The 45,308-nt window shown below is 63.3% G+C and carries 39 protein-coding genes and 1 pseudogene (1 of these 40 cut by a window edge); 5 read left to right on the top strand and 35 right to left on the bottom strand.

Annotated elements, in window-relative coordinates:
• The 7 genes from KK488_RS20360 to KK488_RS20330 all read right to left on the bottom strand — a co-directional run.
• A partial coding sequence (locus KK488_RS20360) for a conjugal transfer protein TraG (RefSeq protein WP_214625555.1) occupies positions 1–1,649 on the bottom strand: 1,649 nt, incomplete at its 3' end.
• Between the two features lie 96 nt (positions 1,650–1,745).
• Entirely contained in the window at positions 1,746–3,482 is a 1,737-nt protein-coding gene (locus tag KK488_RS20355) for a hypothetical protein (protein WP_214625554.1), read from the bottom strand.
• 39 nt (positions 3,483–3,521) lie between these two features.
• Positions 3,522–5,564 carry an AIPR family protein gene (locus tag KK488_RS20350; RefSeq protein ID WP_214625553.1) on the bottom strand — a complete coding sequence of 681 codons (2,043 nt, stop codon included), beginning with the start codon at positions 5,562–5,564 and terminating at the stop codon, positions 3,522–3,524.
• On the bottom strand, positions 5,561–6,577 hold the full coding sequence (locus KK488_RS20345) for a PD-(D/E)XK motif protein (RefSeq protein WP_214625552.1): 1,017 nt from the start codon (positions 6,575–6,577) through the stop codon (positions 5,561–5,563). Before KK488_RS20345 ends, KK488_RS20350 begins: the two co-directional genes overlap by 4 nt.
• A complete protein-coding gene (locus KK488_RS20340; RefSeq protein WP_214625551.1) occupies positions 6,574–9,306 on the bottom strand; it encodes a Z1 domain-containing protein in 2,733 nt (910 codons plus the stop codon). Before KK488_RS20340 ends, KK488_RS20345 begins: the two co-directional genes overlap by 4 nt.
• Before the next feature lie 14 nt (positions 9,307–9,320).
• Positions 9,321–10,817, bottom strand: a complete 1,497-nt coding sequence (locus KK488_RS20335; RefSeq protein WP_214625550.1) for an ATP-binding protein — start codon at positions 10,815–10,817, stop codon at positions 9,321–9,323.
• Complete coding sequence (locus tag KK488_RS20330; RefSeq protein ID WP_250890829.1) at positions 10,807–12,405, bottom strand: DNA cytosine methyltransferase; 1,599 nt, start codon at positions 12,403–12,405, stop codon at positions 10,807–10,809. The genes KK488_RS20335 and KK488_RS20330 overlap by 11 nt, the downstream gene beginning before the upstream one ends.
• A gap of 77 nt (positions 12,406–12,482) precedes the next feature.
• Between KK488_RS20330 and KK488_RS20325 the strand changes: the two genes are divergently transcribed.
• On the top strand, positions 12,483–12,962 hold the full coding sequence (locus KK488_RS20325) for a very short patch repair endonuclease (protein WP_214625548.1): 480 nt from the start codon (positions 12,483–12,485) through the stop codon (positions 12,960–12,962).
• Here the strand turns inward: KK488_RS20325 and rlxS are convergent, their stop codons facing one another.
• From rlxS to KK488_RS20290, 7 genes are all read right to left on the bottom strand, one after another.
• On the bottom strand, positions 12,963–14,927 hold the full coding sequence (rlxS, locus tag KK488_RS20320; RefSeq protein ID WP_214625547.1) for a relaxase/mobilization nuclease RlxS: 1,965 nt from the start codon (positions 14,925–14,927) through the stop codon (positions 12,963–12,965). It abuts the gene before it with no gap.
• 242 nt (positions 14,928–15,169) lie between these two features.
• Complete coding sequence (locus KK488_RS20315) at positions 15,170–15,529, bottom strand: hypothetical protein (protein ID WP_250890826.1); 360 nt, start codon at positions 15,527–15,529, stop codon at positions 15,170–15,172.
• Between the two features lie 235 nt (positions 15,530–15,764).
• Positions 15,765–16,373, bottom strand: coding sequence for a lytic transglycosylase domain-containing protein (locus KK488_RS20310; protein WP_214625545.1), 609 nt, complete (start codon positions 16,371–16,373; stop codon positions 15,765–15,767).
• Positions 16,361–16,942: a S26 family signal peptidase gene (locus KK488_RS20305; protein WP_214625544.1), complete on the bottom strand. Its 582-nt coding sequence runs from the start codon at positions 16,940–16,942 to the stop codon at positions 16,361–16,363. Before KK488_RS20305 ends, KK488_RS20310 begins: the two co-directional genes overlap by 13 nt.
• Complete coding sequence (locus KK488_RS20300) at positions 16,939–17,169, bottom strand: helix-turn-helix domain-containing protein (protein ID WP_214625543.1); 231 nt, start codon at positions 17,167–17,169, stop codon at positions 16,939–16,941. Before KK488_RS20300 ends, KK488_RS20305 begins: the two co-directional genes overlap by 4 nt.
• A 276-nt stretch (positions 17,170–17,445) precedes the next feature.
• Positions 17,446–17,745, bottom strand: a complete 300-nt coding sequence (locus KK488_RS20295) for a DUF736 domain-containing protein (protein ID WP_214625542.1) — start codon at positions 17,743–17,745, stop codon at positions 17,446–17,448.
• Between the two features lie 53 nt (positions 17,746–17,798).
• Positions 17,799–17,966, bottom strand: coding sequence for a hypothetical protein (locus tag KK488_RS20290; RefSeq protein WP_214625541.1), 168 nt, complete (start codon positions 17,964–17,966; stop codon positions 17,799–17,801).
• Positions 17,967–18,128: 162 nt separating this feature from the next.
• On the opposite strand from KK488_RS20290, the gene KK488_RS20285 reads away from it, so the two are divergent.
• Positions 18,129–18,347, top strand: coding sequence for a hypothetical protein (locus KK488_RS20285; protein WP_214625540.1), 219 nt, complete (start codon positions 18,129–18,131; stop codon positions 18,345–18,347).
• Positions 18,348–18,363: 16 nt separating this feature from the next.
• Here the strand turns inward: KK488_RS20285 and KK488_RS20280 are convergent, their stop codons facing one another.
• The 5 genes from KK488_RS20280 to KK488_RS20260 form a co-directional block, all read right to left on the bottom strand.
• A complete protein-coding gene (locus KK488_RS20280) occupies positions 18,364–19,131 on the bottom strand; it encodes an HNH endonuclease (RefSeq protein WP_214625539.1) in 768 nt (255 codons plus the stop codon).
• A 221-nt stretch (positions 19,132–19,352) separates the two neighbouring features.
• Positions 19,353–21,125, bottom strand: a complete 1,773-nt coding sequence (locus KK488_RS20275) for a ParB/RepB/Spo0J family partition protein (protein ID WP_214625538.1) — start codon at positions 21,123–21,125, stop codon at positions 19,353–19,355.
• An 84-nt stretch (positions 21,126–21,209) separates the two neighbouring features.
• Positions 21,210–21,632 (bottom strand): DUF2958 domain-containing protein, encoded by a 423-nt coding sequence (locus tag KK488_RS20270; protein ID WP_214625537.1) that lies wholly within the window; start codon positions 21,630–21,632, stop codon positions 21,210–21,212.
• On the bottom strand, positions 21,629–22,612 hold the full coding sequence (locus tag KK488_RS20265; RefSeq protein ID WP_214625536.1) for an ArdC family protein: 984 nt from the start codon (positions 22,610–22,612) through the stop codon (positions 21,629–21,631). The genes KK488_RS20270 and KK488_RS20265 overlap by 4 nt, the downstream gene beginning before the upstream one ends.
• Before the next feature lie 363 nt (positions 22,613–22,975).
• Entirely contained in the window at positions 22,976–23,215 is a 240-nt protein-coding gene (locus KK488_RS20260) for a hypothetical protein (RefSeq protein ID WP_349356944.1), read from the bottom strand.
• A gap of 94 nt (positions 23,216–23,309) precedes the next feature.
• Here KK488_RS20260 and KK488_RS20255 point away from each other — a divergent pair, with 94 nt between their 5' ends.
• On the top strand, positions 23,310–23,552 hold the full coding sequence (locus KK488_RS20255) for a helix-turn-helix domain-containing protein (RefSeq protein ID WP_349356943.1): 243 nt from the start codon (positions 23,310–23,312) through the stop codon (positions 23,550–23,552).
• Between the two features lie 3 nt (positions 23,553–23,555).
• Here the strand turns inward: KK488_RS20255 and KK488_RS21845 are convergent, their stop codons facing one another.
• Positions 23,556–23,804 (bottom strand): DNA -binding domain-containing protein, encoded by a 249-nt coding sequence (locus KK488_RS21845; protein WP_432653879.1) that lies wholly within the window; start codon positions 23,802–23,804, stop codon positions 23,556–23,558.
• On the opposite strand from KK488_RS21845, the gene KK488_RS20245 reads away from it, so the two are divergent.
• Positions 23,763–24,053, top strand: a complete 291-nt coding sequence (locus tag KK488_RS20245) for a hypothetical protein (protein ID WP_214625561.1) — start codon at positions 23,763–23,765, stop codon at positions 24,051–24,053. The two genes, KK488_RS21845 and KK488_RS20245, sit on opposite strands and share 42 nt — an antisense overlap.
• Positions 24,054–24,093: 40 nt before the next feature.
• On the opposite strand, the gene KK488_RS20240 is transcribed toward KK488_RS20245, so the two are convergent.
• The 4 genes from KK488_RS20240 to KK488_RS20225 form a co-directional block, all read right to left on the bottom strand.
• Positions 24,094–24,279: a transcriptional regulator domain-containing protein gene (locus KK488_RS20240; RefSeq protein ID WP_214625533.1), complete on the bottom strand. Its 186-nt coding sequence runs from the start codon at positions 24,277–24,279 to the stop codon at positions 24,094–24,096.
• 10 nt (positions 24,280–24,289) lie between these two features.
• The gene (locus tag KK488_RS20235) at positions 24,290–25,156 is read right to left on the bottom strand and encodes a phytanoyl-CoA dioxygenase family protein (RefSeq protein WP_214625532.1); all 867 of its coding nucleotides are present in this window, start codon (positions 25,154–25,156) and stop codon (positions 24,290–24,292) included.
• Entirely contained in the window at positions 25,153–25,758 is a 606-nt protein-coding gene (locus KK488_RS20230) for an acyl-homoserine-lactone synthase (RefSeq protein ID WP_214625531.1), read from the bottom strand. Before KK488_RS20230 ends, KK488_RS20235 begins: the two co-directional genes overlap by 4 nt.
• 71 nt (positions 25,759–25,829) lie before the next feature.
• Positions 25,830–26,615, bottom strand: coding sequence for a helix-turn-helix transcriptional regulator (locus KK488_RS20225; RefSeq protein ID WP_214625530.1), 786 nt, complete (start codon positions 26,613–26,615; stop codon positions 25,830–25,832).
• A 910-nt stretch (positions 26,616–27,525) separates the two neighbouring features.
• Here KK488_RS20225 and KK488_RS20220 point away from each other — a divergent pair.
• Positions 27,526–29,220, top strand: coding sequence for an amidohydrolase (locus KK488_RS20220; protein WP_250890824.1), 1,695 nt, complete (start codon positions 27,526–27,528; stop codon positions 29,218–29,220).
• 35 nt (positions 29,221–29,255) lie between these two features.
• Here KK488_RS20220 and KK488_RS20215 read toward each other — a convergent pair whose 3' ends face one another.
• The 11 genes and pseudogenes from KK488_RS20215 to ald form a co-directional block, all read right to left on the bottom strand.
• Positions 29,256–30,797, bottom strand: coding sequence for an alpha/beta hydrolase domain-containing protein (locus KK488_RS20215; RefSeq protein ID WP_250890822.1), 1,542 nt, complete (start codon positions 30,795–30,797; stop codon positions 29,256–29,258).
• Positions 30,798–30,837: 40 nt separating this feature from the next.
• Positions 30,838–32,553, bottom strand: a complete 1,716-nt coding sequence (locus KK488_RS20210; RefSeq protein WP_214625527.1) for an amidohydrolase — start codon at positions 32,551–32,553, stop codon at positions 30,838–30,840.
• 167 nt (positions 32,554–32,720) lie between these two features.
• Positions 32,721–32,858, bottom strand: a complete 138-nt coding sequence (locus KK488_RS20205) for a hypothetical protein (protein WP_214625526.1) — start codon at positions 32,856–32,858, stop codon at positions 32,721–32,723.
• Positions 32,859–32,954: 96 nt separating this feature from the next.
• Positions 32,955–33,893, bottom strand: a pseudogene (tyrS, locus tag KK488_RS20200) (tyrosine--tRNA ligase); the annotation flags it as partial.
• A 44-nt stretch (positions 33,894–33,937) separates the two neighbouring features.
• Positions 33,938–34,972, bottom strand: coding sequence for an AraC-like transcriptional regulator QhpR (gene qhpR, locus KK488_RS20195; RefSeq protein ID WP_214625524.1), 1,035 nt, complete (start codon positions 34,970–34,972; stop codon positions 33,938–33,940).
• A 27-nt stretch (positions 34,973–34,999) separates the two neighbouring features.
• Positions 35,000–36,487 (bottom strand): aldehyde dehydrogenase family protein, encoded by a 1,488-nt coding sequence (locus KK488_RS20190; protein WP_214625523.1) that lies wholly within the window; start codon positions 36,485–36,487, stop codon positions 35,000–35,002.
• Between the two features lie 120 nt (positions 36,488–36,607).
• Entirely contained in the window at positions 36,608–38,296 is a 1,689-nt protein-coding gene (locus tag KK488_RS20185; RefSeq protein ID WP_214625522.1) for an amidohydrolase, read from the bottom strand.
• A gap of 291 nt (positions 38,297–38,587) precedes the next feature.
• Complete coding sequence (locus KK488_RS20180; protein WP_214625521.1) at positions 38,588–40,300, bottom strand: amidohydrolase; 1,713 nt, start codon at positions 40,298–40,300, stop codon at positions 38,588–38,590.
• Between the two features lie 81 nt (positions 40,301–40,381).
• Positions 40,382–42,925 (bottom strand): TonB-dependent receptor, encoded by a 2,544-nt coding sequence (locus tag KK488_RS20175; protein WP_214625520.1) that lies wholly within the window; start codon positions 42,923–42,925, stop codon positions 40,382–40,384.
• Positions 42,926–43,061: 136 nt separating this feature from the next.
• A complete protein-coding gene (locus KK488_RS20170; protein WP_214625519.1) occupies positions 43,062–44,453 on the bottom strand; it encodes an aminotransferase class III-fold pyridoxal phosphate-dependent enzyme in 1,392 nt (463 codons plus the stop codon).
• Positions 44,454–44,599: 146 nt separating this feature from the next.
• A protein-coding gene (gene ald / locus KK488_RS20165; protein ID WP_214625518.1) for an alanine dehydrogenase crosses the window boundary here: on the bottom strand, positions 44,600–45,308 show its 3' portion. It continues 398 nt past the right edge of the window; only the last 709 of its 1,107 coding nucleotides appear in the window; its start codon lies off the right edge, out of view — the gene reads right to left on this strand; its stop codon occupies positions 44,600–44,602.

Below are 45,308 nucleotides of genomic sequence, written 5' to 3'. Positions count from 1 at the left end.
TCGTAGTAGCGGAGCTTCTTCGCGCGCACGGGGGCGTGCCCGGCGACGAGGACAAGCTCGTCCACGGGCGGAAGCTGCATGACTTCGCCGGGTGTCAGCAGTGCGCGAGCTGTTTCCTGCCGGCTGACCATGACGTGTGCGAGCCAGGGGGCGAGCCGGTGGCCGGCATAGTTGCGCATCGCACGCTGCTCGGTCGCGGTGCCGAGCGCATCGGAGATGCGCTTGGCGGTGCGTTCGTCATTGGTCGCGAAGGCGACGCGGACATGGCAGTTGTCGAGGATCGCGTTGTGCTCGCCATAGGCCTTCTCGATCTGATTGAGGCTCTGGGCGATGAGGAAGGCGCGCACGCCGTAGCCGGCGAGGAATGCCAGGCTCGTCTCGAAGAAGTCGAGGCGGCCAAGTGCCGGAAACTCGTCCAGCATCATCAGCAGGCGATGGCGGCCCGGCTTGTTATCTGCGTGAAGATGTTCGGTGAGGCGGCGCCCAATCTGATTGAGCACCAGCCGGATCAGCGGCTTGGTGCGGCTGATGTCGGACGGCGGCACGACGAGGTAGAGCGACACCGGATGATCACCCTCGACCAGGTCGGCGATGCGCCAGTCGGATGCGGCGGTGACGGCGGCCACCGTGGGATCGCGATAAAGTCCGAGGAACGACATCGCCGTGGACAGCACGCCGGAACGCTCGTTCTCGCTCTTGTTGAGCAGTTCGCGCGCAGCCGAGGCCACGACGGGATGGACGACCGGGGCGTCGGGTGCCCCGAGATGATTGGTCGTCATCATGACGCGCAGGGTCGCGACGAACGGTCGCTGCGGATCGGACAGGAAGGTCGCTACGCGCGAAAGCGTCTTGTCGGCGTCGGCATAGAGGATGTGGAGGATCGCGCCGACAAGCAGCGAGTGGCTCGTCTTTTCCCAGTGATTGCGCCGGTCCAGCGCGCCTTCGGGATCGACGAGGATGTCAGCGATGTTCTGGACGTCGCGCACTTCGTCCGCGCCGCGACGAACTTCGAGCAGCGGATTGTAGCGCGCGGAACGGGCATCGGTCGGGTTGAACAGCAGGCAGTGCGAGAATCGCGCGCGCCAGCCCGCCGTCAGCTGCCAGTTCTCTCCCTTGATGTCATGGATGACGGTCGAGCCGGACCAGCCGAGAAGGGTCGGCACGACAAGACCGACTCCCTTGCCCGACCGCGTCGGCGCAAACGCCATGACATGCTCCGGACCGTCGTGGCGGAGATAACGCTCACGAACGCGACCGAGGAAGATGCCACGGTCGCTGAAGAGCCCTGCGGCTGCCGTCTCGCGGTCGGAGGCCCAGTGTGCCGAGCCGTAGGTCGTGACATTGCGCCGCTGACGCGCGCGCCAAAGCGACCCCGCCACTGCCGCCCCGCAGCCGATGAAGCCGCTCGCGCCGGCGATCCCACCGGCCCGATCGAAGACGTGCGGGGCGTAGGCATCGAAGTGATACCACCAAAGGAAGATCGCCCAGGGTCGATAGATCGGGACGCCGCCGATCATTGCCCATGGCGATCCGAGCTCGGGTTGATAGGCAAGCGCCGCGGCTGCCCACTGCGTCGCAGCCCAGATTCCCGCGAGCACGATCGCGAACACGACGGCTATCTGGCCGATCAGGAGTTTGGTGGGTGTCATGCGGGCCTCCGCCCGCGCCGGAATCGGCGGACAGGCTGTGACCGCAAATGTCGCCTGTTAGGGCGCCGGGATTCAGAGCCTCTCCGGGGCCGTCACCTACCTGTCTGGTGACTCCGGTGCTCCCGCCTCCTGTCTCGTCGTGAATCTCAGCTCGTCGATGATCCACTCGCTGCGAGGCTCGGGGTGATGTTCCATCGCACCGCCTGGCCGTTCGCCTTCTCGCAGCAACGTCACGAGGTCGGCCAGAGTCGGCCGTTCGTGCCTGTCGCGCGCCTGCAATGTCGCATTGTAGAACTGGTTCCAGTTTGCGAACGCGACGTCGGGCGCCTGGGTGACGCCGCCAAGCGGGTGCCCGAAATGCCGTGTGACGATGACCCGGAACGCCTCGACTTCGGGGAAATCGGACCCGACACGCAGAGTCGCTCGAACTTCGCTGCGATCGGTGGATGACGTCCAGTCGGCGACCGCGTCAAGCCAGCGTTCCGACTGCTCCCTGAGCCGCTTGCCCCGCAGATGCCCCGAATGGAGATCCATGCCGTAGATGTCCTGGTGCTTGAGCTGGATGAGGACCGCGCTCCCGGTGGCCGGCTCCAGGACGACCAAGTCGATGTCCGTCAGAGTCCTTCCGCCCTTCCGGAGATGGACATTGTCGCGATATTCGAGCCCGTGAAAGACGTCGTCCAGTACGCGCCGGACGGCGCGCTGCATCGACTGCTCGCGCGTTCTCTGGTTCTTGTCGTACTCGCCGGGAAAGCGTTGTCGAAGCGAATCCAGAAGATACTGCATCGGATTGGCGAGGACCGCGGACTGACATCGGATGAAGTCATTGTCCGAGCATCTGATCAGAAGCGGCAGCGGACTGCCGGGCCGGTCCAGAACCTTGGTGTTGTCGCGACCGACCGACAGCACCTCGAACACTGTCCGCACCTGTTCCGCCGTGGCCTCCTCGTAGCCGTCGAAGACACCGCCGAAGAAGTTGATCGCCGCGAGCATGTCCTCGAGGAAAGGCGTCGTCTCCGCCGATACGGTGAGCACGTCCTCGAGGCGAATGCGCGTATCCTTCCTGACCAGCGCCTCGGCAAATCGCTCGTGCCTGACTGCGAGGGACATCAGGAAGGTCAGCCCCAGCATGTATTTCTGAAAGGGCACACCTCCGAAAGTCACGGCGTAATGGAAGGAATCATATCCTTCCTTCATCTTCAGCAGGTGCGACGCGACGCCGAAGAAATATGCGTCCAGTGTCGGGTCGGCGTCATAGCCGATGAAGTGATCCATGAAGGGGTAGACAAGCTCGGTCAGCAGCCGTTCGACATCGGCCGCCATGTCCCTGCCGATCTCCGAATGGAGGAGCTCTTCGAAACTTTCGCGGGCGATCGCGTCGAAATGCTCGGCAACGGCGCGCTCGTAATATCCGTCGTCCGGCAGGACCGGTGGCAGTGTCACGAGAAATTCGTGAGGACCCGTGCGCTCGACCGTCCCCAGCCCCGACATCGCGGTCTGTGCCACGCGCCGCCCGTGCTCGATCATCCCGAGGCCTGCTGCAATCTCCAGGACCGGGATGGTGATGCTGCGATCCCTGCGGAACAGCACCGTCGGGACATCGAAAGATGGGCGGCCCTCCAGCGCCAGCTTGATCAGGCGGGTGACCCCGAGGTGCAGAAGATGGAACTGCTCCTGCTGATCGAAGGTCGGCTCCTCGGCTCGCGCGAGATTGTAGGAATACCAGTCCAGTTCGTTGATCGCCGCGCGAAGCAAGAGACCGAGATTGTCAGTCGCGATGCTGGCTGCGAACTTCCGCTCCTTCTCGGTGAGCGCGTCGAAGAACTCGCGCACGGCGCCGGGGACGGAATCGCGGGCTGGCATCGGGCGACCTCAGCCCTTGAAACCCAGCGACCGAGCCTCCGTCAGGATCTTCTCGCCGTGCACCGCCTGCTTGCGGGTCGGCGGCTTGCCGTTGCCTGCCGCCCTGCCGAGACTGAACGACAGCGATCGCTGCCACGGCAGGAGGCTCTGCGTATCCTTCGCCCAGGCAGCAAGATCGAACCAGGTCTGGGACGGTACGGCCGAGACCCGTGCGAGCTGCTCGCCTTCCGCGGCGCTGACCTGCTCCTCGAAGACATGCGCGCCGTCCGCCGTCCGCGCACCGTCGCGCGTCACCAGCTCCGCCTTCAGGACCGCCGGAATCTCGATGGCAAGATCCCGGAATCCCTCCCAGCAGGCGAGTTTCTTTGCCCATTCCGTGACGTTCTGACCCCCGGGCGGGCTGGTGATGTGGTCGTGAGCATGATGACTGAGGGTCTCGACAAATCCGGTGAGCGCCGGAGTCAGCTCCTGGGTCGCCCAGATTCCGCCGAGGTTGATCCGGCGTTCGGTGTGATGGGACAGCCAGGCAATGCTGTAGGTGACGATGTTCGCGCGGTAGCCGCCGAACTTCTGACGGGAGACGATCTTTTCCGACTGTCGGAATAGGATCGCTCGCGCCACCGCCCGCTCGAACCAGCGCTCGTCAGGCTCGAAGTTTCCGCGCTGCTCCAGCACGTCCATGAAATCGAGATAGCATTTCTGGCCGCCGCGGCTGACGATGTGCGGCAGCTGTGACCAGCTGTGCTCGTACTTTGCCAGATCTGTCTTGGTGACAAGCTGATTGCGCGGATGGATCAGCTCCCATTTCCGGCGTTCCGCATCGGTCCGATTCTGCGCCAGCGCGTCATGATACTGGCCGCGGGCCCGCTCGTAGAACCAGCGCGTCTGCCGCTGGAGCCCGCCCGCCGGTGGCGCCCAGATAGAGCGCGACAGCTCCTCCATCCGACGGTGAAAGGCGTGATTGGACGAGAAGTCCGCCATGTTCACCTTGTTCTGGTTGTTGGCGGACTGGGAGATGCGCGGCGCGATGTCGTCGATGTCACCATCCGACAGGATTTCGGTGATCTTCACCGGCACCTGCAGCCTTGCCGGATCGGCGCTGTCCTTGCGCCATGCCCGGAAGATCGACCCGGTGGTCTGGCCCCCGTTCACGATCTGGAAGTCGCTCGCCGAGAGGAGATCCGCCGTGCCGTCACCATGATCCATCAGCTTCACGCCGGAGGCGGTGACCGACAGTCCGTTGTTGAAGGCGAGGAACATCTCCGGTTCCTCCATGATGGTCTTGCGGATCCCCTGATTCACCTTGCCCTTGAGCTGAAGGAAGCTGCGCACGTTGCGCTCCAGCAGTCGAGGCCCGTGCTGACGGTACATCTCGACGAGAATGTCGCCGGGGAGCATCGTCATCAGGCAGCGATAGCCGGCGTCGGGCGGGGTCGCGACGATGCAACGAACCGGCTTGCCCAGCCGGCCGAAATCGACTTCGATCGGCTCGCGATCGACGCCCGAGGAGCGTGCGCGCATCAGTCGGCGGAGATCCCAGAGATGGCTGGACACCTCGATCCGCCCGATCATCTCGTTCTCGATGCGATCGATCGTGGCAACGCCGTCGGTGAGCACGAAGAGACGAACGTGACTCAGGTCGTTTCGCGCGTCGTGGATCGAGCGGCACATGTCGTAGCGATCGAGTGCCGCCTCCATCGAACGATGCTGTCCCTCGAGCGAGCGCGAGAGGAAGGTGGACAGGCGTCGAAAGGCGGCGTCGACATCGGCCTTGGGAACCGTTCCAGCCTCGCCGTCGAGCCGGGGCAGCGACAGGAAGAGATCGAGCCGGTCGCCGTCCTCGGACAGATACCAGCCGCTGCAGCGCATGCCGCGCCCCTCGAAGTCGCACGCCGTGCCGTCATCAATTTCGGAGGCATCGACCAGGTACTCGATCATGAGTTCCGTGAAGGCGCTGGCCCGCAGTGCACCGTCCTCGGCGGCGTCTGCCCTGGCAAAGACATCCTGCTGCAGGTCCCGCGCAAACTGGGCCAGTTCCTCGCTTTCGGTCATGCTCCGCCCCCAGTCATGTCACGCACGGACTCTTCATCCATCTCCCATGCGCCGAGATCGTCGGCGATGATCGAATAGTGGATGTCGCCGACACCGGCCGGCAGGTTTGCCTCGGTCAGCCTCGGAAATTCGCCTTCGACGCGGAACCATCGTGTGGACGCGACACGATAGCGGCGCCCTTCGTACAGTGGCGCGTGGACGTCGAGGTAGTCGGCGAGCAGTACACGCTCGTCGAACAGCCGGGCCGCAGGCTCGTCATCGGCGAGCCGCAGTCGCAGCTGCGCGACGAGGTCGGGCAGCGACAGTCCGTGTGGCTCGCTCTCGTCGAGGCGGACGCTGGCGAGGACAAGCGTGTCGTGCGGTCGTTCGTCGAGCTGCTTCTCGTTGGAGATCATGATCTTCGCGTGACGCTTTGCGAGCGAGGCCTTGACCTCGATCGCCAGCCCGCCTCTGCGAAAGTCCTGGTGTGCGCCGTCGGAGCCGATCCAAGCCGCGACGCCATCGAGCAGGCTTCCGCTTTCGAGAAACAGTCGGTCGAGGACGACCAGTTCGCCGAAGAGCCCGCGCTGCCGCTCCTCAGAGAGTCCCTCAGGTGCGATCCGATCGAACAGGCCCTGCCACATGCAGAGCCGGTCGATGCAGCGACGGAGAGCTCCGGCCGAACTGGGTTCGGCGACAATGGCATTGACGAGATCGGCGGAAAGGACGGCGAATATCTCGCGCAGCCGCTCCTCCTCGAGGACGATCGCAAGGGTGGTGCGTTCCGGCTGCCCACCGCCGCCATGTTCGTCCAGCGCCACTCGGACACCGCGGCAACGCGGAACGCGTTCCGCGAGATCGGCCACATGTCCGTCGCCTTCGATCAGAAGACCGCTGCGCCCCCGCGGCCAGAACACACAGGCAAAGACATCGACCGCCGCCTGCGCGTCGAGCCGCCGGCGGTCCATCCCCGACATGCTGCGGCGGGCCGAAGCAAGGTCCGCCCAGCGATCGATGAGCTCGGCGGGGGTCAATCGAACAGGTCCTCGAGCTGCTTCACGCTGTTCTCGGCATACTCGATCTCGCGGGCATTCTCGTCCCAGGGAAAGCTGACTGCAAAGCCCATCAGCGGGGTGGATCCCGCTCCGGTGTCGATCGGATAGATCAGCAGCAGGCCGCGGGAAGGATCGCGCTGCCGACGGATGAAGGGACCGCTGGGGCTGCTCGGCTGGTCACGCTTGGGCGGCTTCTTCATATCCCACGCTGCCAGCGTGGCATCGAACGCCGCGTCGATCTGAGGCCGATCGAGGTCGAGCACTTCGTCGGAGGGGCTTACCAGACGGCCGATCGTGTACTTCCCCTTCTGGCTCGGCGACTTGTTCTCGCGCCGAGTGAGGGCAATGTCATACCCGCCGATGTCATGCCGGCCACCGCCGCGACCGCCGGCAAGAAGGGCAACGGTCCAGTCGTCGAGCCGCCCGTCCGACACCCGATCGGCGATGTAGTCGGCAATCGCGCGCGAATTCGCCTTCCAGGATTCCTTTGCTGTCTCGACCCGCGCCATCAAGGCCGCGACGTCCGCGCCCCCGACTCCGGTCCAGATGTAGCGGTCGCGTTCGGGCTGGATCACGGGCAGTCCGGCTATGAAGGCGGAAAACGTCTCGAGATTGCGGACCGCGCTGGCGGTGTCGAAGGAGACGGTTTCCGAAATCGTGCCGGAAAACCCGGCGCGCACCCTAGCCACGGCACGCATCTTGTTCGCCGCCGTGATCAGCATGCCGTTCGGATGGGCACGGACGCGGTTGCCGAACTGGTCGGGGGTCTGACCGGTCGCGTACATGAGGTCGAATTCCTCGCGGAGTTCCGACGTCGCCACCGCGATGTGGCGATACCAGGTCACGAGCTCCGACGACGTGTAGAGACGGCAGAGATCGGCATAGCCGGGGCGATAGCCGAACCACCGGCCCATCTGCATGAGCGTGTCGTACATCTTCGACGTGCGGACGAAGTAGCTGACCGAAAGGCCTTCGAGCGTGAGGCCGCGCGACAGCTTGTCACCGCCGATGGCGATCACCGATAGGCCGTCTGGATGCTCAGCATAGTCCAGTGCGTCCTTCGCGGATCCGTTGATCTCCCGTACCTCGATGCGGCGCGCGGCGTCGAAGAGCTGACCGCGCACCTGATCCCATTCCACCGGTGCGAGCTGATGATCGGCGAGCATCTCCTGCAGCGTCGGAAAGTTCGCTTCGAAATCGCTGCGCCAGAGATCTTCCAGACGTTCGAGCGCGTCGCCGCCGGTGCCGGGATATTCGAGCTGCCGGCGAATGTCGGTCAGCTCCTCCTCGATGAGCCGGGCGACCTGCTGCTGGACGAGCGTGAACCGCGTGACGTGGACGAGCATCGAATTGTCGACCGACACATCGCCCCGCACACGCCGGGCAGCGCAGGCGAGGATGAAGGCGAGGATCGCCTGGTGCAGCGTTCCCGGCAGCTCGGCGACCGGAAGCTCCTTCTTGTGCTTGGGGGGGAAGATGGTTTCGGCATCGTCGACCTCCCGGATGATCGGCAGCCCCCGGCTCTCGCCGTCGGGACCCGGTCGGGCGAGTCCGAAGACCTTCTCGGCGCCGATGTAGTTGGAGGGCGCCGGGATGTTGATGATGAAGCTGCGGGGAAAGAGGTCCTCGCCGTACTTCTTGTTCCAGCCTTCGTGGTGAATGAAGACGTTCGCGAACGGCGTGGCCGTGTAGCCGACATAGGCGCTCTTCTCGAACAGGGTGAGCAGCCGACGGATATGCTTGTTGGTATTGGTCGGATCCGCGTCCTCGTCGATGTTGCCGTCCTGGTCGCGATACTCGTTCGTGTTCGCGGACGCATAGTCGGCCTCGTCGTCGATGATCAGCAGCGGCACGCCTCGGACGATGTCCCCGCCGGGAACACCCTCGTCCTTTTCCGCCCGGACCTTGAGCCACTTGTGCAGGTTGTCGAGGATGCTCACCCGCTTCTTGACCACCAGCAGCACCGGATCCTTGCCGCCCGGAATGATCTTCGTTCCCTGCGCGGTGGACAGCTTGAAGTCGCCGCTCTCCATGCTGCTGGTCAGGGAGTGGGCGACGAGGAAGGGCGCCCCCGGCAGGGCTCCGGCGCCGATGCGCTGGTTCTGCTGGTCTGCGCGGAGGTTCAGACGCGTGTCGAACCCGAAGAACCCTTCGTCGAGCCGAATCTGCGTCTGGCTGCGCAGGCTGTTGTGCACGCCGGCCATCACGATGATGAGCGGGTAGCCGGCATCGACGGCCTTGCAGATCAGGCCGGTGTAGTTTGACGTCTTGCCGGACTGCACGTCTCCGACGACGAGGCCGCGGCGATCCCATTCGCCTTCGGTCTGCGGATCGCGCAGTCGGTCGAGAATGTCGTCGGTCAGACCGTCGAGCTGGTCGACCACGTCATGCGCCATGCGCTTGCGAAGCTCGAGATACTTTCGGTAGCGAGTCCAGAATTCGAATTTCCGGTTTTCGCGTGCAGCCTTGATCCACGCCTTGAAGTCGCGGTCGTCGATGACCGAATAGCCGCCCACATGAACGTTGTTGCTGGCCTCCAGCTCGCGGCGAAGTCGATCGGCGTTGATGCCGACAAAATTCGGCATGCCGGCCACGGTGGCGACGGCCCGGTCGAGCGCCTCGGGCGTGACGCGCATTTCCATCATCAGCAAGCCGTTCGCGACGGCATAGGCAGCATCGAACATCGGCTCCCCCGGACCTCCCCCCATGAATTCCACTCCTGTTACTGTCCGGTCGCCGCTTCCTCGAGAAAGACTGCCACCATTTCGGGATACTGGTTGAACGGCTCCATTGTCAGGAGCGCGCGGGCCGCATCGGGACGGCCGCGACCGCCCTCGATCAGAGCCTGGAACGTCTCGGCCATCGCCGTTCTGAGATCGGCCGACGAGTCCTCGAACGGCTGCCCGAAGCCGTCGGGCGTCTCCGCGTTGTTGATCACGATGAGCGGTGCCGGGATCGTCTGTTCGACGAGCGCGAGAAGCGCGCGGACCGGAGCCTTGTCGTCGGCCGTCTCGAGCACCTTGCGCACGAGCGGGTGGTCGCGGTTGATCTTGTAGTAGGTCTTCCCCCGCTTCACGACGTGGTTCCAGAGAAACACGTCGTTGCTGCCGAGCTTGCGCTGCACGACCTTGCCGCGATGACGATAGATGCTGGATGCCTGTCCGCGGGCCGCGCGGGCGATCCGCAGAAGATCGCGGCGCAGCGCTGCCGGTGGCCGTGCCCGGGATTTCTTGACGTCGATCTGCCAGGCGAGATCTGCGGAATTGGCGAGATCGATGCGGATGCGCGCGAGCTTGAAGTGCTCCTCCTTCTGCATGCCGAGACCGAGCCAGTCGCCGGCGACGAGCAGGCGCTTGTTCCGGTAGATGTAGAAGCCCTGATGGGCGTTCCAGCCGCGCGGTCCCGCAGCGCCGGCGTGCTGCTCGGGCGTGATCCGGGTGTGGTGCGGCAGGATGAATGCCTTGACCTCCACCGCCTCCCCATCGGCCACGAGCGTCTCCGCCGGAAGCGGATCGACCTTGTCGGTATCTTCGAGAAACGGATCCCATGCCTCGATCGGGCGCCCGTTGAGATGGAGCCTGATCGCATTCCGGCCGCGCAGGAAACGGTGGAACACCATTGCCAGATGGGCCTTCACGGCATCCGCGCGCTCGCGGAAATGCTTCTGGGCCGTCTCGTCGTCGACCGCGGCATCGCCGACCAGCTGATCCAGCCGATCCCAGAACAGGATCGTGCCCTGATCCTGCTCCTCGAGGAGACGGCGGTCCGTGTCGGTGAGCAGGTCGCTCCCCTTGAGGAGCCGCCACTCGCCGGTGCCGGTCGATGCAATGTAGTCGAGGTCCCAGCGACGGATGCACGCTTCGCCGTCACGAGGCTTCGACATGACGGTCAGGCAGCGGCATTGCGAGATCGACGCCGTCTTCATTCCGAGACCGAACCGGCCGAGATCGTTTGCGGCCCGATCTTCGAGCGGGCTGAGACTCCCCGGCCGCATCGCCTGCCGGAGCGCGTCTTCGGTCATGCCCCTGCCGTCGTCCCGGATCGTGATGCGCGATGCGGCGCCATCCCAGGTCATGTCGATCCAGATGTTCCGGGCACTGGCGGAAATGCTGTTGTCGATGATGTCGGCGAGCGCCGTGGGAAGGTCGTAGCCGAACGCTCGAAGGGATTCGAAGAGCTCGGCTGCGCCCGGGCTCGCAATGTCGTACTCAGGCGACATGGCTGAGCTTCCTGTCTTCGGCAGGAGCGACGCGGGTTGCGAGGATCGTGGCGAGCGCCTCGCCGATCCAGCGTGCCAGGAGCGGGGGCACCGCATTGCCGACCTGGACGTACTGCTGGGTGCGGTTGCCCTTGAAGAGATAGTTGTCCGGGAAGGTCTGGAGGCGAGCGGCTTCCCTGACCGTCAGGCTGCGGCACTGCTGCGGGTCGGGATGGATGAAGTAGTGCCCGTCCTTCGAGATGTGGCTGGTGACCGTAGTCGAGGGACCGCCGGTGACCTGGACGCGGAAGCGATCGGCAAACTTTCCCGATGACCAGTTCTGATGTTCGGGGGCGAGCTCTTCGGGAAAATCCGAGGCCTTCGGCGACTTGCCCGTCACCTCTGCGAACACGGCTGCGAAGAAGTAGCGCGCGAGATCGCTCGCCATGTGGCTGCGAGCCTGGTGATTGGGCAGCGTCTCGAGGCGGGAATCGGTCAGCCATTCGGCGAGATCCCTCGGACAGTCCGGCGAGATGCCGGTGCCGTGACCTTCCCGGCCGGGGAGGAAGTTCAGGGCGCGAAACTCGCCAAGGTGGCGTGCTGCGGCAAGGTTGAAGGCGAGCTGCTGGTCGTCGGAGAGGCCGGTGTCGACATCCGCCACGAACGCCATCGCGGCCGACACGATCTGACGCCAGTCGTCCTCGCTGTCGGCGCCGCGACTGAGGCCGCTGCGCAGCTTCGGCATTCCCGCGATCACCTGACCGACGGTTGCCTTGAGGGTGTGCCGCACCATCAGGTCCGCGAGCTCGGTGTCGGGCACGCCGCTCGCGAGATCGGACCGCAGGCCGATCACGATGACGCGGTGGCGCGCCTGCGGCACGCCGAAGTTCTCGGCCCGGATGACGAAATCGCTGCCCTTCGGCGCGAAGCGGCCGAAGTCGAACTGGCGGCGCTCGCCGGGGGCCAGCGCGATGAGATGATATCGTGCGCCGTCGCGCTCCTCTCCGCGCAGATCCTTCAGCACCTGATCGAAGATCCGGTTCTCGCCGTCGACCGAGGAGGACAGCATCCCCTTGACGTTTTCCATGACGAAGGCGGCCGGCCGGAGGCGGTCGAGGATCCGGATATATTCCTCGTAGAGGAAATGCCGGTGATCCTCGCTCGCGACGTACCCTTCCTTGCCCTGGTTCCGGGCGCGTCCGACGAGCGAATAGGCCTGACAGGGAGGCCCGCCGATCAGAACGACGTTGCCGCTGGAGCTTTCCCGAATGTGATCGAGCCGCGCGTTCAGCCGAAGATCCGAATTCTCCTTGCCGAGCTCCATCTGCCACGCTTCGGCGACGGCCGCGTTCCACTCGTCCGGAAATTCGGTCGCCCAGTCCGGCTCGTCACCGCCGTGGTTCAGAAACTCGTAGTATCGATCCGGCAGGTCGCCTTCGAACTGGCGCAGGAACGCACGCAGTCTCAGCGTCGAATGGGCGGCGGCATCCTTCTCGATCGACAGCGCGATGTCGAACGCGCGCGCGCCATCAATTCCCGAAACGCTCGAAAATCCCTCGGCCAGTCCCCCCGGACCTGCAAATATGTCGACGACAGAATATGTGGACAAGAATCGTGCGCTTTCAGTCCCGCTGGAGAGTTGCGCAACGAATAGCATCTGTACTCGGAAAAGACAGGCCAAGGTCCATGGTGGACACAGTTGATTCGGCGACCCGGTCGCGCATGATGGCGGGCATTCGTGGCAAGGACACGAAGCCCGAGCGCGTGCTCCGGCAACGGCTGCACGCAGCGGGCATCCGCTTTCGTCTCCACGCGCCCGGCCTGCCGGGAAAGCCGGACCTGGTCTTTCCGCGGTACAAGGCCGTTGCTTTCGTGCATGGCTGCTTCTGGCACCGCCACGAGGGCTGTCACTGGTGCACCACGCCCGCGTCCAACGCCGAATTCTGGCAGCAGAAGTTCGATCGGAACGTCGTGCGCGACGGTGCGGCGATCGATGCCCTGCATCGCGCGGGATGGCGCGTGGCAGTCGCATGGGAGTGCGGTCTTCGCGGATCGGGTGCGGACGACCTCGCCGACAGGATCGCGGACTGGCTGCGCAACGGCGCCGGCGACTTCGACAGCGGTCTCGTGAGACGCCGCGCCGAGGGTAACGCGACGCCGGGCTGATCAGCCGATCTGCGGACCCCCGCGGTCACGGCCGAAGCGCCAGCTCACCCCGTCCGACCTCATCAGTCCGCTTACCTTGCTGCCGATCTGCCGTTCGAGCACTGGTCGCCACGGGACGAGCGTGAACTCGCGCGATTGCTCGACGAGCGCGAACCGCCCGCTGGCCAGATCGACGCGCCGGGTGAGCCGGCCTTCGACCGGGCTGCCGACCTGCACCTCCACGAACGGCTTGCCCAGTTCGCCGGCGAGCCGGTCTCCGGCACCGAGCAGTTCCCGGCGCTGGAGCAGCATGATCGCATTCGGGCGCAGGCGGACCTTGTCCCCGTCCATGTCGGCGAGTTCCTGCTGAACCAGCCACTGACGCCTCACATCGAGCGACGACCGGACCTCGCGACCGAATCCGGCATCGCGCACCGGCACGGGCGTCACCGCGCCGATCTGCCGGTCGAGCCATGTCGCGGCATCGGCGGTCTCGAGCCGTGCGATGGGCATCGCCGACACGGTCTCGATGTCGACCGGGCGGTCGCGCAGTCCGCGCGCCTCGTGTCGGGCGGCATAGTCGAGATGATCCGCCGTGATCGTCCAGCTGCCATCGGCGTTGCGTTCGACGCCGGCACCGGCCCGGCGCATCGCCTCGAGCCGCCGGACATGCGTCTCCGCGAAATCCTGGCTCGCACCGGCATCGTGGCGGAGATGGGCGTCGATCGAGTAGCGCCCGCCATTGCCCTTCGCGACCTCGGCGACCGTCCGATCGACGTCGCGCACACCGGCATTGCGCGGTGCGATCCTGACGATCGACTCCTCCGGGGTCGGCTCGGTGAGGTCGCCGCGACCGATGTCGAGATAATGGACCCGGCCGTCGATCCCGTCGACGATCAGATAGTGGCGGTCGCGATGCTCGTCGGAGAAGCCGCGGTGGATGACCCGCCCGATGATCTCGTCGCTCGGCGTGTCGTGGATGCGGCGATCGACACCGGCGCGATCGAGCATCCGCGCCGTCAGCTCGCGCTGCATCGTGCGGATGATGTCGCCGCGTTCGCCCATGCGCCGCAGCGTGTCCTCGATGCCGTCGGCGAGGCGCCAGCGTCCATGTCCCAGGTCCTCCGCCAGGCCCATCGTGCCGAGCCTGCGCAGCCGGCCGGCAGCAACCGACTGCTGGAACGGGTCGTTGCTCGCCGCGGTCACGGTCCGCTCGTCGTCCATGTGGCGGATCAGACGGCGGTCGATCGTGGTCAGCCGTTCCTGCTCGACATCGTGCCGCAGCCGGTTCTCGATCTCGCGATCGGTGCGCGGCCCGAGATCGATCGTCGCCAGCTCGGCGGCGCGTTCGCGAAAGCCGTGGGCGATGTACTCGCGCGCGATGATCAGGTTCTCGCCGCGATCATCGACGCCGCGCAGCATGATATGGGTATGCGGCTGGTCGGTGTTGAAATGGTCGACCGCGACCCAGTCGAGCTTCGTGCCGAGGTCGTGCTCGGCCTGGGTCATCAGGCGCCGGACATAGGGTTTGAGGTCGGTGTATTCGGCGCCGTCCTCGGCCGAGACGATGAAGCGGAACTGATGCCGATCGCCGTCGCACCGCTCGAGGAAGGCCTTGCCGTCGGCCTGGTCGGCATCCCGGCCGTACAGCTCGCCCGCCGCGCCCTCCCGGGTGACGCCGTCGCGCTGGATGTAGCGCAGATGCGCCCGGGCGCCCGGCAGACCCTTCGCTCCCAGCCTCACGAGCCGGGTCTTCACGATCGCGCGGCGGCTCCTGAGACCGGAGAACCGGTCGCGGCCGGACAGCAGACGGCCGATGCTGGCGCCGCGGCCGATCCGGCTGCCGTCGAAACGGCGGCCGACGATGCCGGTCCTGGCCCCGGCAAGCCGCGCCGCGACCACGATCCGGCTGCCGTAGCGCAGCACCTTCTTCCCGTCCTTCCCCTTCGTCCGACCGAGCTTCGGGGTGAAGTCGTCGTCATCCATGGCGAGTCTCGCGATTTCGGAAGGAAAGTGCCGGATTCCGGAAGTTTCCTTCCGCGGAGTCTCGCGGCCTGGGCGGCTTGTCTCGTGAAAAAACGACGTGCAGACAATAACTTGAGCAGGGTCGCGAGACACTGCCTTTATCTTGTTTTCCCTTCCCCCCTTCCTCCCGACCTTCCCGGCTCAAAAAAGGGGGAGAAGCAGCGCCGGTCCGACGCCGCCTGTCCCTGCCGATCAACCCGCGATCAATGCGCATCGATCATCGCTTCATGGGCCGATCTGCGCGACCGGAAGCAGCGCTTCCCCATCGTCCCGTGCGCCATTCCGTCGCCATCCACGAGCATCACGCTCGCGAACCAGCGACCGTCCAGTCGCCCGCAGATCGCTATCCGGTCGAGCTCCAGATCATCGTCGTCGATGCTCTCGTAGGACCCGATCCAGCGCTCCTCGAGCCGGGCATCCCAGAGGAAATCGGTCTCCTCCGCGTCCAGGAAGCGCTGCGCCAGTGCCTCTCCGGCACCGCGCCCGAACTCAATTTCCAGACCCGCCATCAGCGTCGCCATCACGCGATCCGACGCCGTTCCGATGCTCTGATACATGCTCATCATGACCTCCAACGCTTGCGTCCTCACCATCGAGAACGGCGTCCGAGGGACGGGTGGCGGAGCGGCTGTCAGGGCCGCTGGAGCGCAAGCGGAAGCGCCGCGAAGCGGACGTGGGGGGAACCGATTTTCGAAGAAAATTGGGGGGCACCCGCGGGCCTTGATAGCCGTTCCGCCAGCCGTCATGCTGGGCCTGTCGAGACGAGCCTCCCACCTCTCGTTCGCGCGTGACATCGCCTCATCGACCATCACGTCGCACCGCGAACAACGTGGTCTGCGAGGGCGCAGGGTCGGCCGATCGAGGCTGCTGCGTTCCTTGATAGCGCACGGCGAACAGCGTCTCGCGCGGTGCCTCGACCACGCCCGATGGCGCCGTCGATGCCACTCCGCCCACGGTCCGCAGATAGGCGACCGTCTCGCCGGGGAGCGCGCCGCCGGTGGCCAGATGCGAAGCGTATCGGCCGGGGCCGGCATTGTAGGCGGCGAAGAGGCCGGGATAGCCGAAGCGGTCGTACATCAGGCGCAGGTAGAAGGTGCCGGCAAGGATGTTGTCGCGTGGATTGTCCGGATCGGCGCCGAGGCCGAGCCGCTGTCGCATCGCCGCCCAGGTCGCGGGCATCAGCTGCATCAGCCCCATCGCCCCGGCCCGGCTGCGGATGGGGCGGCCATCGAGCCTGGTCCGGCCACGGCTTTCGGCCTGCATCACCCGCTCGATCCATGCGGTCGGAACGCCGAAGCGGAGCGACGCCTCGGTGATCCATGGCCGCCAGTCGGCGACGCTCTCCGCCCGCGCCGGCACGGCGGCGACCAGCGCCGCCGCACATGCGATCAGCTTCAGCGGTGCCATATCAGCCGCGCCTTTCCGACGATGTCGCCAGCCTCGGTCACGCCGAAATAGCGCCCGTCGAACGAGGCCGGACTGTCCATCAGCAGGAACAGCTGGCCGCAGCGGAGCCGCACGCAACCCGACCACATCGGCATCGACCGGCCCCGTCCATCGGCAAGCCGGCGTTCGGCGGTCCAGCGACCGTTGACGAAGATCTCCTGACCGAGGGCGCAGACCTCGTCACCGGCAAGGGCCGTGACGCGCTTCACGAGCGGCACGTTCATCGGCAGGTATCGGCGCTCCCCCGCGAGCCGCCGGAAGGGGTCGGGGACACGCGCGATGACCATGTCACCGGGCGCCAAGGCTGCACCGGGCGACACGGCGTAGAGACCGACCGGCGCGCTCGCGCTGGCGTTCCAGACGAGACGCGGCGCTGGCGGAAGGGCTGCACTGGCGAGCACGAGCGCGATGCCCGCGCCGGTGATCGCGACGCGCCTGCGAAGGCGGCTTCGGCGCAGCTTGTCGGCACGCAGCGCGTCGCCCCAGGCGAGCAGCGGGGCATCGCCCGCGCGGTCGCGGCGGCCCGTCACCGGCCGATCTCGCGCGCGGCCTGCTCGCCGGACCAGGCATCGAGGTCGTCTATATGGTACTGGACGAACCGGCTGTGCCGCCGGAACACTGGGCCCTTGCCCGCCCGACGCAGGCGCTTGAGCAGCCGGCTCGACAGCTTGAGATAGGCGGCGGCCTGGTCGGTGTTGAGGAAGGGCGAGCCGCGCTTGGCGCGGTTCGCCCGGGCGATATCGTCATCGGTGTCCATCGGGGCGTTGTCCTGGCGAAGCGGATCGCGACCGTGCGTCCGCGGCACCGGGGATGACGGGCGGAACACCGGGCGGGCAGTGTCGAAAACCGGAGTCCGGATTCCGACACACCCGATGCGAGCGGTGCGGGTGAGGCCGGGTGGCGCGGGTCCGAAGCCCCGCGCGACGGAAAGCGGACGCATGCAGACGCCCCCGCCTGCAAGGTCCCTCGCGAGCTATGGCAAATCCGGCTCACCGCTCGAACCCCGCGCGCCGGAGCGCGCGGGGCACCGTGTTCAGCGCGACCAGATGAGCTTGTGCTCGCCGTTGTCGCCCTGCGTCAGGGTAGCGTAGATCGGCGCCGGGAAGGACGGATCGTCGAGCTTGAGGCTCAGATATTCCGCGCCGGTGTCGCGCGCCGCCTTGGTCCAGCCCGCGCCGAACTCGACGCCGCCGGCGCTGACGCGATGGTCCGGCGCCTTGTCGTTCTCGCGATCGACCGGCCGGATGCTGGCCTTGACGCGAAGCGTGAGGGTCCGGATCTCGCCGTTGTAGACGCCGCCCTCGCCGCGGGTGAAGCTGCCGATCTGTGCCATGATAACCTCCATTCGATGGGTCGATGCCGCCCCATGCGGCCTCGATGCGGTTGTCAGGCCGCTGGCCGGACGGCGCGCACCGTCAGGCCGGAGCGCAGCGGAGGACGGCCCGAGCCGGGCTTCTTGCCTCGCGAGGAAGGCGCGGGCACCGCGCCGGGGAAGAAGGTCGGCGAAGCCGTTGCGCGGCAGAGGACGGCCTGCGGCAGACCGCGATCGATCAAGGCCGCCGGGGTCGCACCGCCCGGAAGAGGATGCGGTCTAGGCTGTCGGATCGTCACGCCAGGGTGCGAAAGGGTGTCCGCGACGGAGGCGGATTCGGACCGTTCCACCGTCCGCGTTGGCCTTCCGCCCGGCGTGCGCTAGACGTCCGGCAAGGGGGAGAGATGACGGTTCTGGATCAGGTTCGCGGGTTGATCGAGCGGCTGTCGCCGGACCCGATCTGCGACGACTGCATCAGCGACAAGCTCGGTCTGTCAGTCAGGCAGCACGCCAACCACAAGACGCGGGAGCTGGCGGGGACGCGCGGATTCGAACGTCGCAAGGACGTCTGCGCGATCTGCGGCGGGACCAAGCTGGTGATCTGTCGCAAGGCGAATCCGTAGGCGGGGTCCGTCCGGCCTATCGTTCCCAGCGCGTTTCCGTCGCGAGATATTCCCAGATCACGCTCTTCACCGTGACGTCGCCGGACCAGTCGATCGCGTAGCGATAACGGCCCGGTTCGACCGTGATCCAGCCACCGACCATGGCATGATCGTCGAGCAGATGCACGGTCATCCGGCTGCCGACCTCGGGCCAGACGGCGAGCTCGCCGGGTGTGCCGGCGGACTCGAAGGCTTCGCGCTGCTCGGCGCTCAGCTGCTCGAGCGGCACGAACGCGACATGGTCGGGCGCTTCGAGGAGCGGCTCGCCGATCTCGTGATAGGCGTGCCCGCGCGCATTCTTTACGATCACGCGGCGGACCCGGTCGGCGTCGGGGTACAGGGTGAACGGCTGGAGGTCGTCGAACAGCAGGAGCTGGCCGTCGGGGCGCTTCTTGAGCGCGCGGACGACATGGCGGTTGCTGCGCAGGATGCTCGCGGCCTCCGGATTCGTCTTCGGATCGGGGTAGAGCGTGCCCGCCATCACCGCGTGCAGGACGCAGAGCAGATAGTTTTCGTCCGGCGAGAAACCCGAATTGCACTGGCGGCAGACGACGACCTGGGGAAGATAGTCGAAGTCGTCGCCCTCGCCACGATCATAGTCGGCGCCGCGTTCCCGCAGGTCCTTCGTGAGGAGGGATTTGGTCGGGACGTGATCGCGATTGCTGTCGACGTCGGCGATCTCGGCACCGCAATGGATGCACCAGACCTTGAGCCGTTCGTCGGTGAAGTCTTCTATCTCTCGCACCGATTGTCCCGCGACCCACCTGCATCTGCGTGATCACATAGCCGATCCCGCCGCCGATCGGCACAAGGGAATCCGCGCGCCGACGCCGGAACGGCGGAGGCGCGCGGCCGAATTTCCGGGGTCCGGAAAAGGCGGGCGGGAGCAGCGGGTCGGCCATGCCCCCGGCATGGCCTGAACAGCGTGGGGCGCTGTTCACCCGATGCTCCCCCGCCCGCATGATTTTAGGCCGCCTGCCTGAACGGCTCGGCCTGATCGTCGGGGTCCGACGCGGTGTGCATGTCCCGCGCGGCGATGACCCTGGCATGGGCGGCGACGGTGCCGACCCCGCCGCGCGCGGTGTAGGCGCTCGGCGGGAACTGCATCCAGCGCGGCACCCAGCGCTCGACCTTGGCGCGGCCATCGGCGCCGGCCAGATGGTCGGCGATGATCCGCTTCAAGGTCTTGGACTTCTCGCCCGCATTGGCGGTGGCGATCAGCTGTCCCGCGACCTCGCCGACCATCCGACCCAGCACCTCGCGGTCGCGGATCAGCCCGAACAGGGCCTCGTCGGCCTGCCACCAGTCGGCCATGTCGATGCCGATCTCGGTGCCGACCGCCTCGACGGCGGCGCTGCCTGCCGCCAGCGTCTCGCCGATCACGACCGTGATCACCTCCATGACGGCGGGGTCGGGAAGCTCGATCAGCCGCAGGAACACGCCCGCGACACCATGGTCATCGCCATCGCCGCCGGTGACGGTCGCCTCCTCGGAACCGAAGCCGAGCATGTCGAGCACGGCTCGGCGGCGTTCGTCGAACACCGTCTCGCCGCGCGCCGTCTCGATGCTCTCGCGCACCTCGTCTCTGCGCGTCGTCTGCGGTTCCGGCGACACCCGCCACAGGTGCGAACCGACGATGGCATGGGCGACCATCAGACGCAGTGCCACCTCGGGACGGGTGAGCAGCGCGGCGCGAACGGCGGCGTGACGGTGCAGATCGACATAGGTCTGCAGGGTCGAAGTCAGTTCGGGACGCTGCGGCTTCGGCGCTTCGGGAGCCTCGCCGCTCGCCACGCGGCGGGCTTCCTTGCGCGTCAGATAGCCTTCGTGGAAGGTCACCTCGCCGGTCGCGCGGACATCGACATAGACGCGCCCGCCCTTTCGCTTCGGGGCCTTCTCATATTCCCACGAATGGAAATGCTCGGACGCGGGGACGATGACGACATCGCTCCAGCCATCCTCCAGATAGGCCACGCGCCGCGCCTCGATGGCGGCGTCCTGCGCCGTCCAGAAGGCATCGGGGTCCGCGAAGTAGCGGTCCTCGCCGAACAGGTCGGCGACGGTCGCACCGGCATAGCTGTCGAGGTCGAACAGCGCGATCTTGGCGGCGATCGACTGCCCGCCGAACAGCCACGCCTTCAACTGATGGCCGCTCGGGGCATAGGCGTCGGGGTCGTCGTGGAGCGCCAGCCACGCCTTCTGCTGGCTCTTGCTGGCAAGGGTCAGGTGGCGGACGGTGGTGCGGTCGATCTTCTCCTGCGCGTAGAGGCTACGGATTCGCGGGAGCAGGTTGCCGAGCGCCAGCACGCGGCGGATCGTGAGGTCGGGAAGACCGAAGGTCATAGCGATGTCGTACACCTCGCGGCCTTCCCTGACCAGCCGGGTGAACGTCTCCCACTGGGTCACCTCGTCGGGGTCGAGCCGCGCGATGTTCTCGATCAACGAGGCTTCCAGCGCGGCGGCATCGTCGCCCGCCTTCATGATCGCGGCAGGTACCCGGCCGAGCTCGGGGTCCGCGCCGTCCTCGGCCCGCGCCATCCGCGCGGCGTGGACGCGCCTGCGCCCGGCGACCAGTTCGAAGCGACCCTCGGCGATGCCGGGCCGCAGGATCACGGGCACGATGATGCCGCGCCTGCGGACGGTCGGCAGGATATCGGACACGTCCGGGGCCTTCTTCGCGTGGCGCATGTTCACCGCGCTGTCGTCGATGTTGCCAATGTCGATGAATTCGAGTTTCATGGCTTCACTCCTTGTGAGTGCCGGTCCGTCGCTCTTTCCGGGATGGCGGATCGGCTTACGAATGGCGGCGAACGGCCGCCTGCGTCATCCGCCGTTCGGCGGAAGTTCGGGGTCTGCGCCGCTCTGGGCGGCGCGACGCAGCAGGGTTTCTGCCCAAAGGATCGAACCCGCTCGGCGCGCCCATTCGGACCAGACCGACAGCGGGAACGTGCTCTCGAACGACAGGTCACGTTCGATCCACAGCCCGTAAGGCAGGCGGACGGCTCGAATTTCGGAGAGGCTGAACGAGCCGAGTTCCGGGCAGCCGAAGCCGAGGTCGGCAAGGCCGAACAGCGTGTCGCCATCCTCGGCGAGTTCGGTCGCCAGCCATGTCGCCGCGCCCAGCGGATTGAACAGCTTGAGCACCGGGACGGGATCGGGTTCGGGCCGGTCGGCGCGCTGCGCGGCGCGCCGGTTGATGTCGTTCGCGCGCAGCGCGAAACGAAGCTCGGGGGTGACTAGGGTCATGCCGCTGACCGCAGCCGCGTGTCTGCGGTCAGCCTCTCGTCCTGCGCCTGCGCGTAGCGGGCGAGCAGCCAGTCGGCGGCCTTGGTCGCGGCGCTGGCGGCGCGGAAGATCGCGCGACTGTCCTCGCGCAGCACCTCCAGCCATGATCCGATATAGTCGGCGTGGCGGACGGTCGGCACGATGCCGAGCGCGGCGCAGAGGAAAGCCGAGCCCATCTCGGCGACCAGTTCCTCGCGGGCATAGTCCTTGCTGCCGAACGCATTGTGAAGGTCACGCCCGAGCCGCTTGGCGTGGCCGGTGGCGTGGGTCAGTTCGTGCAGGCAGGTCCGGTAATAGTTGATCTGCTCGAAGAAGGCGGGCTGTGGCGGCACCTGCACGAAATCTTGGGACGGCACATAGAAGGCCCGTGTCCCGCCGATGCGGAAATCGACGCCGGAGGCTGCGATGACCTCCTCGGCGACGGGCACGATCTCGCGCTCGGGCAAGGATGCCGGATCGGACGCCAGCCCTGCGCGCAGCCCCTCGCACTGCGCCACATTGAACACGGTGAAGCGCTTGAGGAAGGGCACCGCCTTGGGGTCGCCGCCCTCGCGGGATGCGCGTTCCTTCTCGGCCTCGGGGGTGAAGCGGTCGGCATAGACGACGGTCACGCCATGCTCGCCCTTGCGGACGCATCCGCCCGCCTCCTGCGCCTGCCGGAAGGTCAACCACGATTGCGACGGCCAGCCATGCTTGATGACCGCGCCCCACAGGATCAGGACATTCACGCCAGAATAATTGCGCGCGGTCAGCGCATTGCGCGGCAGGCCGGGCCCGGCGCTGCCGGTCGATCCCCATGGCTGGACCCACGGCAACCGCCCGGCCTCCAGCTCGGCTATGACCAGCGCGGTCACCTCGTCATAGAGGCTCGCGCGGTTCTCGGTCTCACGATCTTCGCCTGCACCCTTGCGGCGGGAACTACGGTTAGCGGCTTCTCGCATCGCTATCCTCCATCGCCACCCAAAAAGCAGCAAGCCTCCCCGGAAGGCGGGGGTGGGCGGCGAAGAGCGACCAAGAGGCCCGGCTCCAGTGGCCGGCAGCACCGTAGGGCGGAACGTAAGTGGAGCACCCCGAAGCGCAGCGAAGGGGTTGCCGCAGGCCGCGACGGGCCTAGCCGGGAGCGGCGCCCGCACCCGCCGTACCGGGAGAGGCACAAGCAACGCCGCCGCGCGACCGCGCGGCGTCCACAGCCACGCCAGCGATCGTGACCGGAAGGCCGAGACCCGTCAGGGGCTCGGCGGAGACCGGCGCGACAGCGATGGTCGAAGTAGAGCGCGGTCGCACGAACGTGCGAGGCGCCGGCCTTATTCTGCTATAATTTCCGGCCTGCGCTCGGAGAACGCATCAATGGCGATCGCAAGGCCATCGCCAACGATCCAACGAGCTCGCTCGATATGGGAGCGCCAGCAAGCCTCGGCATGGTCCTTCGTAACGTCGAGACGCATCAGGAAGGAAGCGGCGTCCTGCCAATTGCGGCCGGCGTCGGCTGCTTCGAGCAATGCGGCGTACAGCGCGAGATGGCGGCGATCATAGTCGACAGCCACATCACCAGACGGCGCTAAACGATCAATTGTCCCCATGCCTCATTACTCACGCAGGCGGTCGCTTCCACGATATTCAATATAATGAATAACCGGCGTGAAGCAATTCCTCGACCGTGGGTCGATGGACATGCGAAAGGTGATTGGGAGCAATTTCGCTCGGCTGAGGAAAAGCAAGGGACTGACCCAGGAAGCCGTTGCCGAGAAATCGGGATTTTCGCAGAGCTATATCGGTTGGCTGGAGCGCGGACAGCGAAACCCCACCGCCATTTCGATCTGGATGCTTGCTCAATCGGTCGATGCCATGCCAGCTGACCTCGTGCAGCCCGTCGAAGACTAGGCGCTACTTTCCTGCTAAAATCGCTCGCGGGCCCGCGCGAAGCATGTCCTCGCCTGAGTCCAGTAGTCGCCGCACGTTGGACTTTCGATGCTCGCCGTCGCCGGGCCACTCACCCCGTCCCAGCAGATTTTCAGCGATCTCCCTCAAACTCGCGCCCGCATTGCGCGCGTCCACTGCCTGCAAGGCGAGTAACTTGCGGACCAAGCGGATGTGGCGTCGTCCATTGGGGACCGAGCAGCGAAGCGCGCGCATTGCGGCGATCCGGGCGTCGAGGTGATCATCGTCGGCCAAGTCGAATCGAAGCACGACCGGCCCAGCCGCCATTGTACCCTCGATTACATCGAGTCGAATGGGTTCGCCCCCACCATCGATTATCAGATGTTCGCTATTTGGCGCCCGCAGCATGCGAACATCCGCTGCGTGAGCGTCGACGATCCGTCCGTCTACCTGGAATGGCCTCATGGCGCGCACGGCGAGCACGCGCGGGTCAACGACTGCTGACCATATCGGCAGCACCGAGGCGCATGTCCGGGCAGGATCCTCAGCAAAAGTGCATTCCCCACTCCGCGACGAAGTCGGCCTCGGCCGCGACGCCCGCCAGAGGCAGGGCCGGCAAAGCCGCATAGGCAACACGGTAGGCCGGGTCGCGCCGAAGCACTTCCCAGGCCAGCGCGCTGCGCCCCCGCCGGATGATGGCCTCATAGGCCGCAGGATCAAGAGCGCTCATCGTGACGATCTCAGCCGAACTCGCCCATCTGGGATCTGACGAACATGGCCGCTGCTTCGGCCTGGTCCGGGCGTAAGGCGTCGATCGCCGGGAGATGCTCGGGAACGTGGCTACCAAGCAGGATCGACGGGCATTGCCCTTCGACATTGCCCAGGTTGGGCCGATGCTGCGCGTAGCCGACCAGCGCGGCCAGTTCCGGCGCGAAGTGCCGCGCCACCTGTGGCGGATAGACCAGCCATTGCAGCTCAAAGGGCTTCAACCATCCCAGGCAGTAGCTGATGACGATCCCTCGCCGCGGCGCGCGGCTGGCATTGCCGCCCCCGCCGTGGAGGGTCGAGCCGAGGAAGATCAGGGCGTCGCCAGGCGACACCATAGGCACGACCGACTCTTCTTCAGGGAGGACGGGAATATCCTGAGCGAGCTGGCTTCCGGTCCAGAGCCGGGTACCGCCATTTGCCCGCTGGAATGCAGTTAGCGGCCACATGACGTTGACGAGGTATTCGAGGCGGCCCTTCGGGCCTTGCCACATGTCCTGATCGCGGTGTGGTAGCTGCGGCAGCGCGCCCGGCTGGATCTCAATCGCCTGGGTGAGGTTGAGCGCGATCCGCTCGCACCATGGCAGCAGCATCTGCTCGACGATCTCGAGGACCCGCGGATGCATCGCCAGCCGCTCGATCCCCGGTGAATGGGTCAGCAGCGAACCGAAGCGCCTGGTCCGTTCTCCGTAGAATGCGCCCTGGCACAATGGTGTCGCGGAGAAGCGAGGCTCAAGATCCGCCTCGATCTCGGCGATCAGGCCAGGTTCGACAGCGCGCCCAAACACGCACCAACCGTCGCGCGCGAGCGCTGCGGCATGGCGATCGACCGCGGCTCTCATGCCGGCACCCGGTCAAGCACGGGGGAATAAACGCCAGTCCAGCCAAGCCGCTCAGGCGTATCCGGCCGGACATGGATGAGGAAGGCACCGATCGGCCCGCCAGGGATCCGCACCGCAGGTCCGAGTGGTTCGGCCTGCCAGCCGAGGGACAGAATTTCCTTGCGAAACTGGTCGGGGATGACGCCGGTGTAGCGCTTGATGCCCCGCTCCAGCGCGACATCGACCATGGCGGAGAAGAGCAGATTGCGCAGTTCGCGACGCCGCTCAGCGCCGTGTCGCTGGGGCAGGCACAGCCGTGTGCTTTCCCATGTCGCCTCGTCGACTGGCACCCCCAGGGGGCAGAGATGGGGGAACAGCACGCCGAGCATATGCGGCCGGGTGCTCGGGAAGAGACGGATCGACGCCGCGTGCCCGCCATCTTCCTCGGAGACGATCAGGTAGACCGTATCGGCATTGTCGAACTGGTCCATCTCGTACTGGCCGTCGACCACGGGCACGTCCCAGCCGAACAGGTCGACGAAGAGGCGCTTGCGGTCGGCGAACATGGATTGCAGCAGCGGCCGATTTCCCGCTGCCAGATGGTTGTCGATGACGTGGATCATGGGGTGCTCCGGGCTCGTGATTTCCGCACACGAAGGAAGCAGCGACGGGGTAGCGGAAATAGGCCGAGTGATTACTCGGGTTGACGACGCGCGAGCTCGTGGAGGCCGACCTCGCCCGCAAGCACCGCGCTTACGACCAGTTCGGTGCGATCATGGGCGTCGAAGAGGCGTCGCGCTTCGGTGAGATAGCCGTCGACCGTGCGCGGCGTCAGGCAAAGCGCTCGGGCGATTTCCTTGTTCGAGAACCCCCGCCCCGCCAGGACTACGCAGTCGCGCGGGCGCGGATGCAACCTCGGCGAGCTATGGGCAATCGGCCGTTCGCCAGACACGAGCCGACGTGCTGACTGGAAGGCGAATATACCGATCATCTGAGCCGCGCCCAGATAACGATGCGCATTTTCAGGTCGTCTGGTGCCAGCAAAAGTGCAGGATCCCATACGCTCACCGAGGCAAACATAGGGAACCGTGATTCCTTCGTTGAGGCCCTCTCGCGCGCCCAGTGCAAAACTTGCTCGATCATTTCGATCTAGATGCATAATACGTGACAGGTCTGACCAGAGGAAGGCACTGTCAGCGAAGGCGCAGCCGCGAATAACGGGATCACGCCGATATCGCTGTTGCCCAAAAAGATGTTCCGTAATGGCGGCTGGATAGTCCTTCAGATCCACCCTACCGGCGAGCCCAGTACCAATATCGTGATGGATCAGAGCATAGTGACGAAAGTCCATTTCCCATGCCACGACCTCCATCAGGGTAATGAGTTCGTTCACTGACGCAATAGTCCGAAGCGCACCCACAATGGCGTCGGTCAACGCGAGGCAAAACCCTCTCTCGCGCCGGGTAGAGTCGAGCGACATGCCTTCACGTCCTCCAACCTTCGGACAGAACTACGCTCCGTGGGGAGCCTCCATTAGATGGAATGAGGCCGCAAAGTAGGATCCGATATGCATGATCGAACCGTCCGAGCAGGATCGATCCGTCGCGCAGAGTGCAGATTGGACCATCCAGTCACGGCACAAGGCATGCATTCGAACAATGCTTGCCCCTTGACCATTCGAACAAAATCGCGAGCTTTTAGGCTAGTCCTGGTTCTGGCTAGCATCTGTTCATCAGGTTGTTCCGTCTGATTTGCGAATCTCGGTAGAGGGCGGCTGCGATCGGCGGGTGGCTGTCTCGGCCGCCGTTTCGTCCGACCGGCCGCATGCACAGGCTCACGAAACCCGATAATCTGCATCGATCCGCTGTGCGGGACAACCTCGGCCCGGCTTCCCGTCACCGCTCCGATCTCGAGAAGCATGCCAAAGGGATTGAGTGCGCGATCTCCGCATAAGACGCCAATGCATGCCATGGAATTGTCGACGACCGGTGGTGTAGCAATACTCGTCATGCTTCTTTTCCTACCGCGCCTTAATCGCGGTCGTGAATCTGAACCACCTAGAATAGAATGATATGTCTTGATCTAATATACTTTAATAATTTCGGTCATTTCTTTGACATATTCCTTCAGTCCCCTTCGAGCGCCAGCACCGGCCATTAACGATCCTCTATTGAAGATTGCTCTCTGAACTTTTGGCAGCGAGATCGAACTGCCTTGTCTGGTCCAATGACACGATCTGTCAATTAAACGACTGCTTTGGTCAAGAACGGTTGCATCGCACTGTGTCAGCCTCGCTCGTCGTTCAGAAATGACGACCTCGTTCAAACTTCGGGGCGCACAATCCGCCCTTCATCTTGGAGTGGATACCAATGCGTCGTCATCTTATAAGCTTGGCACTTGGAATTGCTGCGATTGCGATTTCCTCGCCAGCACTTCCCCAGTCGCCTGCGCAGCCGGCTATTTCTGCCGACTTAATTCTCCAAAACGGCCGCCTGCTGATCCCTGGGGGCTGGGCAACCGCCATGGCAGTGGCGCATGGCACTATCGTTGCCATAGGTGACGACGTGGCAATGACTCCTTATCGGACCTCTTCGACGAAGGTCATCGATCTGGGCGGTAAGATGGTGATGCCCGGATTGCATGACATGCACGTTCACCCCGGCGGCGCCGGCATGCAGTTTTTCCAATGCGCACTTCCTCATGATGCCAAACCGGCGGAACTGCTCAATATCGTCTCCGGCTGCGTGAAGAATGCAAAGCCCGGCGACTGGATCACTGGGCGAGCTTATGAAGCAGCTTCCTTCGGCAAGACGCCGCCGAACAAGGCGATGCTCGACAAGATTGCTCCGAACAATCCCGTCATGCTCAACGACATCAGCGGACACAGCAACTGGGCGAACTCTGCTGCGCTGAAGCTTGCCGGCATTACGCGCGACACCCCCAATCCCCCCAATGGCATCATCGAGCGCGACGCCAAGGGAGAGCCGACAGGCCTGCTGCGCGAAAGCGCGTCCAATCTGGTGTCGAGAAATATTCCGCCGGCAACCCGTGAGCGCCATGCTGAGGCCCTCAAGAAGGGTCTCGATTCCTTGCTGGCACAAGGCATCACTGCCTTCGACGATGCGCTCCTGACAACCACCACCGCGCAGGCCTACAGCGATCTCAGCGACAAGGGCGAACTGAAGCAGCGGGTCCGGGGTTGCCTCTTCTACGTCGACCAAAATCTGCTGAAACTGCGTAACTATTATGCTCGCCCGAGATTTACGCCTTCATGCATCAAGATGCAGCTCGATGGCGTTCCGACCGACAGTCACACGGCCGCGATGCTCGAGCCCTATATGCCGCTTCCTGGGGCCAAGGCCGGCGACGAGATCCGGGAGAAGGGTCTCCTCATGGTCGACCAGGCAAAGCTCAATGCCTTGGTTGTTGAGTTCGATCGCGAGGGCCTGACGGTCAAATTCCACGCGGCCGGCGACGCTGCCGTTCGCGCTGGCCTCGATGCTATCGCAGCGGCCCGGAAAGCCAATGGATTCAATCACAACTATCACAACGTTGCCCACAACAGCTTCGTGAACATGGACGACATCCGCAGGGCCAAGTCGATCGAGGCCACCTTCGAATTCTCGCCATACCTGCTTTCGCCCTCGCCGATCATGGATGACATCGAAAAGGCCGTTCGGCCTGATCTCATGTCCCGCTGGATCCCGATCAAGGATGCTCTGGACGCGGGCGCTATGGTCGTGCCAGGTTCGGATTGGCCGGTCACGACCTCGGTCAGCCCTTGGTATGCTCTTGAGACTATGGTCACCCGCCAAGCGCCTGGCGGCGGTGGCAAGGTCCTCGGCCCTGAGGAGCGCATCACGCTCAAGCAAGCGGTCGAACTGTTTACGATCGCGTCGGCTCGGCAGGGGAACTTCGACTATGCCACGGGGAGTCTCGAGACGGGCAAGTTCGCCGACTTCGTCGTGATCGACCGCAACATCTTCGAGGTGCCGATCACCGATGTTCACAATACTAAGGTGCTGATGACCTACATCGAGGGCGAGAAAGTCTACGATGCTGCAACTGCGCCCGCCGGAAACTGATCAAGACTGGCGAGCGCTCCGGCGCTCGCCATTTTTCAAGGAAGCTGCTCTGCGTTCGCGCGGGCGAGAAGCGCCTCCCCATCGGCCGATTCCAGCCAGCGCTCTCGCACCAACTGCGTAACGTTGACGTTCACCTTGCCGATATATGTGCTCTTGGTCGGATAGAGTTCAGTGAGCTCCGACTTGGAGAGCGGTTCGCGCCATCCCCACAAACTGCATATGCCCGGACCGTCCATGCCAGCATGATAGCGAGCGGTGGGAACATCGAGCTGCGGAGAGCGGACGCCGCCAAGTATATTACCGAAACGATCCGTGTGCGCCTGTGCCTGCGGCGTGCCGGGAGAGGCTATAGCCATGGGCTCACCGCGTGGCGGCGCTATTCCCTTAGATGACCAATCCTCGAGATTGGCAAAGATCCCGCCGAGGAAAAATCCGAGAGGAACGTCATTGCCCAGGGCACCGTCTTCCTTGCACTCACCTGTCGATACAAAGCCGCGCCCGCTGGTGCGGTCGATGTCTGCAGGAGATGGTGTTCCAGCATCATCTCCGAGATGCACATGGGAGGAACCGGCAAGCTCATACGCGCGATAGAGGTCCGGCGCGACGTCACCGTCCGGACGGCGACGCAAGGAACGGATCTCACTCTGCGAGACAAGTGTGATCAGTGGCACGCCGACGGGGCGAATTTCCAATCGCGGATCGCCCGGCGGAATCGGGTCGGCACATTGGTGCATCGGCAGCCCTGGGCCAGTCGCGACCGTCGCAACATAACCATCCCATAGCGGCTTCCCGGCAGCATTCAGGACGAAGGGATGGATTGCCTCGGCATAGTTGAAGATGAAGCCGCCGGACTGGGAGTCTCCGCTCATATAGAGCCGACTGACTGCGAAGCCTTGCAGGGGATTTTGTGAGCTGTCGCTTTTTAGAAGCGCGCCAACCTGGCTGAGGGCGTCCCAGATGAGCCCGTTTTCGGTCGCCGGCGTCGCCTCGGCGGGCAGCCCCCCGCGTGGCATAGGCAGTCGATCCTGCCCGCAGGTCTGCGATGGCGGGAGCGGATTGGGAAAGCCAAGCCCGGCATAACGCTTCGCATCAAACTCCTGGAGTGAGGCGATTGCCACTGGCTTGATCGTAACACCGACCCAGGCATCACCATGGCGAACGAAGTGTCGCCAGGCGCTACCCCAGATTAGTGGCGCGTCGTACCGGATCGATGGGTTCATCGGTTCCACGACCACGGTGCCGCTAAACCGGCTTGCATCGCGCGGCCGACGCACCAGAATCCGTGTCACATAGGGCCCGCGAGCAAGTTCATCGAGCTTGCCGGCTGCCGGCCAGTCCAACGTGCGGGCGATACCACGCACAAAGAACTCCTCTTCGACAAATCCTGCTTTGGCGAGATCGACCGGTTCCACGGCGGACGAGGCCTGGGCCCATGGCCGCGAAGAGGTGGATACTGGGATTGGTCCTTCGACCTCAGGCAGGGAAGGAGTTGCTGGCGAGATGGCCGTGCGCGTCGCTGCAGGCGATGCCAGAACGACAGTCAATCCGACCAGCAACGCGGTCTTGTTTCTTGCCATTCCGGCCCCCTATGTCAGCTACGAGCTGATGGTTCAGACTTCAGCGGGCGAAGACTTGTCGACCCTTGATGAAAACCTTCAGAACATTGGTGTTGTGAACGTCGCTGATCGGCACCGCGAAGGGATCTCGGTCGAGCACGATGAGATCAGCGATCTTTCCGATCTCGATGCTCCCCCGGACTTTCGCGTCCCCCATCTGACGGGCGCCGTTGATGGTGAAGAGATCGACAGCTTCCTTGAGCGTGATCGCTTCATTGGCGGCAATAGCCGGCCCGGTGCCTGGGTCGCCCGGTACACGACGGGTCACCAATGTCTCCATACCGATCCAGGGATTTGCCGTAGGGGTGCCAGTGGGCCAATCCGAACCGACGACCACGAGCGCGCCACTGTCAATTGCTTCCCGCACCGGCCAAGCACGGGACATCAGATTCGGCCCGACCGCTTTGAGCTGTTCGTCATTGATGATCGTTGGAAACCAAAGATAGGGCGAGAATTCGAACGTGGCGCGTAGTGGTTTGGCGCGGGCCACCTGATCTTTCGCCAGCAGCGTGAGATGCGCAACGTCATGCAGAGGACCGTTTGGACCGTTGGCCTTCCGCGCCGCTGCGATCGCATCGAGGACGGCCTTGGATGCCGCGTCTCCGACCGCGTGGAACTTAACGGTGAGGCCCATCTTGTCCCACTTGGTGACAAGCGGATCAAGTTCTGACGGCGAGACCATCAGGATGCCCTTCTCGCGGCCGCTGTCCGTCATACCGGGCGGGTTGTCGGCATAGGGCTCAAGCAGCGCGGCGGTATGGCCCGCAGTGGGCACGCCATCCATGAACACTTTGACGCAATCCGGGCGGAAGTTCGCCCGTTCATATTTCCCGCGGCTGGCCAGGACCTGGTCGAACGAAATTTGGGGGCCGGGCGAGCGGCCATAGACCAAGCAACCACGGACTTGCTGAACTAGCTCGCCCTTTGAGTCGAGATCGTCATAGGCCTGAGCAATGGGCGGCGCGACCAGCGCGTCTACCAAGGTCGTGACACCGGTGGAAAGGAGCTGATCGAGAGCGCGCTTGAGCGACGCAGCGTTTTGAGCCGGCGTAGCTGGCGGCACGCGGCTCGCCACGAGTTGCGAGGCGGCTTCCCGCAAAATACCGGTCGGCTCTCCTGCAGTGTCGCGCTCTATCACGCCGCCTTGCGGATTTGGCGTGTCCTTGTTGACGCCAGCGATCTTGAGCGCCGCGCTGTTGGCCCAACTGCTGTGACCACTGACGTCCGTGAGCAGAATTGGATTATTCGGCGCGATCTTGTCGAGCATCGCCTTGTTCGGGCCGGCGTCACCAAAGGAGATGCCTTGCCACTGACCGCCGGTGACCCACTCTCTAGGCTTCTTCGACGCGACGCAGCGTGCGACAGCATCAATGACCTGCGCAGGCGTGGCTTCCTGTGAGAAATGACATTCCGTCATCTGCGCTCCCGCGCCCATGGGATGCACATGCATATCGTGGAGGCCGGGAAAGACGGTCTTGCCCCCAAGATCGACTTTTTTCGCCCCAGCCGGAGCCTTGGCAGCCACCTCACGATTGGAACCGATGGCGACGATGGCCCCATCCTTGATCGCTACGGCCTGCTTCCACCCTGCTGGCGTATAGATGTGAGCATTGAGGAGAACGATCGACCCGCCAGACTGTTGGCCGGCATATGATGCGACGCAGGGCACCGTGGCCGCGCCCAGCAGCGCAAGACCCAGGAACAGGGAATTTTTCATGGCTCTTACTCCATTGGCAAATTTTGAGGCGCGGCGAAGCACGGGCTCACCTGCAGCTTGGCGAAGGGAACAGACGAAATCTGATGCGATGCGCGGACACACTGCTGTCAGCGGCTGCCGATGGGAATCCAGGCCCAGATGCGGGATAATTCCGCGGGATTTGATCTTCACTCGCGCATGTCCGATCCAGCCATCATCGACGTTCGCCAGCCCGCCGCGTTGGACCGACTGTCTTGTTCAAGATGGATCAGCAGGTGGCCGTAGCCATTGATCTTTTCAGTCAGAAGATTGACTTTATCGGTCAATGGAAGTGGAGGTTTTGGCGTTCGGTTATCGCGTGATTGATGAGCTTTCCGCGCGCCGGCTTTCCAGACCCTTGAATTGCCTTATTGCAGCGGCAGTGCCCCCCGGCACAGGGTCGTGGCTGCTTCCGCAAGCAGCTGCTTGCCTTCCTCCAGTTCTTCCCCTTGCGCACCCTCCAGCCCGTCGATTTCGGCCATAGGAATGTCGGTGAAGAGTCTCAGGAAGCGCGTCACATCGTCATTATGGCTGTTGCGCCAGAAATCATAATATTGCTGGCGCGGGAGCATATCCTCGTTCAGCCAGACTGCACCACCCAGGGATTTACCCATTTTCTGGCCGTCGGCTGTCGTGAGGAGAGGCGTCGTGAGCCCGAAAAGCTCCACGCCGTCCCGGCGCCGGCCGAGTTCGATTCCATTGACGATGTTGCCCCACTGATCGGAACCCCCAAGCTGCAGCTTACAGCCCAGGCGCCGATTGAGCTCGGCAAAGTCATAGGCCTGAAGGATCATGTAATTGAATTCGAGGAAGGTCAGCGACTGCTCCCTTCCCAGCCGTAGCTTCACGGAATCGAACGCCATCATTCGATTGATCGTGAAGTGCTCGCCGATGTCGTGGAGCAGTTCCATATACTGCAGGCGATCGAGCCAATCGGCATTGTTGACCATGACGGCATCAGTCGGGCCATCACCAAACTTCAAAAAACGTTCAAAGACGCGTTTGATCGAGGCCACATTGGACGCGATCGTTTCATCGTCCAGGAGTTTGCGTGCCTCGTCCTTGAAACTGGGATCCCCGATCTTTCCTGTACCGCCACCCATGAGGACAACCGGCTTGTGCCCCGCCTCCTGCATCCTGCGCAGGAGCATGATGGACACCAGGTGACCGACGTGCAGCGAGGATGCCGTCGGGTCAAAGCCGATATATCCCGGCACGATTTCACGTTGAGCGAGCGCGTCGAGGCTGGCGGCGTCGGTCAGCTGATGAATGTAGCCGCGTTCATCAAGCAGCTTGAGAAGGGACGACGAATAGGAGGTCATGCCGGGATCCGGTCTGGTCAGAATGGGCGTTCGATATGCGCCGGTCAGAGTAGCGGACGGCTGCTTTCGCGATACTGACGCGGGCTGACACTTGTCCAGCGCCGAAAAGCACGCGTGAAGCTCGCATTCTCTGCATAGCCTAATGCCGATGCGACCTCAGCGATGCTCATTCTGCTACCGGAAAGAAGGCGCTTGGCCAGCGCTTCGCGTCGGCGGTCGAGCAACCGCTGAAATGACTTCTGCTCCGAATTAAGCCTCCGATAGAGCGTCGATTGAGAGATGCGCATCTCCTTGGCGAGGCTGCATACGTTGACCTTCTGCTGGATCGACGTCGGGGTCAGGGCTTCCGTGACACGGTCTCCGAAGCTCTGAAGGCCGCTTCGAGAAGCAATGCGCTCTCGCAGCTGGGCCTCAAGAATTTCCGCCAGAGCGTCGCTAAGGGCGATCGATCTGAGGTTGAGATCAGCCGCTTTGATGATCACAGCATTGCGGGTCTGACGAAAGTATATCGGACAACCGAACAGGCTCTCATAGCGTCGCCGATCTACCGCGGGGCCGTGTTCGAGGTGAACCTCGACTGGCTGGCAACGGCCGCCGGCATATGCGCGGATCATTTTGGTGATGATGCCCAGCGAGAATTCGGCATCTTGCCGCCGCGGGGCGATGCTGTCGTCGCGGATCTGATATGTGATGGCAGCAAGTTCGCCATCATGTTCTATCTGATTGTCCGTCGCGTCTTGAACTGCAGACACGTAGCGACACAGATTTCCGATTGCTTGTCCCAAGGTCTCGGAGCTCAAGAACAGGAACCCGACCGCGCCCAGCGCCTCTGGGCCTGATGCCAATGAAAGCGAAAGGCCGATCAGCGGGTCTTGCGCCTGCTCCGCCGCCAGCTCCAGAAGCCTGACATAGTTGCGGAGCGGAAGCTGATCATTCACGTTCTCGAGCCGGTTCGGCCTGATGTCCGCCGCTGCCAGCAACTTGCCAAGCGGCAGGTCCTTCTCCCGCAAACGCTCCACCAGCGCTTTGACGTTTTGCACCGAGATCATCGGTTCCACCACTGTCGATGCGTGATGCATTCGCTCAGTTTCCGATCCTTGTTTGCATCAGTAGGCGACGCATACTGACTTCGTCTCCGTATAGGCTGCAAGAGCGTCCGGACCAAAATCGCGGCCAAGGCCCGACTGCTTGTATCCGCCAAAAGGCAGGTTTGGATCGACGGGTACATGCGTGTTTACGTAAACCGTGCCCGCCTCGATCCGCGGAATGAGATCCATCGTCCTGCCTAGGTCGTTCGACCAGATGCTGGCGGCTAGGCCGTACGGCGAGTCATTGGCAAGCCGGATAGCCTCCTCGATGTCATCGACGGGCGTCACGCTCAGCACAGGGCCGAAGACCTCTTCCCGCTGGATCATCGCATCGGCAGCCGCACCGGTCACCAGCGCGGGTGATACATAAAAGCCCTGCTTGGGACCTGTTTGGCCCCGGAAGACATGTGCACCACCCTGCTCGGCGCGAGCGATATTCAGAAGGACCGCATTCTGGTGTTGGGCCGATACGAGGGGATTGATCTGCATCGATGGATCCCGACCCGAGCCGATCGTCATCGATCCCACCGCCTGCCGAAGTCCCTCGATCAAGCCATCATAGGCGGGGCGCTCCACGTAAATGCGGGACAGCGCAGCGCAGACCTGACCACTGTTGAGGAAAGCGGCAGCGGCGAGCCCAGGGATAATCTTGGCCGGATCGGCATCTGCAAGCACCAACGCCGGGTTCTTGCCTCCAAGCTCGAGGGAAAAGCGCGCCATCCGGTCCAGTGCCTGATGTCCGATTGCCTTCCCGGTCCTGGTCGATCCGGTGAAGCTTACCTTAGCGATCGCAGGGTTCTGAACGAGCGCCGTGCCCGTCGTCGTGCCCCGTCCTACAACGACATTGAAGACACCAGCGGGCACGCCGGCCTCAATCGCAAGCTCCGCAAGCACGAGCGCCGTGACAGGCGTGAATTCAGACGGCTTGAGAACAACGGTACACCCGGCGGCCAGCGCCGGCATGACCTTCCACAGCGCAATCATCATCGGGAAGTTCCAGGGCGCTATGGCAGCGACGACCCCGACGGGCTCAGCGCGGGTATAGGCATGATAACGGCCGCCTGGGATGATCGGGATCGACATATCGAGCGTAAGGCCGGTGATCTTGGTCGCTAGGCCAGCAATGTAGCGCATATATTCGACCGAAGCGCCGACATCGACCATGCGCGCGATGTTGATGGATTTTCCCTGGTTCAGCGTCTCAAGCTGGGCAAGCACTTCGCCATCGCGTTCGACCAATTCAGCAAAGCGAAAGAGAATTCGCTCGCGATCGGCGGGGCGCAGTCCGGACCACCGCTTGTCCCGGAAGGCTGCATCTGCTGAAGCAACCGCTGCGTCGACCTGGCTTCCGGTCGCTTCCGGTAAGGCGGCGATCACATCCTCGGTGGCGGGATCGATGATCTTGAGGGCTTCGCCCGCACCGGCGCTGAAGGCGCCGTCGATGAACAACGAGCCTATACGGCCAAACACACTCTCCACGGCGGGCAACAGGCTAACGCTCGTCATCTTTATCTCCCCGCCGCCGGGGACCTAATTCCCTGCTGAACGGCAGGACGAGAATGATGCATCCACCCCGTCCTGCCGTTGACATTTTAATGCATCAATTTGATAATTTCAGTCAACCGCTCAGGGCTTGCCGGCAACCGGCCTCGCGGAATCATAGACGATCTCGCCGTTGATGATTGTCAGATTGACTTTCGTTTCGTGAACGGTGGTGATCGGCACCTCGAAGATGTTGCGATCGATCACGACGATATCAGCCAGCTTGCCTCGCTCGATCGTCCCCAACCGGTCGGAGGCATATTGCTGCCTGGCAGAGTTGATCGTGAAGAGATCGACCGCCTGCTTGAGGGTGATGGCTTCATCAGCACCGAGCGCTTCTCCGATCCCTCCGGGTTGCTTGCGGGTTACCAGGGTCTCGATCGCGAGCCAGGGATTCACAGAAGGAACAACGGCCCAGTCGGATCCCGGCACCGCAAACGCTCCAGCATCCAGCGCATCCTTGACGGGGATCCAGCGCTTCATGCGTTCGGGGCCCACTGCCTTCTCGATATCCGCGATGATCGGCGAGCGATACCAGATATATGGCGAGAATTCGAAGACGGCGCCGAGGCTGCGAGCACGTCGGATGTCGTCCATCGAGACGAAGCTGTTGTGCGCAACGTCATGGAGAACGCCCGAGAAGCCATTGGCTTTGCGGGCCGCTTCGATCGCATCGAGTCCTTGGCGAACCGCAGCGTCGCCTGCAGCGTGCATTTTGACGGTCATACCCAGTCTGTCGAAGCGAATGAGCGCCGCGTTAAGATCTTCCTGGGTGACCTGCGAAAGACCCTTTTCCCGTCCTGTCTCGTCCCGACCTGGCACCGGCACATAATGGTCGAGCATCGCGGCTGTGTGACCGTCTGTCGGCACGCCATCGAGCAGAATCTTGACGCATGAGGGCGAGAAGCGCTCGCGGGCATAGAGTTGCCTCTGCTGGATCATTTCCTCTGCGGTCATGATGATGCAGGCACGGACATGCTGTTTGAGATTGCCGGCATCCGCGATTTTGCCATAGGCGACGCCGATATCTGGAGTGACGACTGCATCGTCGAACGCCGTGATGCCATAGGATAGCATGACGTTGAGAGACCATTGCAGCGCCCGCACGGTGTCCTCCGGGCTCGCAGGCGGGACATGCGCGCTGACTCCCCACGATGCAGCCTCCCGCAGGAGGCCGGTCGGTTCTCCCTTGCTGTCGCGCTCGATGATGCCGCCCTTGGGATCGGGGGTGCTCTTGGTGATATTGGCGAGTTTCAGGGCCGCCGAATTGACCCAGGAACTGTGACCACTGATATCGGAGAACATCACCGGGTTGTTCGGTGCCACCTTGTCGAGCATTTCCTTGTTCGGCGGCGTCTTGCCGAACGAGGCAGCTTCATAGGAGCCGCCGGTGACCCATTCGCCAGGCTTCTTCGCCTTCACGCATTCCGCCGTGATCGCAAAGACCTGCGCCGGCGTTGCGTCATGAGGAAGCTGGCACTGCTGCTCCCGCTGGCCCGCTCCCGTCGGATGAACGTGCATATCATGGAGGCCCGGCAGGACCGTTTGGCCCTTGATATCCACGACTTTTGTCTGACCAGTCACGTAGGGCTGCACAGCAGCGCTATCGCCCACGGCAAGAATGACGCCCTTTCCGATTGCCAGCGAGCTTGCCCAACCTGATGGCGTGTAGATGCGACCATTGGTGAGGACCATGTCCGCCTTCTGGGCAAGAGAGTCCGTCGGCGCCGGCATTTGCGCCAAGCTGGGCTGTGACGCGATGGTGGTGGCCATCAAGATGGCGATTGCTGTCCTTCGAAACATTTCAAACCTCTCCCGTGAAAACGAATTACAAATCCCTGTTTTCCCAACGCCGGATGGCGAGCGAACTAGCTGCCCGCTCCCCTCGCGGCTTCGCGCATCATCTCGATCTGGCGCCACGCCACCCGCTCGCGACCAGCGGGAGGGCGAGATTTGGCGAGACGCGCGACGAAACCCTGGACGGCGCCAGAGACCACAAGGCCGGGAACGGCCCGCCGTACAGGGCGGATCGGAGAAACGACCTTTGCCCTGTGAGCGCATCCATCATCTGCCAGAACCGGCATCCGGAGCGGTGTAGATCTCCTCACCCCCGACGAATGTCCGCAGCACCCTGGTGTTGTGGATTTCCGTCGGTGCGATCGCGAAGATATCGCGATCGATGACGACCAGGTCAGCAAGCTTGCCCGTCTCGATCGTCCCGGTGGCCGCATCCATGTTCATCTGGCGCGATGAGGCGCGGGTGAACATGTCGATCGCCTGTTTGAGCGTGATGCGCTCCTGCGCGCCCAGCACTTCGCCGCCGCCGCCAGGTACCTGGCGAGTCACGAGCGTCTCGATTGCGATCCAGGGATTGACGGAGGGGACAACCGACCAGTCAGATCCCGGAACTGACAGGGCCCCGGCATCAAGCGCGTCCTTTACCGGGATCCAGCGCTTCATCCGCTCTTCGCCGACGGCTTTGCGGATGTCATCAATGATCGGTGAGGGGTACCAGATGTAAGGTGAGAACTCGAAGGCAGCTTCGATGGACCTGGCACGCCGGATGTCCTCAATTTTGACGAAGCTGTTGTGGCCAACATTGTGATAGTAGCCAGAGAAGCCATTGGTCTTGCGGGCAACTTCGATGGCGTTCAGAGCAGCTCTGACAGCGGCATCGCCGGCTGCGTGAAACTTCATGGTCATGCCCATTGCATCGAAGCGGGTGACCATGGCGTTGAGTTCGGGCTGCGGTATCAGCAACAGGCCCTTTTCGCGGCCTGTCTCGCTGCCGTGCACTAGCGGCACATATTCGTCCACCATCGCCGCCGTATGACCGTCGGTCGGCACGCCATCGACGAAGATTTTGATGCACGTCGGGCTGAACTTCTCTCGGGAATAGAACATCCGCTGCGCGATGAGGTCATTTTCCCTGTATATGATGCAACCGACCACGCGCTGCTTGAGCTCACCCTTGTCCGCCAGTTCGCCATATGCGATTGCGCCTGGCGTGCTCAGCCCGGCATCGACAAAGGATGTAATGCCGAAGCTTGCCATCAGGTCGAGCGCCCATTTGAGGGCTGAGACATATTGCTTCTTGCTTGGGGGCGGAACGCGCTCACGCACCAGTCTGCCAGCGGCTTCTCGCAGGATGCCGGTCGGCTCGCCTTTGCTATCTCGCTCGATAATGCCTCCCTTGGGGTCGGGTGTATCGCGCGTGATGCCGGCTGCCTTCAGCGCCACCGAATTCGCCCAACTGCTGTGGCCGCTGATATCCTCAAAAACCACAGGATTATTAGGTGATACCTTGTCGAGCATCGACTTGTGAGGCGGTGTGGATCCGAACGACGCCGCCTCATAGGCCCGCCCGGTAACCCATTCTCCAGGCTTTGCTTTGGCGACGCACGCGGCGGTGACCTCGAAAACCTTCGCGGGCGCAGCGCCATGGGGAATGGAGCATCGGGATTGGTCGATGCCCGCGCCAGCGGGGTGGACATGCATGTCGTGCAGGCCGGGAAGGACCGTCTCTCCTTTGAGATCGATGACGCGCGTCGAGGCAGTTTTGTGGGGCGTCACTGCACCCGCGTCTCCCACGGCAACGATCGTCCCCTTTGAAATGGCTACGGCGCTCGCCCAGCCATTGGGGGTGTAGATACGACCGTTCTCGAGAACCGTATCTGCAGGCGCCGGCTCAAGTGTTTCCAGCATACCGTTGAGTTGCGCGGAAGCCGGTGCCGCACTTGCAAGCAGCAGCCCAAAAGCGAGTGAGGAAATCTTCATCTTCTTTGCCTTCGTCGGATTGACGGACGGTGGCGTCCCGGGCGCAAAAAAATGGGGTGGCTAAATGCCACCCCAACGCGATCAGTAGCGACCGACGAGCGTGACGCCGAACGTCCTTGGCCGCAGCGTAGCGCCTTGGAAGAGGCTTGGATTGTTGCCCGAGAAGACGGAAATCGACTGGCTCAGGCCCAGTTGCGGATGCACGTTGAACAAGTTGTTCGCGAAGACCGACAGGTCGAATTGCTTGATCCGGATACCCGCGCGAACGTTGACGAGTTCAGTTGCCGGCGGCGGTGGGATAAGCGGATTATAGCTTCCGCCATTCCGAGGATTTTGGGATCCGATGCCCGCCGATGCGGCCGAGAGAAACTGGTAGTCCGCTCTCAGATAGCCGTCGTTTTCGAGAATAGGAAAGTCATAAGTTCCACCGACCGTGACCGTCCAGGGCGAGCCCGGAATTCGATCTCCCGCCGTAACTAGGTTCGATGTCGGACTGGCCGGGTTGACGACGTCCGAGTTGAACTTCGCATAGGTGTAGCCGACAGCCCCAGACAGCTGAAAATGGCTGGTTACACTGAGATTGGCGTTCAGGTCGAACCCCTTGCTCGTCGCGGAACCGGCATTGATCACGAACTGGAAGCCGCATGACAGCGCGATGTTCTGCTGGATATTGCTCCAGTCGATGTAATAAGCGCTTCCGGCCACTTGTAGACGGCGATTGAACAATTTGCTCTTCGCGCCGACCTCGTAGCTCCACAAACTATCCGATTTATATGTTCCGAAACCATTGGCCGCGAGCGGAAGCCTGCAACCAGCCCCGATCTCCGGGTTACCACCACCCGTTCGATAGCCCTTCGCTGCGGAGGCATAGAGCAGGGTGTCATTCGTAGCCTGATACGAGATCCCGAATTTGGGAGTGACAGGCGTCTCCTTCTGCTTTGCGCTGGCGATGACCGGCGTGGCGCCGACGATCGGACCATAGTTGTTGAAGAAGATGTCCACATCGGCCTGAGCCACACGAACACCCGCAGTCAGCTTCAGCTTTTCGGTCACCTTGAAGTCAGCCTGCGCGAATCCGGCAAGCTGCGTTTCCCGAACGGTGCCGGGATCGAGTGCATCGCCGAACACCGCACCAGCCATTGGTGCGTCCGCGCCGCCGGCCTGCAACGGCCCATAACAGAATGGCGCTACGGTGAAGGCCGGGCAGCCACCCGCAGGGAAGGAAACCGGGGTCGAAAGCGTCGCGACGAACTGCTTCGCGACCTGCTTGTTCTTGGTGTAAAAAACTCCGGCGACCCAGTTCAGCCGCGAAGTTGGATCGGTGGATTCGATCCGGAATTCCTCCGAGATATTCTCTTGATCGTTGAACTGGTAGGACGGATGGTAATCGGTCGGCTGAGACAGATACGAGCCATAATAGAGAGAATGTTCGAAGGTCGTATAGTCGCTTACCGAGCTCTGTTTGCGGTTGAAATATGACGTACTGGACACGAGGCGTACTGGCCCGAGATCGAGTTCGGCCTTCAGCGAAGGCAGATAGAAGCGATCATGGCTCGGCTGCGCCTTGTTATTACCCTGACCGAACTGGTTTGCCGACGGGTTCGACAGGTTCACCCAATATGTGCTGGAATCATTGTTGTAGATGTTCTGATAATAGATTGACGCGTTCAGCGTGAAATTTTCGATAGGCGTGAATAGCAGCGCCCCTCGCAGCACATCGACGTCTTGGTAGTTGGCGTCTTTCTGCACGACCTTGCCGGTCGTTGGCTGAGCATAGCCGCCGGGTGTCACGCCCGGGAACTGAGATTGAAAGTAATTGGAATTGGCTTGGGCGAGCAACGGACCAACGCCAGGGACACCAGACAAGGCCTGAATGATACCGTTGGTAACCGGACAACTGCTTGGCGTCACAAAGCAGGTGGACAGATAGACCGGGCCGCCTGCCGGACGGTCATACTGAATGCGATCGACGTAGCCACCATCGCGACGGTGCCAACCACTGACACGGAACGCCAATTTGTCTTCGATGATTGGTCCACCCACCGCGAGACCGAGCTCCCAGCTGGTGCCCCCGCCTTCCGTGACGCCGACTTCTCCGCGGCCATAGACGCTGTAGTTCTTGAGGCTGGGTGTCGGTGTGATGAACCGTACCGCACCGCCTTCGGCGCCTGCACCAAAGAGCGTGCCTTGCGGTCCACGAAGAACTTCGACGCGCTCGAGATCGAAGATGTTCGGGAAAACCGAATAGCTGCTATATCCGAAATTGCGGGACTGAATGGGCGTATCGTCGATGTAGATACCCGTCGTCGATGCACCCGCTCCAGAACTCACACCGCGGATGGATATCTGAGCTGCACCGGAATTTCGCGTATCGCCGCGACCGAAAGTGACGCCCGGCGTGAGCCTCGAGATATCGTCGATGCTGCGCACGCCCTGCTGGTCGAGGCGCTTGGCCGAGAAAGCCTCGACGCTGATCGGGACCTTGCTGAGGACTTCAGACTGGCGCGTTGCCGTAACGACGATTTCCTGGCTTTCAGTCCCACCGTCGGTGGCGCTGTCTGCCTTCTGGCTCGTGGAGTCAGGCGCGGCTGCACCCTGCGCATGAACTCCCGTCGAACCGATCATGATTGCAATAGCCGCGAAAGATGCCTGTCGCAGTTCGCGAGCCAGTCTGAAGTTTCTCATTGTCCGTTCCCCTAATTTGTACGTTGCGCCCCTCCCGGGCAGAACATTAATTGTTATTATTCAATATCTTATTTCATTACACTGCGACTCGAAAGGCCTCCTTCAGCGCGTTGGCGATCACGTCGACTTGCTCTTCACTGATCACGAGCGGCGGTGAGAGAATGAGCTTCGTTCCGACGGGGCGGACGATCGCCCCATGAGCGCGAGCGGCATCGGCGAGGCGATAGGCAAGGCCCTCACCAGGATCGATCGGCTCGCGCGTTTCCTTGTCAGCCACGAGATCGATTGCGATCATCAGGCCCTTGCCACGCACATTGCCGACGACTGCCGACGACTGCTCAAGAGGTTTCAAGCCATCAAGGAGGCGCGCGCCCATCGCGGCTGCACGGCCGGGCAGATCTTCGCGCTCGACGATCTCGAGGCATGCAAGCGCCGCGGCGCAGGCAACGGCATGGCCGGTATAGGTATAGCCATGCATGATCGCGCCGGTGAACGTGGCGTCGTCATCCCAGGCGGAGACGACGCGCTTGTTGAAAAGGGTCGCGCCAAGCGGCACGTATCCCGAACTCAAGCCCTTAGCGAGACACATGATGTCGGGTTTGACGCCCCAGCCGCGCGAGCCGAACATGGCACCCGAGCGACCGAAACCGGTGACCACTTCATCGGCGACGAGGAGCACGCCGTAACGATCGCAGACTTCGCGAACCAACGGCCAGTAGGTCTCAGGCGGAACGATGACGCCTCCCGCGCCCTGGATGGGCTCGGCGAAAAAGGCCGCTACCGTATCGGGGCCCTGAAACTCGATTTCCCGCGCGAGAGCGTCAGCACAAATCCGCGCGAGTTCCTTGGGGTCGTTCGTCCAAGGATTTCGGTAAATCCAGGGGCATTCGACCTGATAACAGTTCGGAAGAAGCGGCTCGTAGTTGGCTCGGAACGACGGAATGCCGTTCATGGAGACGCCGCCGATGTGCGTGCCATGATAGGCGTTCATGAGCGAGATGAACTTTACGCGCTGCGGCTGACCCTTGAGCCTCCAATACTGCCGGGACAGCTTCATCGCCGTTTCGACAGCGTCCGAACCACCATTGGAAAAGAGGACGCGAGCCATGTCTTCCGGCTGCGTCATTTCGATCAGCTTCTGCGAAAGCAGGATGGATGGCGGCGTAGTCGTTCCGTCAAAGGGTGAGAAATATGCGATTTGGGCGAGCTGGGCCTGGATCGCGTCGATTACTTCCTTCCGGCCGTGCCCGACATTGACGCACCACAAGCCGGCGACACCATCGACATAGGATTTGCCGTCAAGGTCTTCGACGACTGCCCCGCGACCGCGGGCAATGATGAGCGGCGGGTCCTGCTCGAGCCGTTTGGGATGAACCATCGGATGCCACTGATATTTGGCATTGGCCGCTTTCAAGAGATTGTCATCAACGCGCTCTAGTGCGGCGGCTGCGATAGGCTTCGAGTTCATGTTGCTCCTGCTCGTGCAAAGCTGCTGGAGCGGGAGAATGCCGCAGCTGACGACAATCCCGTTGATCTACCCCGTCAGATCTTTGATAGTTTCATTCAGAACCACATTGGCTGCCGGGCCGCTGACGCTTCCCGGCAGCCATTCATTCATTTGACAGACCCAGCGTCGAATGCAGTCCAGCCAATGCCAAGGCTTTCGCCCACCGGCTGACTGGTGAGGGTGCCGCGATGGACGTTTAAGCCAGCCGCCACATGGGGATCAGCAAGCGCTCCGAGACCTTTTTCGGCCAGCGAAAGCCCGACAGGCAGCGTGGCATTGTTGAGCGCTGCAGTTGAGGTCTTGGGCACCGCGCCAGGCATATTCGCAACGCAATAATGAACGACGCCCTCTTCGACGTAGGTGGGGTTGGCATGCGTCGTCGCGCGCGATGTTTCCGCACAGCCGCCTTGGTCGATCGCAACATCCACCAACACCGATCCCAGCTTCATTCTCCGCAGCAGTTCACGCGTGATGAGCTTGGGGGCACTTGCACCAGGCACCAGTACCGCACCGATAAGAGCGTCGGCCTGCGCCGCTTCTGCTTCGAGCGCGTCGGCGGTCGAGTAACACGTGCGGACCCTTCCCCCGAAGAGATCGTCCAATTCCCGCAAACGGGCGAGCGACCTGTCGAGGACGGTGACCTCCGCCCCCAGGCCCACAGCGATCTTCGCGGCGTGCGTTCCAACGACGCCGCCTCCGAGCACAACGACACGGCCAGAGGGCACGCCGGGAACGCCCCCGAGCAGCAAGCCTTGGCCACCGCTGTGTTTTTCGAGCGAGACGGCTGCGGCCTGAATTGAAAGGCGGCCGGCCACC

Origin of the sequence: Sphingobium nicotianae, assembly GCF_018603885.1 — a bacterium.
Lineage (GTDB): Bacteria > Pseudomonadota > Alphaproteobacteria > Sphingomonadales > Sphingomonadaceae > Sphingobium > Sphingobium nicotianae.
This window is presented reverse-complemented; position numbering and strand designations above follow the sequence as displayed.

What these genes read in the sequence shown, in the direction of transcription:
- KK488_RS20350 (WP_214625553.1), bottom strand. Translation starts at nt 5,564, where the DNA reads ATGACCGAAAGCGAGGAACTGGCCCAGTTTGCGCGGGACCTGCAGCAG.
- KK488_RS20340 (WP_214625551.1), bottom strand. Translation starts at nt 9,306, where the DNA reads ATGGGGGGAGGTCCGGGGGAGCCGATGTTCGATGCTGCCTATGCCGTC.
- KK488_RS20335 (WP_214625550.1), bottom strand. Translation starts at nt 10,817, where the DNA reads ATGTCGCCTGAGTACGACATTGCGAGCCCGGGCGCAGCCGAGCTCTTC.
- KK488_RS20325 (WP_214625548.1), top strand. Translation starts at nt 12,483, where the DNA reads ATGGTGGACACAGTTGATTCGGCGACCCGGTCGCGCATGATGGCGGGC.
- rlxS (WP_214625547.1), bottom strand. Translation starts at nt 14,927, where the DNA reads ATGGATGACGACGACTTCACCCCGAAGCTCGGTCGGACGAAGGGGAAG.
- KK488_RS20315 (WP_250890826.1), bottom strand. Translation starts at nt 15,529, where the DNA reads ATGAGCATGTATCAGAGCATCGGAACGGCGTCGGATCGCGTGATGGCG.
- KK488_RS20310 (WP_214625545.1), bottom strand. Translation starts at nt 16,373, where the DNA reads ATGGCACCGCTGAAGCTGATCGCATGTGCGGCGGCGCTGGTCGCCGCC.
- KK488_RS20300 (WP_214625543.1), bottom strand. Translation starts at nt 17,169, where the DNA reads ATGGACACCGATGACGATATCGCCCGGGCGAACCGCGCCAAGCGCGGC.
- KK488_RS20295 (WP_214625542.1), bottom strand. Translation starts at nt 17,745, where the DNA reads ATGGCACAGATCGGCAGCTTCACCCGCGGCGAGGGCGGCGTCTACAAC.
- KK488_RS20285 (WP_214625540.1), top strand. Translation starts at nt 18,129, where the DNA reads ATGACGGTTCTGGATCAGGTTCGCGGGTTGATCGAGCGGCTGTCGCCG.
- KK488_RS20275 (WP_214625538.1), bottom strand. Translation starts at nt 21,125, where the DNA reads ATGAAACTCGAATTCATCGACATTGGCAACATCGACGACAGCGCGGTG.
- KK488_RS20270 (WP_214625537.1), bottom strand. Translation starts at nt 21,632, where the DNA reads ATGACCCTAGTCACCCCCGAGCTTCGTTTCGCGCTGCGCGCGAACGAC.
- KK488_RS20265 (WP_214625536.1), bottom strand. Translation starts at nt 22,612, where the DNA reads ATGCGAGAAGCCGCTAACCGTAGTTCCCGCCGCAAGGGTGCAGGCGAA.
- KK488_RS21845 (WP_432653879.1), bottom strand. Translation starts at nt 23,804, where the DNA reads ATGCGCGCGCTTCGCTGCTCGGTCCCCAATGGACGACGCCACATCCGC.
- KK488_RS20240 (WP_214625533.1), bottom strand. Translation starts at nt 24,279, where the DNA reads ATGAGCGCTCTTGATCCTGCGGCCTATGAGGCCATCATCCGGCGGGGG.
- KK488_RS20235 (WP_214625532.1), bottom strand. Translation starts at nt 25,156, where the DNA reads ATGAGAGCCGCGGTCGATCGCCATGCCGCAGCGCTCGCGCGCGACGGT.
- KK488_RS20230 (WP_214625531.1), bottom strand. Translation starts at nt 25,758, where the DNA reads ATGATCCACGTCATCGACAACCATCTGGCAGCGGGAAATCGGCCGCTG.
- KK488_RS20225 (WP_214625530.1), bottom strand. Translation starts at nt 26,615, where the DNA reads ATGTCGCTCGACTCTACCCGGCGCGAGAGAGGGTTTTGCCTCGCGTTG.
- KK488_RS20215 (WP_250890822.1), bottom strand. Translation starts at nt 30,797, where the DNA reads ATGGCAAGAAACAAGACCGCGTTGCTGGTCGGATTGACTGTCGTTCTG.
- KK488_RS20210 (WP_214625527.1), bottom strand. Translation starts at nt 32,553, where the DNA reads ATGAAAAATTCCCTGTTCCTGGGTCTTGCGCTGCTGGGCGCGGCCACG.
- qhpR (WP_214625524.1), bottom strand. Translation starts at nt 34,972, where the DNA reads ATGCATCACGCATCGACAGTGGTGGAACCGATGATCTCGGTGCAAAAC.
- KK488_RS20190 (WP_214625523.1), bottom strand. Translation starts at nt 36,487, where the DNA reads ATGACGAGCGTTAGCCTGTTGCCCGCCGTGGAGAGTGTGTTTGGCCGT.
- KK488_RS20185 (WP_214625522.1), bottom strand. Translation starts at nt 38,296, where the DNA reads ATGGCCACCACCATCGCGTCACAGCCCAGCTTGGCGCAAATGCCGGCG.
- KK488_RS20180 (WP_214625521.1), bottom strand. Translation starts at nt 40,300, where the DNA reads ATGAAGATTTCCTCACTCGCTTTTGGGCTGCTGCTTGCAAGTGCGGCA.
- KK488_RS20175 (WP_214625520.1), bottom strand. Translation starts at nt 42,925, where the DNA reads ATGATCGGTTCGACGGGAGTTCATGCGCAGGGTGCAGCCGCGCCTGAC.
- KK488_RS20170 (WP_214625519.1), bottom strand. Translation starts at nt 44,453, where the DNA reads ATGAACTCGAAGCCTATCGCAGCCGCCGCACTAGAGCGCGTTGATGAC.